60 protein-coding genes (1 of these 60 running past the window's edge) are annotated in these 57671 nt (G+C 30.2%); 41 read left to right on the top strand and 19 right to left on the bottom strand.

The genetic code is table 11. The features are described 5' to 3' along the window. The 3 genes in view from B2217_RS03645 to B2217_RS03635 are tightly spaced (at most 8 nt apart) and all read right to left on the bottom strand, a layout consistent with a single transcriptional unit that may run on beyond the window. A protein-coding gene (locus B2217_RS03645) for a DUF6311 domain-containing protein (protein ID WP_152606156.1) crosses the window boundary here: on the bottom strand, positions 1–887 show its beginning. 1621 nt of this gene lie to the left of the window's left edge; the window shows 887 of its 2508 coding nt (coding positions 1–887); the start codon lies at positions 885–887; its stop codon lies off the left edge, out of view. Positions 888–895: 8 nt separating this feature from the next. After that, a complete protein-coding gene (locus B2217_RS03640; protein ID WP_038336027.1) occupies positions 896–1606 on the bottom strand; it encodes a glycosyltransferase in 711 nt (236 codons plus the stop codon). After that, the gene (locus B2217_RS03635) at positions 1607–2731 is read right to left on the bottom strand and encodes a DUF1972 domain-containing protein (protein WP_306459997.1); all 1125 of its coding nucleotides are present in this window, start codon (positions 2729–2731) and stop codon (positions 1607–1609) included. Between the two features lie 62 nt (positions 2732–2793). Here B2217_RS03635 and B2217_RS03630 point away from each other — a divergent pair, with 62 nt between their 5' ends. Further along, positions 2794–3894 (top strand): glycosyltransferase family 4 protein, encoded by a 1101-nt coding sequence (locus B2217_RS03630; RefSeq protein ID WP_038336026.1) that lies wholly within the window; start codon positions 2794–2796, stop codon positions 3892–3894. On the opposite strand, the gene B2217_RS03625 is transcribed toward B2217_RS03630, so the two are convergent. The 5 genes from B2217_RS03625 to B2217_RS03605 all read right to left on the bottom strand — a co-directional run bounded on the left by B2217_RS03625 (position 3846) and on the right by B2217_RS03605 (position 8535). Beyond that, complete coding sequence (locus B2217_RS03625; protein WP_038336025.1) at positions 3846–5099, bottom strand: hypothetical protein; 1254 nt, start codon at positions 5097–5099, stop codon at positions 3846–3848. The genes B2217_RS03630 and B2217_RS03625 overlap by 49 nt on opposite strands. Continuing rightward, the gene (locus B2217_RS03620; RefSeq protein WP_052217844.1) at positions 5099–5905 is read right to left on the bottom strand and encodes a glycosyltransferase family 2 protein; all 807 of its coding nucleotides are present in this window, start codon (positions 5903–5905) and stop codon (positions 5099–5101) included. The genes B2217_RS03625 and B2217_RS03620 overlap by 1 nt, the downstream gene beginning before the upstream one ends. A 2-nt stretch (positions 5906–5907) precedes the next feature. Continuing rightward, positions 5908–7203, bottom strand: coding sequence for an oligosaccharide flippase family protein (locus B2217_RS03615; protein ID WP_038336024.1), 1296 nt, complete (start codon positions 7201–7203; stop codon positions 5908–5910). Then, complete coding sequence (locus B2217_RS03610) at positions 7204–8163, bottom strand: hypothetical protein (RefSeq protein WP_038336023.1); 960 nt, start codon at positions 8161–8163, stop codon at positions 7204–7206. A gap of 183 nt (positions 8164–8346) precedes the next feature. Further along, the gene (locus B2217_RS03605) at positions 8347–8535 is read right to left on the bottom strand and encodes a hypothetical protein (protein WP_038336022.1); all 189 of its coding nucleotides are present in this window, start codon (positions 8533–8535) and stop codon (positions 8347–8349) included. Positions 8536–8574: 39 nt separating this feature from the next. Here B2217_RS03605 and B2217_RS03600 point away from each other — a divergent pair, with 39 nt between their 5' ends. Then, the gene (locus tag B2217_RS03600) at positions 8575–9519 is read left to right on the top strand and encodes a DUF6427 family protein (RefSeq protein WP_038336021.1); all 945 of its coding nucleotides are present in this window, start codon (positions 8575–8577) and stop codon (positions 9517–9519) included. On the opposite strand, the gene B2217_RS03595 is transcribed toward B2217_RS03600, so the two are convergent. Together B2217_RS03595 and queD are read right to left on the bottom strand one after the other, a co-directional pair. After that, the gene (locus B2217_RS03595; protein ID WP_052217843.1) at positions 9454–10281 is read right to left on the bottom strand and encodes a UDP-2,3-diacylglucosamine diphosphatase; all 828 of its coding nucleotides are present in this window, start codon (positions 10279–10281) and stop codon (positions 9454–9456) included. The genes B2217_RS03600 and B2217_RS03595 overlap by 66 nt on opposite strands. Next, positions 10257–10709 (bottom strand): 6-carboxytetrahydropterin synthase QueD, encoded by a 453-nt coding sequence (gene queD, locus B2217_RS03590; protein ID WP_180905560.1) that lies wholly within the window; start codon positions 10707–10709, stop codon positions 10257–10259. Before queD ends, B2217_RS03595 begins: the two co-directional genes overlap by 25 nt. Positions 10710–10743: 34 nt before the next feature. Between queD and B2217_RS03585 the strand changes: the two genes are divergently transcribed. Then, positions 10744–11409: a ComF family protein gene (locus tag B2217_RS03585; RefSeq protein WP_038336020.1), complete on the top strand. Its 666-nt coding sequence runs from the start codon at positions 10744–10746 to the stop codon at positions 11407–11409. A 27-nt stretch (positions 11410–11436) separates the two neighbouring features. Continuing rightward, positions 11437–13194 carry an Ig-like domain-containing protein gene (locus tag B2217_RS03580; RefSeq protein ID WP_038336019.1) on the top strand — a complete coding sequence of 586 codons (1758 nt, stop codon included), beginning with the start codon at positions 11437–11439 and terminating at the stop codon, positions 13192–13194. Positions 13195–13215: 21 nt separating this feature from the next. Here the strand turns inward: B2217_RS03580 and B2217_RS03575 are convergent, their stop codons facing one another. Genes B2217_RS03575 through radA form a run of 4 tightly spaced genes read right to left on the bottom strand, consistent with a single transcriptional unit; the run spans position 13216 to position 16088 of the window. After that, on the bottom strand, positions 13216–13626 hold the full coding sequence (locus B2217_RS03575) for a DUF2752 domain-containing protein (protein WP_084106918.1): 411 nt from the start codon (positions 13624–13626) through the stop codon (positions 13216–13218). A 4-nt stretch (positions 13627–13630) separates the two neighbouring features. Further along, on the bottom strand, positions 13631–14008 hold the full coding sequence (locus B2217_RS03570; protein WP_038336018.1) for a CD225/dispanin family protein: 378 nt from the start codon (positions 14006–14008) through the stop codon (positions 13631–13633). Between the two features lie 55 nt (positions 14009–14063). After that, a complete protein-coding gene (locus B2217_RS03565; RefSeq protein ID WP_038336017.1) occupies positions 14064–14720 on the bottom strand; it encodes an acyltransferase in 657 nt (218 codons plus the stop codon). Positions 14721–14723: 3 nt separating this feature from the next. Further along, positions 14724–16088 carry a DNA repair protein RadA gene (radA, locus tag B2217_RS03560; RefSeq protein WP_038336016.1) on the bottom strand — a complete coding sequence of 455 codons (1365 nt, stop codon included), beginning with the start codon at positions 16086–16088 and terminating at the stop codon, positions 14724–14726. 198 nt (positions 16089–16286) lie between these two features. Here radA and B2217_RS03555 point away from each other — a divergent pair, with 198 nt between their 5' ends. Genes B2217_RS03555 through B2217_RS03545 form a run of 3 tightly spaced genes read left to right on the top strand, consistent with a single transcriptional unit; the run spans position 16287 to position 18622 of the window. Then, positions 16287–17078, top strand: coding sequence for a hypothetical protein (locus B2217_RS03555; RefSeq protein WP_180905561.1), 792 nt, complete (start codon positions 16287–16289; stop codon positions 17076–17078). Continuing rightward, positions 17071–17853, top strand: coding sequence for a hypothetical protein (locus B2217_RS03550; RefSeq protein ID WP_180905562.1), 783 nt, complete (start codon positions 17071–17073; stop codon positions 17851–17853). Before B2217_RS03555 ends, B2217_RS03550 begins: the two co-directional genes overlap by 8 nt. After that, positions 17846–18622 (top strand): hypothetical protein, encoded by a 777-nt coding sequence (locus B2217_RS03545; protein WP_180905563.1) that lies wholly within the window; start codon positions 17846–17848, stop codon positions 18620–18622. The genes B2217_RS03550 and B2217_RS03545 overlap by 8 nt, the downstream gene beginning before the upstream one ends. A gap of 158 nt (positions 18623–18780) precedes the next feature. On the opposite strand, the gene B2217_RS03540 is transcribed toward B2217_RS03545, so the two are convergent. The 3 genes from B2217_RS03540 to panC form a co-directional block, all read right to left on the bottom strand. After that, positions 18781–19800 carry a lysylphosphatidylglycerol synthase transmembrane domain-containing protein gene (locus tag B2217_RS03540; RefSeq protein ID WP_180905564.1) on the bottom strand — a complete coding sequence of 340 codons (1020 nt, stop codon included), beginning with the start codon at positions 19798–19800 and terminating at the stop codon, positions 18781–18783. 23 nt (positions 19801–19823) lie between these two features. Beyond that, a complete protein-coding gene (gene panD, locus B2217_RS03535) occupies positions 19824–20171 on the bottom strand; it encodes an aspartate 1-decarboxylase (protein WP_180905565.1) in 348 nt (115 codons plus the stop codon). Positions 20172–20256: 85 nt separating this feature from the next. After that, entirely contained in the window at positions 20257–21099 is an 843-nt protein-coding gene (gene panC, locus B2217_RS03530; RefSeq protein WP_291122105.1) for a pantoate--beta-alanine ligase, read from the bottom strand. 118 nt (positions 21100–21217) lie between these two features. On the opposite strand from panC, the gene B2217_RS03525 reads away from it, so the two are divergent. The 6 genes from B2217_RS03525 to B2217_RS03500 all read left to right on the top strand — a co-directional run bounded on the left by B2217_RS03525 (position 21218) and on the right by B2217_RS03500 (position 28389). Next, positions 21218–22030: a glycogen/starch synthase gene (locus tag B2217_RS03525; protein ID WP_038336009.1), complete on the top strand. Its 813-nt coding sequence runs from the start codon at positions 21218–21220 to the stop codon at positions 22028–22030. 15 nt (positions 22031–22045) lie between these two features. Continuing rightward, positions 22046–23656, top strand: coding sequence for a DUF4270 family protein (locus B2217_RS03520; protein ID WP_038336008.1), 1611 nt, complete (start codon positions 22046–22048; stop codon positions 23654–23656). Between the two features lie 45 nt (positions 23657–23701). Continuing rightward, the gene (gene glmS, locus B2217_RS03515; RefSeq protein WP_180905567.1) at positions 23702–25549 is read left to right on the top strand and encodes a glutamine--fructose-6-phosphate transaminase (isomerizing); all 1848 of its coding nucleotides are present in this window, start codon (positions 23702–23704) and stop codon (positions 25547–25549) included. Positions 25550–25651: 102 nt separating this feature from the next. After that, the gene (locus B2217_RS03510; RefSeq protein ID WP_180905568.1) at positions 25652–26239 is read left to right on the top strand and encodes a riboflavin synthase; all 588 of its coding nucleotides are present in this window, start codon (positions 25652–25654) and stop codon (positions 26237–26239) included. Between the two features lies 1 nt (position 26240). Next, on the top strand, positions 26241–27689 hold the full coding sequence (locus B2217_RS03505; protein ID WP_244957987.1) for an ATP-binding protein: 1449 nt from the start codon (positions 26241–26243) through the stop codon (positions 27687–27689). A gap of 49 nt (positions 27690–27738) precedes the next feature. Further along, on the top strand, positions 27739–28389 hold the full coding sequence (locus tag B2217_RS03500) for a tRNA1(Val) (adenine(37)-N6)-methyltransferase (RefSeq protein WP_286476102.1): 651 nt from the start codon (positions 27739–27741) through the stop codon (positions 28387–28389). A 192-nt stretch (positions 28390–28581) separates the two neighbouring features. On the opposite strand, the gene pckA is transcribed toward B2217_RS03500, so the two are convergent. Beyond that, positions 28582–30153 (bottom strand): phosphoenolpyruvate carboxykinase (ATP), encoded by a 1572-nt coding sequence (gene pckA / locus B2217_RS03495; RefSeq protein ID WP_291122104.1) that lies wholly within the window; start codon positions 30151–30153, stop codon positions 28582–28584. A 229-nt stretch (positions 30154–30382) separates the two neighbouring features. Here pckA and B2217_RS03490 point away from each other — a divergent pair, with 229 nt between their 5' ends. The 28 genes from B2217_RS03490 to B2217_RS03355 all read left to right on the top strand — a co-directional run bounded on the left by B2217_RS03490 (position 30383) and on the right by B2217_RS03355 (position 56504). Next, the gene (locus B2217_RS03490) at positions 30383–30619 is read left to right on the top strand and encodes an acyl carrier protein (protein ID WP_038336002.1); all 237 of its coding nucleotides are present in this window, start codon (positions 30383–30385) and stop codon (positions 30617–30619) included. A 13-nt stretch (positions 30620–30632) separates the two neighbouring features. Next, the gene (gene fabF, locus B2217_RS03485) at positions 30633–31886 is read left to right on the top strand and encodes a beta-ketoacyl-ACP synthase II (RefSeq protein WP_219034124.1); all 1254 of its coding nucleotides are present in this window, start codon (positions 30633–30635) and stop codon (positions 31884–31886) included. After that, on the top strand, positions 31886–32638 hold the full coding sequence (gene rnc / locus B2217_RS03480) for a ribonuclease III (protein WP_291122103.1): 753 nt from the start codon (positions 31886–31888) through the stop codon (positions 32636–32638). Before fabF ends, rnc begins: the two co-directional genes overlap by 1 nt. Positions 32639–32642: 4 nt before the next feature. After that, on the top strand, positions 32643–33101 hold the full coding sequence (locus B2217_RS03475) for an IPExxxVDY family protein (protein WP_280045920.1): 459 nt from the start codon (positions 32643–32645) through the stop codon (positions 33099–33101). A 32-nt stretch (positions 33102–33133) separates the two neighbouring features. Continuing rightward, a complete protein-coding gene (gene pyk / locus B2217_RS03470; protein ID WP_291122102.1) occupies positions 33134–34576 on the top strand; it encodes a pyruvate kinase in 1443 nt (480 codons plus the stop codon). A 130-nt stretch (positions 34577–34706) separates the two neighbouring features. Beyond that, positions 34707–35699: a mannose-1-phosphate guanylyltransferase gene (locus tag B2217_RS03465; protein WP_291122101.1), complete on the top strand. Its 993-nt coding sequence runs from the start codon at positions 34707–34709 to the stop codon at positions 35697–35699. Positions 35700–35800: 101 nt separating this feature from the next. Continuing rightward, positions 35801–36220: an adenylyltransferase/cytidyltransferase family protein gene (locus B2217_RS03460; RefSeq protein WP_114998507.1), complete on the top strand. Its 420-nt coding sequence runs from the start codon at positions 35801–35803 to the stop codon at positions 36218–36220. Continuing rightward, positions 36220–37236: an NAD-dependent epimerase/dehydratase family protein gene (locus tag B2217_RS03455; protein ID WP_286512493.1), complete on the top strand. Its 1017-nt coding sequence runs from the start codon at positions 36220–36222 to the stop codon at positions 37234–37236. The genes B2217_RS03460 and B2217_RS03455 overlap by 1 nt, the downstream gene beginning before the upstream one ends. After that, on the top strand, positions 37236–38555 hold the full coding sequence (locus tag B2217_RS03450) for a nucleotide sugar dehydrogenase (protein ID WP_291122100.1): 1320 nt from the start codon (positions 37236–37238) through the stop codon (positions 38553–38555). The genes B2217_RS03455 and B2217_RS03450 overlap by 1 nt, the downstream gene beginning before the upstream one ends. Further along, a complete protein-coding gene (gene rfbC, locus B2217_RS03445) occupies positions 38555–39109 on the top strand; it encodes a dTDP-4-dehydrorhamnose 3,5-epimerase (RefSeq protein WP_291122099.1) in 555 nt (184 codons plus the stop codon). The genes B2217_RS03450 and rfbC overlap by 1 nt, the downstream gene beginning before the upstream one ends. Positions 39110–39189: 80 nt before the next feature. After that, a complete protein-coding gene (locus B2217_RS03440; protein ID WP_291122098.1) occupies positions 39190–39552 on the top strand; it encodes a four helix bundle protein in 363 nt (120 codons plus the stop codon). A 159-nt stretch (positions 39553–39711) separates the two neighbouring features. Continuing rightward, the gene (rfbA, locus tag B2217_RS03435) at positions 39712–40572 is read left to right on the top strand and encodes a glucose-1-phosphate thymidylyltransferase RfbA (protein ID WP_291093690.1); all 861 of its coding nucleotides are present in this window, start codon (positions 39712–39714) and stop codon (positions 40570–40572) included. A 98-nt stretch (positions 40573–40670) separates the two neighbouring features. After that, the gene (locus B2217_RS03430; protein ID WP_291093687.1) at positions 40671–41705 is read left to right on the top strand and encodes a polysaccharide biosynthesis protein; all 1035 of its coding nucleotides are present in this window, start codon (positions 40671–40673) and stop codon (positions 41703–41705) included. 162 nt (positions 41706–41867) lie between these two features. After that, positions 41868–42311: a WxcM-like domain-containing protein gene (locus B2217_RS03425; RefSeq protein WP_291122097.1), complete on the top strand. Its 444-nt coding sequence runs from the start codon at positions 41868–41870 to the stop codon at positions 42309–42311. After that, positions 42311–43429 (top strand): NAD-dependent epimerase/dehydratase family protein, encoded by a 1119-nt coding sequence (locus B2217_RS03420; RefSeq protein WP_291122096.1) that lies wholly within the window; start codon positions 42311–42313, stop codon positions 43427–43429. Before B2217_RS03425 ends, B2217_RS03420 begins: the two co-directional genes overlap by 1 nt. A gap of 129 nt (positions 43430–43558) precedes the next feature. After that, positions 43559–43819, top strand: a complete 261-nt coding sequence (locus B2217_RS03415; protein WP_291122095.1) for a four helix bundle protein — start codon at positions 43559–43561, stop codon at positions 43817–43819. Between the two features lie 51 nt (positions 43820–43870). Further along, positions 43871–45010: a non-hydrolyzing UDP-N-acetylglucosamine 2-epimerase gene (gene wecB / locus B2217_RS03410; protein WP_291122094.1), complete on the top strand. Its 1140-nt coding sequence runs from the start codon at positions 43871–43873 to the stop codon at positions 45008–45010. A gap of 6 nt (positions 45011–45016) precedes the next feature. Next, complete coding sequence (locus tag B2217_RS03405) at positions 45017–46222, top strand: glycosyltransferase (protein WP_291122093.1); 1206 nt, start codon at positions 45017–45019, stop codon at positions 46220–46222. Positions 46223–46225: 3 nt separating this feature from the next. Further along, on the top strand, positions 46226–47335 hold the full coding sequence (locus B2217_RS03400) for an EpsG family protein (RefSeq protein WP_291122092.1): 1110 nt from the start codon (positions 46226–46228) through the stop codon (positions 47333–47335). Further along, positions 47328–48440, top strand: a complete 1113-nt coding sequence (locus B2217_RS03395) for a hypothetical protein (protein ID WP_291122091.1) — start codon at positions 47328–47330, stop codon at positions 48438–48440. The genes B2217_RS03400 and B2217_RS03395 overlap by 8 nt, the downstream gene beginning before the upstream one ends. Next, complete coding sequence (locus B2217_RS03390; RefSeq protein WP_291122090.1) at positions 48440–49768, top strand: hypothetical protein; 1329 nt, start codon at positions 48440–48442, stop codon at positions 49766–49768. The genes B2217_RS03395 and B2217_RS03390 overlap by 1 nt, the downstream gene beginning before the upstream one ends. A gap of 11 nt (positions 49769–49779) precedes the next feature. Next, a complete protein-coding gene (locus tag B2217_RS03385) occupies positions 49780–50718 on the top strand; it encodes a glycosyltransferase family 2 protein (protein ID WP_291122089.1) in 939 nt (312 codons plus the stop codon). A 1-nt stretch (position 50719) separates the two neighbouring features. Further along, on the top strand, positions 50720–52030 hold the full coding sequence (locus B2217_RS03380) for a glycosyltransferase (protein ID WP_291122088.1): 1311 nt from the start codon (positions 50720–50722) through the stop codon (positions 52028–52030). Continuing rightward, positions 52031–53167, top strand: a complete 1137-nt coding sequence (locus B2217_RS03375) for a glycosyltransferase family 4 protein (protein ID WP_291122087.1) — start codon at positions 52031–52033, stop codon at positions 53165–53167. 22 nt (positions 53168–53189) lie between these two features. Continuing rightward, on the top strand, positions 53190–53795 hold the full coding sequence (locus B2217_RS03370) for a sugar transferase (protein ID WP_291122086.1): 606 nt from the start codon (positions 53190–53192) through the stop codon (positions 53793–53795). A gap of 3 nt (positions 53796–53798) precedes the next feature. Next, positions 53799–54905 carry a glycosyltransferase family 4 protein gene (locus tag B2217_RS03365; RefSeq protein ID WP_291122085.1) on the top strand — a complete coding sequence of 369 codons (1107 nt, stop codon included), beginning with the start codon at positions 53799–53801 and terminating at the stop codon, positions 54903–54905. Then, on the top strand, positions 54905–55876 hold the full coding sequence (locus B2217_RS03360; protein ID WP_291122084.1) for an ATP-grasp domain-containing protein: 972 nt from the start codon (positions 54905–54907) through the stop codon (positions 55874–55876). The genes B2217_RS03365 and B2217_RS03360 overlap by 1 nt, the downstream gene beginning before the upstream one ends. Beyond that, positions 55866–56504 carry an HAD family hydrolase gene (locus B2217_RS03355; protein ID WP_291122083.1) on the top strand — a complete coding sequence of 213 codons (639 nt, stop codon included), beginning with the start codon at positions 55866–55868 and terminating at the stop codon, positions 56502–56504. Before B2217_RS03360 ends, B2217_RS03355 begins: the two co-directional genes overlap by 11 nt. Before the next feature lie 27 nt (positions 56505–56531). Here B2217_RS03355 and B2217_RS03350 read toward each other — a convergent pair whose 3' ends face one another. Then, complete coding sequence (locus B2217_RS03350) at positions 56532–56753, bottom strand: hypothetical protein (RefSeq protein WP_280045891.1); 222 nt, start codon at positions 56751–56753, stop codon at positions 56532–56534. Positions 56754–57671: the final 918 nt, after the last annotated feature.

Raw genomic sequence — 57671 nt, 5'->3', positions numbered from 1 at the left:
GAATATCCTTCATATTGATGCCAAGTTTTTTGAGGAAGTTGAGGAAAGTATTTTGAAAACCCTCCACCATTAAAAAAGGAATTTAGATTCCAACTATATAAGCCGTATGCATTTGTAACTTCAAGATTTGTTGAATCGAAAGATAATATTCCAACAATAAACCATATAAATAATAAAGCAATAATACCGCTTAAGAAATAGAAAAGTCCTTTTTTCCAATCGTAAACTTTAGAAATTAAAATGTTTTTAACAAAATATATGAAGAAAAATGCTAAAGAAATTAAGGTAAGATACGGATGTATAAGACCACTAATAATCAATAAAATAATATGATATAGAGCAAATTTATCTGCATATTTGCCTTTTTCTAATGGTTTGAAATAAAAGTAAAAGCTTGCTATAATTAGCCATTGCGCACATAAAGAAGGGTGCAATGTTCTAAATAAAAGAACTGGATTTGTATTAATAATTATTACCGCTGTTGATAGAATAAGAATGTTCTTAACATTAAAAACTTTTAGAAGTTTGATGGTAAAAAATCCATTTAAGATATAACATACTAAAAACCATAATCCAAAATACTGAAAGTCAATAGGTAATATTCCTGATATAAGCTTGAAAGGAATTGCGAATAAAGGAATAGAGTCAGTAATTCCTACATTTGTTCCAATTGGATAATACCATTCAGAGTTCGTTCCAATAGGAAATGTCCATGGGCTATTGCGATAGAAACTCCATCCTAAAAAATGCTGTCCCCAATCGTGATAAACTTCTAATAACCATTTGGTATTGGAAGGGTTTAGAACGTGAAGTCCAAACTTTAGAATAAATATGATCAAGCTTATAATAAATCCTGATAGATAGTCTATATGCAGTTTTAGTTTCATTGTTTTGGTTAATAATTTTTATATAATGTATTTATTTCTTTTAAAATCTCAAAACCATCAGTTAATTTAAGTTTAGAGCCTGCTACGTCTTCCCAATTAGTTATAGGAAATTCGACTCCATTTGTAAGCAAATTGCTTTTCTTCAATCGAATGAAGACTTCTGCATCAAATAACCATGCGGTTTGAAAAGGTGTTTTTAAAACTTCATTCAAAATGTTTTGAGAAAAAATTTTAGCTCCACATTGAGTATCGTAAATTCCTAATTTATATTTTATATTGATTATAGTAAGTATTATTCTACCAATGTAATGTCTGTATTTTTTTCGTTTGATGTTTGAATTAAGCAACATTATTCTCGAGGCTAGAATAAATTCCTTGGGAGAATTTTGTAAATAATTATACATGCTAAGGAAATCAACAGATTTTGTAGAAAAATCTGCATCTAAATATCCGATATAAGTATATTTATTTTGTTCATATAAAGAAACCAAAGATTTATAAATTGTAAAGGCTTTACCTTCATTTTTTTTATAATCAAATAAAAATGTGTTTGGTTTATTTTGTATGTACTGATTTATTTTTTTTACAGTATTGTCCTTGCTTCCATCATTTGCAAAATAAACATCTATGTTTGCTTGATTTAGTAATAAATCAATTTCATTAAAATTTAATCTAAACTCTTCATTATAACAAGGAATTATTATTGCTAATTTCGACATTTAAATAACTTCTTTTAATAAATTATAATATTTTTGATTGATAATACTCCAGCTAAATTCATTTTCTATAGAAGCTGTGTTTTTCTTAATTTTTTCTAATTCATTTTCTTTAACTAAAGTGTCATAAAGTTGTTTTACTTCATTTTTGTTAGAGAAATAAAATGCATTTTCTTTTAGAACTCCTTTGTTAAATTCATTATTATTAGCACAAATTAAGCAGTTGGATGCCATTGCTTCTAATAATGAAGGATTTGTACCACCAACAGAATGTCCATGAAAGTATAAACGTGAATAATAACGAATATTGTTTAATTCCTCGAAATTATAAATGCCTCCAGTAAATATAATGTTAGAAAAAGATTTATATTTTTCTTTTAAGAATTCTCCGTAAGGAGTTTCATGTTTTCCAATTACTAAGAAAATTTCATGTTTGTTAGATGATGTCACACCATCTAGAATCATTTCTAAGTTATTTTCGGGTTCAAATCGAGCAATTAATAAACTATAATTATTTTTTTGAATTTTATATTTATCTAAAATAGAATTATTTGGGTTAATAAATGCATCGGCGCCATAAGCAATATAAGTAGAGTCTTTATTGTATTTGTTTTTCAGATAGGTTTGTATTCCTAAAGAATCTGCAATTAGATGATCAGAATGTATTGCGCCTAATTTTTCGGCATATTTCAAGAAGTGTTGGACTTTTTTTGAATATTTGCTACGTTTCCATTCTAGACCATCCATGTTAGTTATAATTTTCGCTCCTTTAGGCATTAACCACCACCATATTGTACTGCTTGTATATCCTAATTGTAAAATAATATCGAAATTACGTTTGCGAGCATCCAAAATACAATTCAAATCGTAAAGAAATTGTCCTGCAGTTCCCATTTTATCTTCTGGATCCTTGCATTGGATTAATTTAACTCCATTAAATTTTTTTTCTTTATACGGATGTAATGAAGAGTTATAAACGTAAACATCTTCTCCCTTATTAGCTAAATAAACAGCAAAAAATTCAGCAAATTGTTCAAATCCACCGTGATAATTTGGTATTCCTCTTGTTCCTAAAATGGCAATTTTCATAATTGATGTATATTCGAATGAAAAATATTCAGAATTCATATAATAAACGGATTTGAATATAGTTTATTGAAAAGAAGTAGTACTTTTATTCAAATTAATATATGAAAATATTTGTTGACGCCTATTTACTGAATAAAGAATATCAAGGGACTAGAACTTATATCGTAGAGCTATATAAAGAATTATCAAGAAAAAGAAAAGATATTAAAATAACATTTGGAGTCGTAGAACAGACAACAGAGATTATGAATGAGTTTTTGGAGTTTGATAATATTTCTTTATATGAATACAAAGAAAAAAATCGTTGGAAAAGGATGTTTGGAGAATTGCCAAAATTATCTTTTTTGTATGATTATATGCATTTTCAATACATTATTCCATTCAGAAAATTAAATGAAAATTGTCAATACATTAATACAATTCATGATATTTTATTTGTTGATTATCCTAACCAATTTCCTTTTTTCTATAGAATCTCTCGAACAATTTTGTTTAAATGGAGTGCAAAAAAAACAGATATTTTATTGACAGTTTCTAACTATTCTAAAAAACAAATTGCTAAACACTTTAATATACAGTTAACAAAAATTCTTGTAACACCAAATGGTGTAAATGAAGAGTTTTTAGAAGATTATGATAAGAAGAGGATACAGGAAAAGATTTTATCAAAATATGGATTGAAAGATTATATTTTATACGTAAGTAGAGTGGAACCTCGTAAAAATCAATTACAGTTATTGCAATTGTTTTCTAATAATCAATCAATTTATAATAATTATACAATGGTTTTTGTTGGCAAAAAGTCGTTGGAATCTAATTCCTTTGAAGAATATTTTATGAAATTACCAGATGAGGTAAAGAATAAAGTGAAATACATAGAGCAAGTTCCACAAGACGACCTAGTTGATTTTTATAGAAGTGCTTCATTTTTTATTTATCCTTCACTTTATGAAGGGTTTGGAATTCCTCCTATAGAGGCAGCAGCAGCAAAAATTCCTGTCTTATGTAATAATATGACAGCAATGGAAGACTTTACTTTTTTTGAGCCTTATTTAATAAATTTTGAGCATCAAAATATTCAACAATGTTTTGATGATTTTATACTGAATAATCAATCAGACATTAAAGGGATTAAAAAAGAAATTGAATCGAATTATGCTTGGTCAACTTCGGCAGACGATTTATTAAATGTATTAAAATAATAAAATAATAGACATCCTAATATAATAATCATATTATCTCTTTGGTTATAAATACCTGTTATTGTTAGTGTTGTGAAGAAGTAAATGATTGCTAATACAGAAATAAATTTGGCTTCGAATGTATTACTTTTTTGTCCAACCCAGTAAAGTCTGAAGATAAAAAATAAGTATGCAAATAATGCAAAAACACCTAATTTATAAAGGATAAACGTATATCCATTATGTGTGTGTGAAATGTATTTCATTCCTTTTTTAGAACCATCTAAAGGGGCGTGAAATTTAAGATTAATTAAAGAACCAAATCCATTTCCATAAATAATAGTTTCTGGTTTATTTTCAATTAATTGTATGGATTTTAAGGCTTCGTAAGCACGCCAATGATCCCAAAGTTTTCCATGATCGGTTATTCTAACTTTAGATTGATAAATCTCAGATTGGCTCATTTTAATTTTATATAAAAAACCATCAAATCCCTTAGCATTTCTATTAATAGGCGTATTATTTAGATAATAGAATAGTCCAATAATTGAAAAAATTAAGGCGATAATTATTGTTAAGTTAAATTTGTTCAATTTTGTTAATCCTAAAGCTCCTAAAGAAACTAGTATCACAATGATAAACATTAATCTAGAAAAATAGATGAAAATAGATAAACAAAGAATACATAAAATAATTGTACTATAAAGTTTGTTTTTTGTGAATGATTTCTTGAAAAAGTATTTATAAAATAACAAGAAAACTAGGCTAAAACATTCTATAAAATTATCTTTAGTAATCAATCTCATAGAAGAAATATTTCTTAAATCTGAAGAAATAATAACAATAGATAAATGCGCGATAGCACAAGCTAAACCTAAGTATACGATTACTTTTGCAAAGTAAGCAGTATTATCAATTTTTCTAGCATATAAATATCCCAATATAATGCCTAAAATAGGTTTGAAAAAGAAAATGAAATCCTTAAAAATATCTATAAAAGCATAGTTGTAAACGAATGTTCCTACAAATCCAAGGAGTACAAAGCTGCTTATAAAGGCTATAATTTTGATGAATTTTATATGAAGTACAATTTTTTCTGTAATAAAATATTGTATTAATAGAATAAGCTCTAAAACAAAAATAGTCTTATAAGACCCAATATATAATTGAAATAGAATGAGTAATATAAGTAGAATTGAATAATATTTTTGTTTAGAAATTTTCATTATTTCACCATAATTAATTTAATTTTTTTTACTAAGCTGTTTAATGTTAAAGCAATAGAACATAATATATAATTTAAACCATGAGTATGTTTCTTCAAATATGTTCGATATCCTTTAATGAGTAAAGGGTTTTTTTTAGGGTTGAAACCAACAAAATGAATATAATTATATTTTGCAAAAAAGTAATTTTGATAACCATTATCAGCTATTTTTTTACATAAATCTACATCTTCAACATACATAAAATAATCTTCATCAAAACCATTTATTTCATTGTAAATAGCCTTTCTCATTAAGATAAAAGAACCTCCCAACCAATCAACTTTATAATAAGGAGCAGTAAATATTCCTTTCTCAAAATCACCTGTATAAGCACCATTTTTTATTTTAAAACAAGAAGCTATACTTGGAAATTTTCCTCCTGGAACAAGATATTTTTTGTTTTTATCGAGCATATTAATTCCAATTGCCCCAGCTTTAGGATCATTTCTCACAAAATTAATCAACTCCGAAAAATCATTAAGAATAATTGTATCATTGTTTAATAAGAGTATTGTTTCTGCATTTGCATACTTTACAGCTTCATTATTTCCTTTTCCAAAACCTAAGTTTATCTCAGACTTTATAAGAATGACTTCTGGAAAATGATTAGTTAAATAAGAAATACTATCATCACTTGAATAATTATCAAACACAATGATTTCATACTCAACATGAGTAAGATTTTCTTGTATTGATTGAATACATTTTTCGAAATACTTTCTTCCATTGTAATTAACAATGATAATTGATAAATCTTTTTCCATTTCTAAATTCCAATTGGTAAAAAACCAAGTTTTTTGTTAATAAAAAAGATACAAGTTAATTTCATTAATATAGTTATTACCAAGGTTGCAATAGCTGATCCTAACGCACCAAAATATGTAATCAAAATAATATTTAGTATAATATTCGCTACAAAATAAAAAAGATTTATTTTGAGTAATGTATTTTGATTGTTCGAGATATTTAAGATTTGATCGACACAACCAAAAAATACACTAAGCATACTTGAAATTGATATAATGACTAATATTTGGACAGTATTAGAACTTGTTTCTCCAAAGAAAGAAATGACGAAATTTCCAAAAAATAATAAAATTAAGAAAAAAGGTAAACAAACTAAAGTTAGATTTAAGCTTGATTTCTTTAAATATTTTTTGAGTAAATGAATTTCTTTTCTTTCAAAGTATTCAGACATTTTAGGAAGAGCAACAGCAGTGTAAGTGCTTAAAAATATCAATAACAATGAACCTATTTTGTATGCTAAATTATATTCCCCTACTTCTTTCGGTTCGGACATTATTCCTAGCAAGATAACATCTGTCCAACTTAATAAATATAGCATTAACCAACTTATCATCATCGGAATAGATCTTTTTAGTATGCTTTTATAAGGCGGTATATAAGACCTGTTTTTTTTATTTTTCAGATAAATACTAGAGTATTCAATAAAGAAAGTTACTAGATAGCTTATAAAATAAATTAGACTAATATTGGTAATGTTTTTATCTTCATTATTTAAGAAAAATAATGATATTATAAACAAAAAATTTGGTAGAAAGAACATGAAAAATCCAAACTTGAAATAATTTTTTGTTGCAATAAAATAATAAACAATAATATCGTGAGCCAAAATAGGAAACAAAAAGAAACCTAACAAGCGAAAACTATTAGCTAAACTAGTATCATTGAAACTTTTGGCGAGAAAATTTGCATAAAAAATTAGTAGAATAGAAGGAATCAACATGAAAAAAAAGACTAGCTTGAATGTATGATTTACAAAAGAAAACAAGCTATTTTGATCAAGCTCTTGTCGATTAAATTCAATCAATAATGTATTTTGTATTCCCAATGTAAAAATGATTAATAATACATTGACAATTGTTTGAATGATGGAAAAACTACCAAAAGTTTCGATACCAAAGTTTTTTGCAATAACTCGAATAATCAAAAAACTTAGTCCCATACCAAGTATTCTGAAAATAAATGTTAATCCACTCGTTGTAAAACTTTCATAAAGTTTAGAATTCTTTAGATGCTTTATTTTCTCTAAACTAATCATCTATGATTTTTCTGTGATTCTTTTTGTAATTGATTTTTTTAGATAAGCAAATAAGTAATAGAAAAAAGTAAAAAACAAAATAAAAATAGGTAAAATGATTTTCAATTGATTAGATTTCAGTTTTTTGAAAGAATCTTCACTATCTATTATTTTGTAAAAATCACTACCTTCAAATATACCAATTTTGATAAAGGTTGATTCTTTAGCTAAATTGTCTTTCATCTTTAGCATATCCCCAACTTGAGATTCAGCAGTTATAACTAGAGATTGACTTCCTTTATTTTTAGCTATAGAATTTAAGATAGTATCAATCTGAGACATGGTTTTCTCATTGAATTTTAACTTATCATAATCATTCTCTAAATTAATTTTCTTCAATTCATTAAGCAAAGGATTATTGTTTAAATAATTTGATAAACTTTTTTCAAATTTATCAATTGGATATTGATGATTAGACTGTATAATAATTGAATGATTAGGATAATTTTTATAGAATTCAACATCATTTACAATTTTTTTCAAATCCATATCTTCTGAAAAGGTTTTCATCAACTCAAGATTAGCTTCATTTCTTCCTCCAAATTCATAAGGATCCACTACTGGCTCAATTTTTATTTTTGAGATTCCATTGTAAAACAAACCATGCTTTTTTAAGTAAATAGTATCCTTTTCTGCAAACTTAGCGTTGATTAAATCAACCTTATTATATAGATTATCAACATACCCATATTTTGCTTTTACAAATAATTTATACTCATAATTATTTGTCATTTTATCTAATACATATCCAACTACTCCACCAAATAAAAGTAAAGATAGAAATATGTATTTTTTTGATTTTAAATAAGTAATAAACTGGATTAGCTTAATAAATAATTTTTCAAATGATTTAGAGAATTTAGAAATTACATTTCCAAAGTCAATTTCATTATTCTCTTGTTGAGTAGAATTATTATCCATTTTATCGTGTATGTTTAGTTTTAGTAATTCAAAAAATTTAATTATCGATCTACAAGTCGTTCTTCTACAACGTAGAAAAATAGGATTTATTCTACGTTTAGGAGACAAAAAAAACCTCTTATAAAATTTATAAGAGGTTTTTCGAATTAATTCGAAAATATATTTTATACAATATAAGATAAATTATCTTTCGTATCTTTTTTCATTTTCGGTTCCAAAGCTAGCGATTTTATATAACCACCATCCAAGTAATGCGCATCCGATGAATGTAAATAACCATCCAAAGATAACACCAACTGGAGATAATAAGTTTTCAAAAGTCCATTTGAAAATATCACCAATCGCAAAAAATAAATCAGTTATAACTCCCATATTCTAGTTTATTGCTTAATTTGCATCAAAGTTAATAAAATGTTGGTTAATCTACTTGACAAAAGGAATTTTTTTATACAGATTTTTATCATTGTGTTGTTTACGTTGCTTGGAGTTACTAATTTTAACAGTATTGATCTGAGTAATTTAGAAAAATTAGGTGTAATCCTGACGATTTTGACGATTGCTTTTGTGGGGTATATCGACAATACGAATGATTTAATTTCGACTTCTTCCTATCCAACTTTTACTTACATTTTGTGGATAATGCCTTTTATTGCAGGTTTATCAGATTATAGAATTGCTGGAAGTTTGTTGCTTGTGACTTATGTAACAGTGCAATTACTCTATTTTGAGTCCGAAAAAAACGATACGTACAATGCTTTTGATATAGGCGTTTTTATGAGTTTTGCAATTTTATTAAGTCCGCCACTTATTTTCTTAGGAATTGTAGTTTTTACTTATTTCTTGACTTTAAGAGTTGTAGAACCAAAAATTCCTATTCTTGGTTTTCTAGGATTTATTCTTCCAATATTAATCGTTGCTCAAGTTAGTTTTCTGCTCGATTATTACTTTATGTTCGATTTTTATAAAGAACAATTGATGCTAACGATAGTGCATTTCGAATGGAAACAATTGTTTTTAATTCCAATTGCAATCATACTAGTTTATTCAATCGTTAATCATTTCAAGAATGTGAATAAATTGACAGCGCAAAAGAAACGAATCTTTTTGTTGATGCATTTTATGTTTGGAACAATGCTGATTACGTATATTCTTTACGGAGGGAATAATGATGCTTATCTTGCCTTTTTAGGTTTTAGCATTATGTTGATGTTAACAAGATATTTTAGCGAAAGCAAACCCAAAATAGAATGGCTAAAAGAGGCATTTCTTTGGGTTTTTATGATTTGCTTGCTAATCTATAATTTTTATGATAGAATCCCGAGATTCTTCTCCTTGATTACGGAGGTAAGTTTTTAATACGAATTCTTTTCCATCAAAAATACCATAAGTAAAGTAGTTAATCCAATCGCCAAGATTGATATGACGCGCTTTGCCTATCGCAATTTCCATTGGTAAATGTCGATGTCCATAAATTAGATAATCGTAGTATTTTCGATGCAATTGTTTGCGGCTATACATGATTAACCATTCATTGTCAACGCCCAAAAAATTAACATCTTCGTCACCCGAAATCATTTTATTTTTTCGCGAAGCTGTAATTCCCAACCACATTGCCAAATCCGGATGAAGTAGATAAAAAAGAAATTGACAAACTTTGTTTGTAAAAACCTTTTTCATGCGTTTGTAGCCTTTATCACCAGGACCTTTTCCATCGCCATGAACAATAAAAAATTCTTTCCCATTGATAATAAAATCCTGCTTATCTCGGAAAACAATCGCATTGATTTGTTCTTCCAAATAATCTTTCATCCATAAATCATGGTTTCCAACAAAGAAATAAATAGGAATTCTACGATCAGAAATTTCGGCTAATTTTCCTAAAATACGCACAAATCCTTTCGGAACAACGTGTTTATATTCGAACCAAAAATCGAATAAATCGCCAATTAAAAATAAAACACCACAATCGTCTTTTATTTCGTCAAGCCATTTTACAAACAATTTTTCACGCACCAAACTATCTTTTTCATTCGGAGCACCAAAGTGATGATCCGAAGAAAAATAGGCTTTTTTACCAGCTTCTAACTGAATGTTTATTGGTTGTCCTCCGCTAACCATTCTGCATAAGAATTTTCAGTTTCGTGTAATTTCAAAGCAACCAAATCGATATTCGTTGGTAAAAGAGGCTTGATTTTATCCACAATCCATAAAATCATATTTTCAGCAGACGGTTGATAATCTGTAAAAACAACATTGTGACCTTCTGCTAATAATTTTTCTCCTAATGTTTTGTGAGGCGAATTTTCGTTCAATAAAATTGCGTGATCAAAAAGATTAACAATTTCTTTGTTCACAATTTTTTTCAAATCGCCAAAATCCATCACCATTCCAAGTTTCACATCGTTTGTGTCTTCAGAAGGTGTTCCTTTCACAGTTACAAATAATTTGTACGAATGTCCATGTATATTTTTACACTTTCCGTCATAACCATGCAAAGCATGTGCAGTTTCGAACGTAAAAGCTTTTGTAAGTCGAATGATTTTCATTAAATTTAGTACTAAACTTTAATTTGCAAAGGTAATGGAAATCAAAACAATCGTAAATTCTTTGGTTGATTTATTTTTTCCGATGCGTTGTTTGGATTGTCAAGACGTCATTCAACCTTCGCAATTTCTGTGTGTTTCGTGCTCAACAAAACTCGTTTTTACGCATTTTAATTTTGATCAAAATAATCGTGCTTATGATAAATTGAGAAATTTTTGCGAGGTCGAAAATGCATTTTCTTTGTTAGAATTTAAACATCATAATACCACACAAGCCATTTTACATGAAATGAAATATAGAAACCGCCCAGAAATTGGAATTGATTTAGCACAATTGATTAAGTTTGATTTGAGTGATTATGACGGAATTATTCCGATTCCGTTGCATCCAAAACGATTGAAAACAAGAGGCTACAATCAAGTAGAAGATTTTGCGCGAACGTTGGCAGAAATCAACCAGATTAATTATTTTTCGGATGGATTAATCAGAACAAAATACAATTCATCTCAAGTAAATGAAGACAAAAAACATCGATTAGAAAATTTGAAAGATGCGTTTGAAATCAATCCAAATCTTAAACCAGGACATTATATTTTGATTGATGATGTGTTAACAACTGGCGCAACAATTGCATCAGCCATTAAAAAGTTTAATCTTTCAGAAAATTTTAAGATAAGTGTAATTACCATTGCTTGTGCTTAATAACAAGCTTTTTCTTAACTTGCGCCCATGAATAAGACGACACGTTTTTCGCTTTTGATGTTAACCATTTTGATGGTTATTTCTTGTGCAAGACAAGGTTCACCAACGGGAGGACCTAAAGATGAAACTCCGCCAGTTTTCCTAAAAGCTGATCCAGATACGTTGGCAACAAATGTAGATGTCAATTTGCAAGAGGCAATAATCAACTTTGATGAGTACATTCTTCTGAAAGAATACAGCAAAAATGTGGTTGTTTCGCCATCGTTTCAAATTCCACCAATTGTGACGCCGCAAGCTTTAGCGAAGAAAAACATTTCGATTAAATTTCAAGAACCATTGTTGCCAAATACGACATATAGTTTCAATTTTGGTGATGCGATTCAAGATTTTAATGAAAATAATAAGTTGTCAAACTTTCAATATGTTTTTTCGACAGGTAGTTTTATTGATTCGTTGAAGGTGACAGGTCGAGTAAATTCGTCTTATGATTTCAAATTGCCAGAGAAGATATTGGTCGGGCTATATAAAATAGATAGTACATACAAAGACAGCATTATTCTGCAAAAGAAACCATATTACATTGCTAGAGCCAATGATAAAGGAGAATATCAATTAAATTATTTGGCTTCGGGCAAATATAAATTGATTGCTTTTGAGGATAAGGTAGAAAATGTGATGTACGATTATGGGAAAGAGCGCTTGGCTTTTCATAACGAACCAATTGAGTTGAATGCAAATCAACAAATCAACTTGAATTTATTCAATCAAAAACCAGCTTATCGTAAACCTGAAGCGAGTTTTAAACAAGAAGGTTTAATTGTTTTTAAAACGACTGGCGCAACGGATGATGTTACGATAACACCGGTAGGAAAAGAATTTAAAACGGCTTATATTCAGAAGTTTCCAAAACAAGATTCGATTAACTTTTGGTTTAATCCAAAGGTGGATACAATTATAGGAAAAAGCGCTAAATTGAATTTCAAGGTTCAACATAAAGATCAAATAGATGAAGTAAGTGCATTATATTCAAAATCGAATACAGAACGAAAATTAGAATTTAAAGCATTAAATGATCAAAAATTAGCACCAAATAAACCATTTAAAATTCAGGCAAATGCGCCAATAAAATCATTGGATTTATCTAAAATTTATGTGTTTAAAGATACAGTTTCAATTCCATTCAAAGTTTCCATTGATACAGTGAATGCACAGAACTTGAATTTTGCTTTTGATAAAAATTTAGACGAAAAATTTGAAGTTAATATTTATCCAAATGCTTTGACAGATGTGTTAGGAGAGAAGAATGATACGCTTGCTTATCCAATAAAAATGGGAACGCGTGGCGATTTTGGACATTTGAAATTAACGCTTCAAAATACTCCAAGCAAACCATTTATCCTACAATTTCTAAAAACTGATAAAGACTTTACAGTAATTGAAGAATTATATAATCCAGCAAATAAAAACTATTTCGAATTTAATTTTATTGAACCGGGAGAATATTTATTCCGTTTATTGGTTGATGAAAATGAAAATGGAAAATGGGATACAGGCGATTACTTATCAGGTAAACAACCAGAACCAATTTATTTGTATCCAGAGCCAATCAAAATTAGAGCGATGTGGGATGCGACTGAAACATGGGTTTTAGGTGAGGCAAATCAACCCGTTTCTTTACCAAATGACGATAAAGATTCGGACAAAAATAGAATACGTCGAGGAGAATTGAAAGAAGGCGAGGAGCGCCAAAATCCACGAACAACAAATAAGAAATCAGAGGAATAGTTCTCTGATTTTTTTTTGATTCTAACTCTCTGGAGCCAAATATATAAAAGGTGAAAGAGGAATGTTTCTCAAAATAGAATAAATCAAAAGGAAGATTAAGAAATTTCGCGCAAAACTTGCAGGGAGATGTAATTTGCCTGACATTGGTTTGCCTAAAAAAATATTTCCAACAATAGCATAATACAATTGTACACAAATGTAAAGTGCAAAAGGCAAAATAAGATTGTAGCGTAACGATTGTAAAAAATGCCCGTGAACAAGCAAGGAAAGAGCACGTTGACCACCACAGCCAGGACACCATAAACCTATTATTTCATGAAACATACATTTGATAGAAAACGGATTTTGGTTGCTGTAATAACTATAAAAATAGACAATTACCAAAATGGGTAAAAGCGTTGCTAGTCCATAAACCAAAATCCGTTTTATCATATGATTAATTTCCGTTAGAGCTTTCTAAAATACTTTTATATTGCTCCATATAGGCATCCATACCTCCTGTAATTAACATCACAACATTGATAATAACACCAATTACGCCTAAACCAATTGCAACATAAGCTAATAATTTAGAATTCTTAGCTGCTTGTTCAGCACCTGTATAATCGCCAATATTGTGTTTTGTATTCACTTGATTTGCAAAAACAATTGCAATAATACCCACAATAGTACCGATGCAACAAGGAGAACAAAGCCCTAAAACAGTACTAATGATTGCTAAAACAAGGTTGTTTTCTTGTTTTGGTTTAATTTCTTCAAAAGAAGATTGTTGAGGTTGATTAAAATCTTGAGTAGATTGGTTAGAATAATCCATAATAATGTTTTTTTGTTTGAAATAAAAGTAAAAAAAAATACTGTTAATCAAAAAATTATATTTCCCAAGAAATATTTTCTTTGATAGGTGTATTTATATTTCCACTATATATAGCGTTTTCTATTTTTAATGATTTACTTACAACGGTATTACTTCCTACTATACAGCCATTTGCAATAGATAAACCTTTCAAAATTTGTACTTTATTACATATCCAAACGTTATCACCAACGTTTACTGCTTTATTAGGATTAATAAGAGACTTATCTTGATTATAAATTTTATGAAAATCTGTATCCATAATAAGAATATCCCATGATAATAAACAGTTATTGCCAAAACTAATGTTATTGTAACATACAATAGAAGATTCAGCAGTTATGTTAAAATTTTGACCAAATGTTAAACTACCACTTTTGCTCACTGAAATTTTAGAGCCGTGACCAATATTTGATCGACCAATAAAATTTATTATTCCCTTGTTTTCCCATATACCTTTTGATAATTTTCGATCAAAAATCAAAACATCTCCAAAACCAAGTTTTATTAATCCAAAAGGAGAATCAATTGGAATATTCACTTTACCATGTAAAGATTTTAGTCTAAAATTAGAGCTAATTATTACAGGGAATTTAATTGCTTGACTAAATTTAAAATAGACAAAATTGAAAATAATAGTTTTGATAAAACTAATTTTAAAAATATTCTTCATAAGTTATTGAAATAACATGCGATATAAATCTTCAACTTTAGAAATTCTAACGATTCGAATTCCAAAATCTGTATCTTTTATTTTATTGTATTTTGAAACAAAAATTGCATCAAAACCTAATTTTTCGGCTTCGGTAATGCGTTGTTCAACACGATTTACAGCTCTTATTTCTCCACTCAAACCAACTTCTCCTGCAAAACAACAATTATCTGGAACAGCAGAATCTTCGCTCGATGAAAGAATTGCCACAATAACAGCCAAATCAATTGCAGGATCATCCACTCGAATTCCGCCTGTAATATTCAAGAAAACATCTTTCATATTCAGTCTGAACCCAGCACGTTTTTCTAAAACTGCCAACAACATATTCAATCGTTTGGCATCAAAACCAGTCGCCGTACGTTGCGGAGTTCCATAAACCGCCGTAGAAACCAAAGCTTGAATTTCAATTAACATCGGGCGAACACCTTCCAAAGTTGCTGCAATTGCATTTCCGCTCAATAATTCATCTTTCTTTGTAATTAATACTTCAGATGGATTTGTCACTTCGCGCAAACCAGCACCTTGCATTTCGTAAATTCCAATTTCTGCAGTTGAGCCAAAACGGTTTTTATTTGCACGTAAAATTCGGTAAATATGGTTGCGATCACCTTCAAATTGTAACACAACATCTACCATATGCTCCAAAATTTTTGGACCAGCAATTACACCTTCTTTTGTAATATGACCAATTAAAATAATCGGTGTGTTAGTTTCTTTTGCGTATTGAATTAGCTCAAAAGTTGTTTCTCGAATTTGAGAAATACTTCCTGGAGACGATTCTACATAAGTTGTTTGAAGTGTTTGAACAGAATCGACAACAATCAGTTGAGGTTGAATTTCTTTGGCGTGAGCAAATATTTTTTGCGTATTGGTTTCAGGTAAAATAAAACATTGATCCGATTCAATTCCAATTCGTTCAGCACGAAGTTTTACTTGTGAAACAGATTCTTCTCCAGATACATATAAGATTTTAATCGTATCTAACTTTAAGGCTACTTGCAACATTAATGTGGATTTTCCAACCCCAGGTTCTCCACCAACCAAAATCACTGATCCAGGAACAATTCCACCACCTAAAACTCGGTCTAATTCTTGGTTTTTTGTCGAAATTCTTATTTCTCCTAATGGATTTATTTCTCGGATATTCAGTGCAAAAGTTTTCTCTTTTTTATCCGATTTATCTTTCCACGATTTTTTTTCGTCGCCTTTGTCCACAATTTCTTCAACAATGGTATTCCATTCGCCACAACTTTTGCATTGTCCCATCCATTGCGAGGTTTGCGTGCCACAGTTTTGGCAGAAATATGTAGTTTTTGTTTTAGCCATAGTTTCAAATTTAGACAAAAATAATCTTTTATCGCGACAAGATATGGAGTTATAAGTGTGAAAAATTTTAATACAACAACTAAAAAACGTTAACGATAATTTACTTTTTTAACAAATTATCAACTTTAGATAAAGTTGAGTTAAATATTGATTTTCAATTGTTTTCTCGATTATTTTTAATCATATTTTAAAATGCCAATGAAAAGAACTTTACTTCTTAGCTTTTTTTATATTTTTTGTATTTCTGCCTATGCTCAAAGTACTTTAATTACAGGAAAAATTATTGTGGATGATGCAGATGAAGTTATTGATTTGGAAGGAACTTTGATTGAAAACTTAACGACAAAAGCCAAAACAAAAGCGAATAATGTTGGCTTATTTTCGATAAATGTGAATTTGAATGATGAATTGTTAATCAAACATACGGGAATTGAAGAAAGAAGATTAAAAGTTTCTGAAAGCACGATTACGAAAGGTTTTGTGATGATTCACGTAAATATTGAAGTAATTGAATTGAAGGAAGCGAATATCTCGAAATTGGATAAAAATTCGCTCAAAAATTTGGGAAAAGAAAAATCATTTCAAGAAAAATTGAATGATGAAGCAGGTTTTACTTCTCTAGAATTTAAAGCGGAACTGAATCTTAAACATGATGAGGAAAGAGTGAATAGAACGATTAAACAAGTTGGTGGAGTTAATTTGCTTGGGTTGTTAAATGTGTTTAAAAGTCCAAAAAAGCGAATGAAAAATCCTGTTCCGATAAAAGTTGTGAAAGAAGATCAATTGTCGGCGTTACATAAATTTTTTACGACCTATTATTTTGTGAATGATTTGAAAATTCCTGAAGGAAAAATAAACGAGTTTTTGGATTATTGTTATTCAAATTTTGATTTTCCCAAATTGTTGCGAGATAATAATTTTGATGAAATTCTTTTTATAATTGAGGAACAAGCACCAATTTATTTAGCAAAAATGAAGAAAAATGAGTAGAATAAAATACATTATATTATTGAATTTGTTGAGCGTTTTTACATTTGCGCAGACGACTTTGATTACCGGAAAAGTGGTGATTGATGATGGAATTGCTGGGCAAGATGTGGTGGACAATATTTTGGTGACAAATGAATCGACGAATGCGAAAGCGTTTACAAATGCGAGTGGAATGTTTTCGATTAAGGCGTCTGTTGGAGATGAATTGATTTTTACGCACGATTTTTATATCGAACGAAAAATCAAAATTACATCGGATATTTTAGCAAAAGGAATGCTGACGATTCACTTGAATATTGAAACAATTGAACTTGCTGAAGCGAGAATTAATACGTTAGACAAAAACTTTAAGAACAATATCAAGCTCAAATATGACCAAGTTGATGAAATGTACAAACAGTTGAATTTGGGAATTGATCCTAATTTGCGTTTCAGAAAAATTGATCCTAATGCTACATCAAATATTGGAAGTTTTGGATTATTGAATCCTGCGGCATGGATTACTGCAATTTCAGGTCAACGGAAGCGAGAAAAAAGACAGTACGAATATTTCAAAAAAGAAGATAGAATAAAAGATTTGGAGAATTATTTTACCCCAAATTATTTCATTGAAACGTTGAATATTCCAGAAAATAAAGTCAGTGAATATGTAAAGTATTGTTATATTAATTTTGAATTAGACAAATTGGTCACAGCAAATAATTACGACAAAATAACTCAGATTCTAGAGGAACAAGCACCGATTTATTTGTCAAAAATCCAAAAGAATGAATAAAATTTTATACGTTATAATTTTTGGTTTGATAAGCACTTTTTCTTTTGCGCAAAAAACTTTGATTACTGGAAAAGTGGTCATTGATGATGGCGTTGTTGGGCAAGATGCTGTGGATCATATTTTAATTTTGAATGAAATGACTAATGCCAGAGTTTTGACAAACGAAAATGGAATGTTTTCGATCAAAGCATCAGTTGGAGATGAATTGGTGATTACACATGATTTTTATATCGACCGAAAAATCAAAATTACATCGGATATTTTAGCAAAAGGAATGCTGATGATTCACTTGAATATTGAAACGATTGAACTAGCTGAAGCGCGAATTAATACATTAGACAAAAATTTTAAGAATAACATCAAGTTAGAACACGGAAAAGTAGATGAATTGTATGATAATTTGAATTTGGGTTTTGATCCAAATTTGCGCTTCCGAAAGATAAATCCTAACATGACTTCTACAATTAATAATAACGGGTTGTTGGATCCTTCTTTGTGGATAGCATCTATTTCTGGGCAAAAGAAAAAAGATAAAAAACAAAACGAGTATTTCAAAAAGGTAGATAAAATCAAAGATTTAGAGAATTATTTCACTTCAAATTATTTCATCGAAAGTTTAAATATTCCAGAAAATAAAGTCACCGATTATGTGCGATATTGTTATGCGAATTTTGAATTGGAGAAACTCGTAAAAGAAAACAAATACGATAAAATCACAGAAATTTTAGAGGAACAAGCACCTAAATATTTGGAAATGATAAAGAAATAAAATGTATATTTAATAAAAACTTATTCGCTATGGAATTACTTTTTGTACTGTTAGTCAATCTTATTTTCTTTATAATTATGAAAATATTTTATAAAATAAATCCTTGGGAAATCAATAAAATGGTAAAACTTTGGAATCGTAGCTTTGGAGGTATGTAACTATTGTGTAGAATCTCGTCGAATTCGTGCGATTTTGTAAATAGCAATCAATCCAAAACTAATCATTGATACAACTTGAGCTATATAAAGGATTAATCCAAAATAATCTCCAATTGCTCGTCCTTCGTGCTGATCTCCGCCTTTTGCTAAATAAACTGCCGAAAATGCAATCGACATAATATACGGATAAGCCAAACCGCCCGAAACAGGTAAAATCATTCCTAGAGATCCTGCAATCAATAGGAATAAACCTTCTGGTATTCCAAAATTTTTGGTGTCCGGAAAAGCGAAGAAAACAAGAAAAGTCATTAAAAAATAACAAATCCAAAGTGCGAAAGAATAAAAAATGAATAAACCTCTTTTTTCTAATTTTGAGATTGATTTTATTCCTTCCCAAAGTCCAAATAGAAACGTTTTAATCTTTTCAAAAAACTTTAATTGACTAATCTTTTTCCAGAAAATAGCAATTAATCCAATTCCTAAAACAAGAACTCCAATTGCGATGTAATATTTTAAGAAAGAAGGTTCTGTTGTTGGTTGGTGTGCCTTTTCTTTGTTTCCTAATTCAACAAATTTGATGAATGTTTCGTAATTGAAAATAAGTGTTAAACCGAAAAATAATCCCAAAAATAAAACGTCAATTACACGTTCTAAAACTACTGTTCCGAAAGATTTCTCAAACGGCACTTTTTCCATTTTATAGAAACTTGTTGCACGAGCAACTTCACCACTTCGAGGAATGGTCAAATTCATAAAATATGCAAATGCAATAGCCCAAAAACCAGATGAGGTTTGTGTGTTGTAGCCCATCGGTTTTAGAAGAAGATTCCAACGAGCGGCGCGTATCCAATACGTAAGAATACTGATTGCCATAGATGCAAAAATCCAAAAATAATTGGTTTGTTTTAAAACTTTTGCAACTCGTTCGAAATCAATTTGCTTCACTGTTACCACGACAAAAAAAACGGCTAACAATGAAGCAATGATTAAGAAGAGCGATTGTTTGATCTTACTCTTCATATAAATTATTGAAAATTAATTTCTTAATCTAAACGATTGTTCTCGTTAGGGAAAACAATTGTTGGTTCGTAGGTTTTGGCTTCCTCAAATTCCATCATCGCATACGTGATTAAAATGACAGTATCACCTACTTGTACTTTACGTGCCGCTGGTCCATTCAAACAAATTTCTCCACTTCCACGTTTTCCTTTAATAATGTAAGTTTCAAAACGTTCTCCGTTTTCTTGAACCACAATTTGAATTTTTTGACCAACTACCATATTTGCAGCATCTATCAAATCTTCATCGATTGTAATACTTCCGATGTAGTTTAATTTTGCGTCTGTTACCTTAACTCTATGTATTTTAGAGTGAAATACTTCTATCATCATAATTTTGCAAAGTTACACTGAACTTATAAATTTCAAAACCCGTTCCAATATTTTTCGATTGGAGTAAAGGATTTGTTATATTTTATTAAAACTGAATATTATCGATTAAACGTACATCGCCTGCATAAGCAACGACAAATCCACGAATATGTTTGGCATCAGAAAAATGTTCGATAGACAATAACGTTTCTTCATCTGTGATTTCAAAATATTCTAATTCGAAAGGAGAATTTTTGAATTCATTTTCGACGAAAGCTTTTACATCAGCAACATCTTTTCCTTCATTTTTTAGCTTTACAGCTTGTGATAAAATCGAATAAATTTGAGGTGCATCTGAAGTTTGTTGTGTTGATAAACGTGCATTTCTTGAACTAAAAGCTAAACCAGAATTTGCTCTGTGAATTGGCATTGGAACAATTTCGACATCTAAATTCTCTTGTTTTACCATTTCTTGGATGATACGAATTTGCTGAAAATCTTTTTCTCCAAAATATGCTCTTGTTGGTTGAACTGCTTTGAATAATTTGCAAACAATTGTAGCCACTCCATCAAAATGTCCAGGGCGAGAAGCGCCTTCCATCACTTGGTCTATTGTACCAAAATCGTAGTGTTTTGCACCTTCATTTGCTTCATATAGATCCTCAACAGTAGGCATATAGACAAAATCGCAACCATTTTTCATTAACAATTCTTTATCATTTTCCTCAGTTCGAGGATATTTTGCTAAATCTTCTGGATTATTAAATTGTGTCGGATTGACAAAAATGCTGACGATTGTGTAGTCGTTTTGAGCTTTAGAAGCTTTGACCAAAGACATGTGACCTTCGTGTAAAGCGCCCATTGTAGGGATAAAGCCAATGGTTTTGTTTTGGTTTTTTAACTCGACGATTGCGGGAGTTAATTTTTCCTTTTCGTTAAATATAACCATAACACTGATTTGTTAAAAAAAAACTAATATCTCGCAAAGCTACTATAAGCAAATAATATATCAACATTTTTTTGTAAATTTGTGCCTTATTATTCATTAGGAAAAGAGAGTAGAAATTATGGAAGGAAAGCGCATATTGTATGTAACAACAGAAATGGTACCTTACTTTCCTGAAAATCCGATGTCTTCACAAGCATTAGATTTGCCAAAAATCATGCAAAGTAGTGGCGCAGATGTAAGAATCTTTATGCCAAGATTTGGAGCAATTAACGAAAGAAGACACCAATTACACGAAGTAATACGACTTTCAGGTATGAACATGATTATTAATGATTTGGATCAACCATTAATCATTAAAGTCGCTTCTGTTCCAGGAGAAAGACTACAAGTGTATTTTATTGATAACGAAGAATATTTCAAACGTAAAGAAGTTTATGGAGAAGATAATGGATTATTTTCTGATAACGACGAGCGTTCTATTTTCTTCGCAAAAGGAGTTTTAGAGACAGTAAAAAAATTAAACTGGAAACCAGATGTTGTTCACGTAATGGGTTGGATGTCTAGTTTAGTACCATTGTATCTAAAAAAATATTATTCTGACGATCCTTTCTTTCAAGATGCGAAAGTTGTTGTTTCTTTATTTGACAACGGATTTGAAGGAGAATTAGATAACGAATTAGTTAAAAAATTAGCTTTTGATAAGGTAGAAGCTGATGTACAAACATATTTAGAAAAACCTACACATTTGGGTATGATTCAAGCTTCTTTACAATATGCAGATGCAGTTGCGAAAGGAGAAGAGATGATTCCAGAAGATGTGAAAAACTATATCAACCAACAAAATATTCCTCTATTAGACTATTGTTCTAAAGAACAAGCAAAAGAAGTTTACAATAACTTCTATCTTGAGGAAGTAATGAACTCTAATTAAAATCTGTTTAGATTAATGAAAAAATTTTTGAATGTCCTTTCTGTGTCTGTTGCAATGATGATTGGAATGGGAGCAATTGTTTCGTGTGAGAATGAAACACTAGGATTAGATAACAATGTGATTAGAGGTGAGGCAGAAGGAAATGTAAAATCCTTAGATGTTATTGCTTTTAATGCAAATTTTGATACGCTTCGTACAGATAAATTTGTACTTCAAAATGGAGCTTTTGGTGTGTACAACGAACCAATTTTTGGTTCTACATCCTCTAAGTTTTATACACAAATTAGACCTTCGTCTATTGGTGATCAGGATTTTGGAACAGAACCTAAAGTAGATTCTGTGAATTTGGTAATTCCAGTTTATTACAACACGACTAAAGATCCAATTTCTAAAGATACGATCAATCTTTCTAAACCAGGAGAGAAACCAAAAGATACAGATACAATCCAAATTACAACAAAGTATGCAGTAGATTCTTTGTATGGTAATAAGGATTTGACAATGACGTTGAAAATTAAAGACATTAATACGGTTTTATACAAAGACACAAAATATTTTTCAACATTAAGTGGACTTGAGACGCCAATTTCTGTTAATTCAAGAGTAATTGGAAAAGCTACAATCGGAAAAACAGTAACAGGAAAAGTTGTTAAACAAAAAACTGGAACTTCTAATATTTCTGAGGTTGTTCCTGGTTACAAAGTTTCTTTAGATCCAGATTATTTTGACGAAAAAATTATTAAAAATGCTAAAACAGGATTACTTTCTGATTACGCAACATTTATTCGTGAAAATATCAAAGGTTTAGAGTTTTCTGTAGAAGAATCAAATGGATTTATTGTCAATTTTAATCCAAATAAAATTGACTTGAATATGTATTATTCTAAAAAGAATCCAACTGAAAAAAAAGATACTGATACTGATTATAAAGAACGTGTAAGTGTTACTTATGCTTTTGATATGACAAATCAGTGGAATTCTGGTACTGCAAATAATGCAAATATTATTGCTTCTCAAATTGTGAACAATGCAGTAGGTTCAACTTATTCTACAATCAAACCTGATGAAGTGAATGGTGATGCAAGATTGTATTTAAGCGGAATGAGTGGGAATTATGCAAAATTAAGAATCAATCAAACGCAATTAGATGAATTAAAATCTGAGATGACAAAAAGTAACATTGTGATTCTTGGTGCAAAATTAAAATTCTATATTGATGGTTCTACAGGTTTCCCAAAACCACCTTATTTAGTTGCTTGGAATAATTACAAAAAAGATGATAAAGTTATAAATGAATTGTATGCAGACGTTTTAGAATTCTATAATGCATATCCTACATCAGTTCACTTTAATCCTATTGTAAAAGGAGATACTGATTATTATACAATTGATATCACGAAACATCTAAAAAGCATGTTAGAGAAAGGAAATGAGTTTAAAGATCAAACGATGTTTATTACAATGGGTAATTTTATAACATCTGTTAGTTATGCAACAACTATTAATAGTACAAATCCTTATCAAAATAATAGAGCTTATAATCCATACAGAATTGTTTTACATGGAAATAATTCGGAAGTAGCGGATAAAAAATTGAAATTATTGGTATATTACTCTCAAAAATAGGGCGTATTATATTTAACGAATTTAACTAAAATACTATAAAATATTATGTGTGGAATTGTAGGATATATTGGACATCGCGAAGCGTACCCAATTATTATTAATGGACTAAAAAGACTAGAATATCGTGGATATGATAGTGCAGGTTTAGTTCTTTCTACTGGTACCGATTTTGAATTGGTAAAAACAAAAGGAAAAGTTTCAGATTTAGAAGATAAATCAGCAAATTTAGATAAAACACCTCATTTAGGAATTGGGCATACACGTTGGGCAACACATGGTGTTCCAAATGATGTAAACTCTCATCCTCATATGTCTAATAATGGACGTTTGGTATTGGTTCATAACGGAATTATTGAAAATTATGAATCAATCAAACAATTATTAAAAGACAAAGGGTACGTTTTTCATAGTGATACAGATACAGAAGTTTTAGTAAACTTTATTCAATTATTTCAAGAAGAACAAAACTTAAATTTAACTGATGCAGTTCGTTTAGCTTTGAATGAAGTGATTGGAGCTTATGCAATTGCAGTTTTAGACAAAGAAGAAGCAAATACAATTGTTGTAGGACGTTTAGGTTCTCCATTGGCAATTGGTATTGGAGAAAACGAATTTTTTGTAGCTTCTGATGCTTCTCCGTTTATCGAGTTTACAAAAGATGCGGTTTATTTGGAAGATGGTGACATGGCAACAATTACTTTAGACAAAGAAGTTGATGTACGCACAATCCAAAATAACGAAGCGGTTTCTTTAGATGTTCAAGAGTTACAATTAAATATCGAAGCGATTGAAAAAGGTGGTTACGAGCATTTCATGTTAAAAGAAATCAACGAACAACCTCGTTCTATTCGTGATACAATGCGTGGACGTTTATTAGTAGACGAAGGCGTTATCAAAATGGCTGGTATTTGGGATCATCAAGAAAAATTCTTGAATGCAAAACGTATCATCATTGTTGCATGTGGAACTTCTTATCATGCAGGTTTAGTTGCAGAATATATGATCGAAGATTTCGCTCGTATTCCTGTAGAAGTAGAATATGCATCAGAGTTCCGTTACCGTAATCCAATCATCAATAAACACGATGTCGTGATTGCAATTTCTCAATCTGGAGAAACAGCAGATACATTGGCAGCACTTAAATTAGCAAAAGAGGCTGGAGCATTTATCTTCGGAATTAATAATGTTGTAGGTTCTTCTATTGCTCGTATTACAGATGCAGGTGCTTATACACACGCAGGACCAGAAATTGGTGTTGCATCAACAAAAGCATTTACAGCTCAGTTAACAATTTTAGCATTGATTGCCTTAAAATTAGGTAAACACAATGGAGAATTATCAACAGAAAAATTCACGTTGTTAACACGCGAATTAGAGCGTATTCCAGATTTAGTTCAACAAATTTTAGACAACTGTGAAGGTGTTGTTGATCAAATCGCAGAAAAATACAAAGACAACAGAAATGCAATTTATTTAGGACGTGGATATAACTATCCATCGGCTTTAGAAGGAGCATTAAAATTGAAAGAAATTTCATATATCCACGCAGAAGGTTATCCAGCAGCAGAAATGAAGCACGGACCAATCGCCTTATTGGACGAAAATATGCCAGTTATTGTTATTGCAACGAAAAAAGGTTATTACGAAAAAGTAGTTTCTAATATTCAAGAAATTAAATCTCGTAGCGCTAAAGTAATTGCAATCGTTAATGATGGTGACGAGCAAGTAACTGCTATGGCAGATGATTACGTGGTAATCCCAGAAACAGCAGAAGAATTCTCTCCAATCTTAACAGCTATTCCATTACAATTATTATCATATTGGATTGCCGTTAAATTAGGTAAGAATGTAGATCAGCCTCGTAACTTGGCAAAATCTGTTACTGTAGAGTAAAAATTATTACAGAGTTAATATATTTAAGGGATGATGTTTTAAAATCATCCCTTTTTCATTTATAAGTTTAAATTAATTATTAATTTCACAAAAAATAACATCATGTTTACAGGAATCGTAGAAGGAGTAGGAAAGCTTATTAAAGCGGAGAAAGATCAATCTAATTTACATTTATGGATTGAGGCTGATTTTTGTGATGAATTAAAAATTGATCAAAGTGTTGCACATAATGGAGTTTGTTTAACAGTTGTTGATTTCAAAGATGGGCTTTACAAAGTCACTGCTATAGAGGAAACGCTACAAAAAACAAATTTTAACACATTAAAAAACGGTGATTTAATCAATTTAGAACGATGTTTGCAATTCAATGGTCGTATCGATGGTCACATTGTGCAGGGTCATGTAGATCAAACCGGAAAAATTGTTTCGATAGAAAACCAAAATGGTAGCTTTTTTGTTACAGTAGAATATGATGAAGCATCGTCTGGAAATGTTACAGTAGAAAAAGGTTCGATTTGTCTTAACGGAATTAGTTTAACAGTTGTTGACAGTAAAGTAGGGCAGTTTTCGGTTGCAATTATTCCATATACTTGGGAGTTTACAAACCTTAATCAAGTGAAAGTTGGCGATACAATGAATTTAGAATTTGATATCTTAGGAAAATACGTCAAAAGATTATTCCAAAAATAAAATGATTAGAAAAAAAAATAACCTATCGCTACCCGTTCGTATTATCATTTATATGGTAACGATTTTGTTATTTACAGCAGGAGCTATCTTGCTGATTACTGCCAATCATTTCAATGCACAAACTAAACAATATCACGAAGATATTCTCAAACGAAAAGTTAGAGCGGTAGAATCTGCGATAGATTATGAAATGGATAATTACCCTGGGATAGCAAGCAAAGATAATATTCATGACATTTTAGAAGATGGTTTTCTTCGCATTGCTGATATCAATAAAACCGATATTGTAATTTATGATTTGCGTGGTAATAAAATTTTAACCACACAGCCAGTTTCAACGACTTATGATGTTTTACCTCAGAAAATATTAGACCAACTACAAAAATCAAATGATTTTATTGTAACCAATAAAGATACGGCTTACGATAACAATGTTTATTCGTCTTATAGTCATATCAAAAATTATTACAACGAAAATATTGCTGTTCTCTGTCTACCTTATCAATCTAACCAAGATTTTTTACAACAAGACATGTTTACATTAATTGGTAGTTATGGATTGGCTTTTGGAGTTATTCTTTTGTTTGGAACATTTGCGGTCTATTTTGTTACTAAACGTACGCTTAATAAACTTTGGTCGTTTGCAGATCGTATTCGCGAAACAGAAGTTATTGTAAACAATATGCCGATTCGTTACGATGGTAACGATGAAATAAAGGTTCTGGTAGATTCTTATAATGATATGTTGTACCGATTGCGGGAACAATCAGATTTGTTGGCTAAACAAGAACGTGAAGAAGCCTGGAGAGATTTTGCAAAACAAGTGGCGCATGAAATCAAAAATCCATTAACACCAATGCGATTAATGATTCAGAATTATATGCGAAAATTTGATATCAATGATCCGAATCTTGAAGAAAAGACGATGCGAACAACTAATATTTTATTGCAACAAATTGATACCATCTCTGCGATAGCCGAAGCTTTTTCAGATTTTGCTAAAATGCCTTCTCGTAAAGACGAAAAAATAGATGTGGTTGATGTTATCAAAAATACCCTTTTTGTATTTCCGATGGAATTTATAGAATTTAATTATTCGCCTAACATCATCATGATGCGTTTTGATAAACAATATATGAATCGAATTATTACCAATATTACTAAGAATGCGTTTCAATCTATTCCACAATCTCGTACAGCAAAAGTGAGAGTAGATGTGGCGTTAGTTAAAGATTTTCTTCATATCACCATTCAAGATAATGGGAATGGAATTCCTATCGAATCACAAGATTCTATTTTTGTTCCGAAATTTACAACAAAGAATAGTGGAATGGGAATTGGTTTGCCAATGGTGAAAAAAATTATTGACGATTATGACGGATCAATTCGTTTCGAAACCGAAATTTCTGTCGGTACAACATTCTACATTTTGATTCCTTACAATGAATAGAAAACCTTTTCGATTCAAACAATTCGAAATTTTTCAAGATAAAACCGCAATGAAAGTAGGCACAGATGGTGTTTTACTTGGCGCTTGGGCTGATTTAAAAAGTGGAAATACTATTTTAGACATTGGTACAGGAACTGGATTAATTTCGTTGATGTTAGCGCAACGTTTTCCTCTTTCTATGATTGAGGCAATAGAAATTGATAACGATGCTTTTTTACAAGCAAAAGAAAATTTCGAGAATGCATCTTTTTCAGATCGATTAACCATTTTTAATTCATCGCTTCAAGATTATTCAACCAATAAAAAATATGATTTGATTGTCAGTAATCCACCTTTTTTTGTGGTGAATGATACGGTTGATTTTGATGCGCGTAAACAAGCACGCCAGCAAGAAACCTTGACTTTCGAAGAATTAATAAAAAAAACTGCCGAATTACTACAAAAAGACGGATTAGCGAGTTTTATAATTCCATACGATCAAATGGGTGATTTTTGTATGATAACGGCTCAAAACGCTTTAAAATTATCTAGAGTTGTTTATATCAAAGGGAATTCGACAACGGTTACAAAACGTGTGTTGTTAGAATTTAGTTTTCATGAAAAAGATATACAAGAAAAAGAATTAATTATCGAAGTCGATCGTCATCAATACACAGAAGATTATATCGATTTAACAAAAGACTTTTACTTGAAAATGTAATTTTCATCAAAGACGAAAAACTATGAGTAAACTACTGATTTTTTATCAAATAATCATCAATTTCTATGTGTCTATGTGGAAAATTATTCAAAGTATAAAAACATAAAAAAAACCGAGCAATTTGCTCGGTTTTGTATTTATTTCTGATTTTCAAAATGAGTTAAAAACTCATTCTCAACCTCAATCTTAACCTTAAATAGTTGGTCCACCAGCTAATAAATCAGCAGTTGCAAACTCTTCAAATTTCTTGAAGTTCGCTTTGAATTTATCTGCTAATTCTTTCGCATTTGCTTCGTATGCTGCTGTAGAATCAAAAGAAGTCGCTGGACTTAATTTTTCTGAAGCAACACCTTCGATTGCAACTGGAACTTCAAATCCGAAATAAGGATCTTTTTTGAATTCAGCGTTGTTCAAATCTCCGTTTAAAGCTGCATTGATAACTGCACGTGTATCTTTTAAAGACATACGCTCTTTTTTACCATTCCAACCTGTATTGATTAACCAAACATTTACACCAGTTTTCTCAACTTTATCGCTCAACATTTCAGCATATTTAGTTGGATGTAACGGCATGAATGGCGCACCAAAACATGTAGAAAATGTAGTTTGAGGCTCTGTAACACCAGCTTCTGTACCAGCAACTTTAGATGTATATCCTGAGATAAATAAGTAAGCCGCTTGATCTGGGTTTAATTTTGCAATTGGAGGGAAAACTCCGTAAGCATCAAACGATAAGAAGAAAATATTTTTAGGATTCTTTCCTACAGAAGGAACTGCAATATTTTCGATATAATCAATTGGATAAGAAACACGTGTGTTTTCTGTGATAGATGTATCTGTAAAATCAACCTCGTTAGTTCCTGGAATTAATTTACAGTTTTCTAATAAAGCTCCGTCTTTGATTGCTGCAAAAATTTCTGGCTCACCTTCTGGAGATAAGTTGATAACTTTTGCGTAACAACCACCTTCAAAATTGAAAACCGTATTGTCTTCTGTCCATCCGTGTTCGTCATCACCAATCAAACGTCTGTTTTTGTCTGCTGATAAAGTTGTTTTTCCTGTTCCAGATAAACCAAAGAACATTGCTGTATCTCCATTTTCACCAGAGTTTGCAGAACAGTGCATTGGTAAAGTATTTCTGAATACTGGCATGATGAAGTTTAAGGCAGAGAAAATACCCTTTTTCATTTCTCCTGTATAACCAGTTCCTCCGTTTAAAACAATTTTACGTTTAAAATTTAAGATAGAGAAATTGTGTTGTCTTGTACCATCTTCATTAGCATCTGCAACAAAAGTTGGCGCATTGATAATTGTCCATTCAGCATCACCAAAGTTTTTTAATTCTTCCTCCGTTGGACGAATAAACATGTTATAGATAAATAAATTAGCAGCAGGAGTTTCTGTAATTGCTCTAATTTTTGTTTTGTATGCATCGTCAGCACAAGCAAAAGCATCACGTACATAAATTTCGCGGTTGCTTAAATGCTCAACAACTTTATCGTATAAAGCGTCAAATTTATCAGAATCGAAAGGAATATTGATGTTTCCATCCCACCAAACGTTTTCTGCAGTGATTTCGTCTTTAACAATAAAACGATCTTTAGGAGAACGTCCTGTAAATTCTCCGGTTAACATATTTACTGCTCCAGAAGATGTAATTTCTCCCTGTCCTAATTCTATCATTTTCTCTGTAAGCTCTTCAGGAGATAATTGATAGTTAATTTTGGAATTTTTTATTCCGTAAGATGCCAATTCTATGCTCATTTTTGTGATTTTTAAAGTATTTTTAAAATTTTAAAGGTAAAAACTTTGTACAAAGTTACAATAAAAAGAAGCGTGAAAAATTTGACTTATGTCATTCACTTAAACGTTTTCGTGCATGTTTATTCACCATATATTTCCAAGTTCTTATGCGTGCATATAAAAAAAAGCTTGTATTTAATATAAGTTTTATATTTTTGCACTAGTTTACAACAATTAAAATTAGAAAATTATGTCTGACATTACATCAAGAGTGAAAGCGATTATCGTAGATAAATTAGGAGTTGACGAAAGCGAAGTTACGCTAGAAGCAAGTTTCACTAACGATTTAGGAGCTGATTCATTAGACACAGTAGAATTAATCATGGAATTCGAAAAAGAATTTGATATCCAAATTCCAGACGATCAAGCAGAAAAAATTTCAACTGTAGGTCAAGCTGTAACATACATCGAAGACTTAAACAAGTAATAGTTCCTATTTTATGGAATTAAAAAGAGTAGTAGTAACAGGTTTAGGCGCGCTAACACCAATCGGAAATTCATACCAAGAATACTGGAATGGATTAGTGAATGGTGTAAGTGGCGCTGCGCCTATTACGCTTTTTGACGCAACTCTTTTTAAGACACAATTTGCTTGTGAGATCAAAAACTTCAATATCGAAGATCATTTTGATCGTAAAGAGGCAAGAAAAATTGACCGTTGTGCCCAATTGGGAATTATTGCAGCTAGAGAGGCAATAAAACACAGTGGAATCTTAGAAGATACAAATGTAAACAAAGAGCGTATCGGCGTTATATGGGGATCTGGTATCGGTGGAATTAAAACTTTTGAAGAAGAAGTTTCGAATTACGCGACAGGAAATGGAACACCACGTTTCAATCCTTTCTTTATCCCTAAGATGATTGCAGATATCACGCCTGGTCATATTTCAATGGAATTTGGTCTTATGGGACCTAATTATACAACTGTTTCGGCATGTGCCTCTTCAACAAATGCAATTATTGACGCTTATATGTTATTAAGACTTGGAAAAGCAGAAGCAATTGTAACAGGAGGTTCAGAAGCTGCGATTACAGCATCAAGTATTGGAGGTTTCAATGCATTACATGCGTTATCTACACGAAATGATGATCCACAAACTGCTTCAAGACCTTTCGACAAAGACCGTGACGGTTTTGTAATGGGAGAAGGAGCTGGATGTATTGTGTTAGAAGAGTACGAACATGCTATTGCGCGTGGAGCTACCATTTATGCAGAATTAGTAGGAACAGGAATGACAGCAGATGCTCACCATATTACAGCTCCACATCCCGAAGGATTAGGCGCATTAAATGTGATGAGAGAGGCTTTATTAGATGCCAATATCAGCGTAGAAGACGTGGATCATATCAATATGCACGGAACATCTACACCATTAGGTGATATTGCAGAATCTAAAGCAATTCAAAAATTATTTGGAGAACATGCTTATAATATTCAAATCAATTCAACAAAATCTATGACTGGTCACTTATTAGGTGGTGCAGGGATTGTTGAAGCGATTTCGGCTATTGGAGCAATCAATAACAGTATCGTTCCACCAACAATTAATCATTTTACGGATGATGAAAATCTTGATCCGAAAATCGATTATACATTTAACAAAGCAAAAGAGAAAAATGTAGATTATGCATTGAGTAATACTTTTGGTTTCGGTGGTCACAATGCTTGTGTGATATTTAAGAAGTATAAGTAATGTCTTTCTTAAAAAAATTATTTTCTTTTAAAAATCATCGTGATGATTCAAATTCATCTGATCCTTTTTTGAAATTTTTGAAGTCGATTTTGGGTTATACTCCTCGCAATGTTGAGGTTTTTAAAGAAGCATTTACCCACAGATCTGCACAGAAAAAAGATGAAAATGGAAACAGTATAAACTTTGAAAGATTAGAGTTTTTAGGAGATGCATTACTTGGTGCTTCTGCAGCAATGCACTTATACTACAAAGCGCCAGATCAACAAGAAGGTTATTTAACAAAAATGCGTTCTAAAATTGTTTCGCGTAAACAATTGAATGCCGTTTCGAAACAACTTGGCTTGTTAGATTATTTGGATCCAATGAACAATCACAACAATTTAGGTGAAGACGTAAATGGTGATATGTTGGAAGCTTTGGTAGGTGCAATTTATGTAGATGGAGGCATAAATGCCGTACAAAAATTTATTCAAGTCAAAATTATTGACCCTTATGCGGATTTAGATCGTTTGGAACACACGATTACAAGTCACAAATCGTTGATTTTGGAATGGAGTCAAAAAACGAGAAATACGATAAGATTCAATACATTTGAGGAGCAAAACGCAGAAGATTTGCAGGTTTTTGTATCAGTTATCCGTCTCAATGATAAAGTCATCTCGAAAGGGAGAGGAACTTCTAAAAAGAAAGCAGAAGAAAGTGCAGCAAAACGCGCCTACTATTCGCTACAAAAGAAAATAGAAAAAGTTTAGAAACATGGCAGAATTACTCTTATATGATGATTGGATAGATTTTCATCTCATAGGCGTAAATTCTAGTTTTAACACTTCTACACAATTTATTTTCCATCTCAACTCTACTTTTGATACGCGTTTTGAGCGTATTCACGATTTGGATATTCGGTTAGATGAGCATACTTATTTTTTCGAAACCTATCAATGGTTAGACGAAGCAAATAAAATAGATTATCATATCATTAAAAATACTCCAAATCAATCCGATTTTAAAAAAAATGAAGTAGATTTATCAAATCTTTTCAAAGAGAGCGTTATTCTTGTGCCAAATTACAAGGATTGCAATTATGTTGTAAAAATCTCTGGTTGGGAAGATGAACTACAATATCTTCAACTACCATTTGTAGAAAAAGATTTTATAAAAACGATCAAAAAAATAGATATCGATTTGATTAGCAATGCAGATCAATTGGTTTTCTAACAAAATATTGTGCATAAAAAAAGGGAAAAATTATGATTTACGATAGACAATATCTTAAAAAGACAAAAATTGTCGCGACTTTAGGTCCGGCAACAGAAAGTCCAGAGATTTTATTAGAAATGATGAGAAAAGGAACAGATGTGTTCCGTATCAACTTTTCGCACGCAGATTATGCGGATGTGAAACGTAAGATTGAAACAATCCATCAATTAAATAACGATCATGGCTACAATACAGCAATTTTAGCGGATTTACAAGGTCCTAAGTTGCGTATTGGAAAAATGGAACACGAAGATTTTATCATCAATCCAGGAGATATTTTAACTTTCACAAACGAAGATGTTATAGGAACGAAAGAGAAAGTTTTTATGACGTACAAAAAGTTTGCGCAAGACGTGCAAGTGGGAGAAAATATTTTGATTGATGACGGAAAATTAATCTTCAAAGTAATCGAGACAAATGGAACAGATACTGTAAAAGCAGAAACGATTCAAGGTGGTCCATTACGTTCTAAAAAAGGAGTTAACTTACCAAATACAAATATTTCTTTACCAGCTTTAACAGAAAAAGATAAAGAAGATGCAAAATTCGCAATCGAAAATCGTGTAGATTGGTTTGCATTATCTTTCGTTCGTTCTGGACAAGATGTAAAAGATTTATCAGAATTTATCAAAGAAAATGGAACATTAAAAATTCCAATTATCTCTAAAATTGAAAAACCAGAAGCATTAGAAAATATCGATGATATTTTAGAATTTTCTGATGGATTAATGGTTGCTCGTGGAGATTTAGGAGTTGAGGTTCCGTTTGAAATCGTTCCAAAAGCGCAAAAACAATTAATTGACAAAGCGAAATTAGCTCGTAAACCAGTTATTGTTGCAACGCAAATGATGGAAACAATGATTTCTAGTTTGACACCAACTCGTGCGGAGGTTTCTGACGTAGCGAATGCAGTTTTTGATGGAGCAGATGCGGTAATGTTATCTGGAGAAACTTCTGTAGGACAATATCCTGTACAAGTTATCGAGAAAATGACGAAGATTCTTCAAACTGTTGAAGATGATGATCACGTACATGTACCAGAACACAAACCAAAGATCAAAAACGAACGTTTCGTAACTGATATGGTTTGTTATAATGCAGCTAGAATGGCAGAAGATACAGGAGCGAAAGCAATTGCAACTTTAACGTATTCTGGTTATACAGCTTTCCAAATTTCTTCTCATCGTCCAAATTCATTTATTTTGGTTTTCAATCCAAGTAAACGTATTAACCGTATGTTGAATTTGTTATGGGGAGTAAAAGCTATCAATTACGATCCTCGCGATACTTCTACAGATCAAACGGTAACTGAAGTAAATATCTTGGCGAAAAATGCAGGTTATGTAGAATATGGTGATTATATCATTAATCTTAATGCAATGCCAGCATTTGAGAAAGGAATTACAAATACATTACGTATTTCGATGATTTAATAAAATCAATAATAATACTTTAAAGCGTTCAATTTTGAACGCTTTTTTTTGTGCTTAAAAGAAAAATCATAATAGAATGCAATGATATAGTAGTTTTTAATAACTTTACAAGTTCGAATTAGAAGAATTTATGTGTATTTATAACGTGATATTATCTGGAGGAGTAGGAAGTCGTTTATGGCCACTTTCTCGTAAAAGTCATCCAAAACAATATTTACCTTTGTTTAATGAGCAATCATTATTTGAGTTAACGATTCAACGTAATCGTCCAATTGCCGATAAATTAATTGTGATTGGGAATAAAGATAATGACCATTTAAGTCAAGAAGTTTTAGATAAACTTGATGTTGAATACACAAAAATTGTAGAAGCTGTTCCACGTAATACAGCGGCGGCAATTGCATTTGCAGCTTTAGCAGTTGAGGATGATGATATTCTAATTGTTACACCATCTGATCATTTGATTGAAGATATGGAAGCTTATCAAGTTGCAATGAAAAAAGCGATTGCGCTAGCCGAAAAAGATTATATCGTAACATTTGGTGTTCATGCGACTCGTCCAGAAACGGGTTATGGTTATATTGAGCACAAAGGAGATAATGTACTTTCTTTCCGCGAAAAACCAAATCATATTACTGCGCAAGATTTTATCGAGCAAGGAAACTTTTTGTGGAATAGTGGAATGTTTTGTTTCAAAGCAAAAATTTTACTGAAAGAATTAAAGAAATTTGAGAAAGATATTTACGAAGCTTCAAAAATTGCTTGGTCTGACAATATTAACGGAGAATTGAACGAAGAACTTTCAATGAATATTCCATCAAATAGTATCGATTACGCCGTAATGGAACGAAGCAAGAAGATAAAAGTAGTTCCAGCAAAATTTGTTTGGAATGATTTAGGTTCTTTCGAATCGTTGTATGATTATTTTATAATGAACGGACATTATGTCGATCGTAATGGAAACATGGTGATTGGAACAGATGTTTATACTTCTTTTGTTGGTTTGCAAAATACCATTTTTGTGAATACCCCGACAGCGAATTTAATTCTACAAAAAGAATATTCGCAGGAAGTAAAGAATGTTTACACGCATTTAGAAAAAATAAATTCTGAATTAATTTAAATACTTAGCACTCGATTTGAGTGCTTTTTTTATGTCATAAAAGCTTAAAATTAATTCAATATAAATCCTTAAATTTGTCGTTCCAACAATATTATTATAAAATGACAACGGGAATTACATTCGGTATATTTGACCTTCTTCATGCAGGTCATGTGATGATGCTCGAAGAAGCCAAAAGACAATGCGACTACTTAATTGTAGGGCTTAATACTGATCCTGCAAGTGTAGACCCTTCAAAAAATAGTCCTACTCAATCTATTGTAGAGCGTTATATTCAATTAGAAGGTTGTCGATATGTCGACGAAATCATTCCCTACGAAACCGAACAAGATTTGTTTGATATGTTAAGTGCTTTACCAATAAATGTTAGAGTTATTGGCGAAGAATATCGAAATATCGACTTTACGGGAAAACAATATTGTTTAGATAATAATATTCAAATTTACTACAACAAGCGTACACACCGCTTCTCTAGTTCTGGATTAAGAAAAGTAGTTGCGACTTCTGAAAAGGAGAAATAATGAAAACAGTATTAATAACTGGTGTAGCTGGTTTTATAGGTTACCATTTAGCTGAAAAATTAATCGAAAAAAATATCAAAGTTGTTGGAATTGATAATATTAACGATTATTACACTATTCAGTTAAAATATGATCGATTAAAAGAATTAGGAATCAATCAAGAATTTGCTTCAAATTTTGATCAGAAAGTTCTATCTTCTAAACACGAAGAAAAGATGATTTTCTATCGAATGAATTTAGAAGACAAAGAGTCATTAGCTCAACTTTTTAAAGAATATTCTTTTGATTCGGTTGTTAATATGGCAGCTCAGGCTGGTGTTCGTTATAGTATCGAAAATCCTGATGCCTATGGACAAAGTAATTTGGTTGGTTTTCTAAATATTTTAGAAAGTTGCCGAAATTATAACGTCAAAAAATTATTGTACGCAAGTAGTTCAAGTATTTACGGAAACTCTTCAGATGTTCCTTTTTCAACAAATCAAAATGTTGATCATCCTATTAGTTTATACGCTGCAACCAAAAAAGCAAACGAGCTAATGGCGCATGCGTATAGTCATTTGTACGATTTCCAAACGATAGGTTTGCGCTTTTTCACTGTTTATGGACCTTGGGGACGACCAGATATGGCAATGTTTTTGTTTACAGATGCTATATTGAATCATCAACCTTTAAAAGTTTTTAATCACGGCGATTTATCACGCGATTTCACATATATTGATGATATTATTCAAGGAATTGACAAAATTCTTGAAGATAAAAATACAAACGAAAAATACCAATTATACAATATTGGGAATAGTAAACCTGTTCAATTAATGGATTTTATCAAAGAAGTCGAACATTCGACAGGTGAAAAAGCTATTTTAGAAATGTATCCGATGCAAGCAGGAGATGTCAATCAAACATGGGCAGATGTCCAAGATTTGAAAGATAAATTTGGCTATAACCCAAATTATCCTGTTGACAAAGGAGTGTATAACTTTGTACAATGGTACAGAAAATATTATAATAAATAATGAATCAACAACATAAAATAGCAGTTATCGGCTTAGGTTACGTAGGTCTACCTTTGGCTCGATTATTTGCAACAAAATACCCTGTTGTTGGGTTTGATATCAATCAGAAACGTATTACTGAATTAAATAATGGAGTAGATTCAACTTTAGAAGTTGAAAATAATGTTTTACAAAATGTTTTAGTTAAACAAAATCCTTTTAATTCACATTCTGACCTTGTCGAAGAATCTCAAAACGGGTTGTTTTGCTCTTCGAATACAGAAGATATTAGAGATGCTACAATTTTTATTGTAACCGTTCCAACTCCTGTAGATAAGAATAATCGACCTGATTTAACACCGCTTAAAAAGTCTTCAGAAACAGTAGGTAAAGTTTTAAAACCAAATGATATTGTTATTTACGAATCAACGGTTTATCCAGGTGTTACAGAAGAAGAATGTATTCCAGTATTGGAACAATTTTCGGGATTGAAGTTTAACCAAGATTTTTATGCGGGATATTCACCAGAGCGAATTAATCCAGGAGATAAAAAACATACGGTTGAGAAAATTTTAAAAGTAACATCAGGTTCAACTCCAGAAATTGGAAAAATTGTTGATGATTTATATAAATCGGTAATTGTTGCTGGAACACATTTAGCACCAACAATTAAAGTTGCAGAAGCGTCAAAAGTAATTGAAAACTCGCAACGTGATATCAATATTGCGTTTATTAATGAATTATCGAAGATTTTCTCGCTAATGGATATTGATACAAACGATGTTTTAGAAGCTGCTGGAACAAAATGGAATTTTTTACCATTTAAACCAGGTTTAGTTGGAGGACATTGTATTGGCGTTGATCCATTTTATTTGGCTCAAAAAGCACAAGAAATTGGTTATTATTCTGAATTAATTTTAGCAGCAAGACGATTAAATGACTCGATGGGAGCTTTTGTAGCTTCGCAAGTTGTTAAATTGTTAATAAATAACGACATCAAAGTAAAAGGAGCAAGAGTTCTAAATTTAGGAATTACCTTTAAAGAAAATTGCCCTGATATTCGTAATTCTAAAGCAATTGACGTGATTAATGCATTAGAAGAATATGGAATAGAGGTGACAACTTTAGACCCTTGGGCTAACCCAGATGAGGTGATGCACGAATATGGAATAAAATGTCATTCTGAGTTTGTCGAAGAATCTAAATTTGACGCTATTATTTTGACTGTTTCACACGACGAATTTTTAAATCTTCAGTTAAATGATTATTTAAATGAAAATGGTGTGATTTATGATGTAAAAGGGGCTTTGCCTAAAGAAGAAGTTGATAAACGACTATAATGAAAGCGACAGAAACGAAATTAAAAGGTTGTTTTATTTTAGAACCTACAGTTTTTGAAGATTCGAGAGGTTATTTTTTCGAATCATATAACGAGAATAAATTGGAAGAAATTTTGGGTTACAAGCCAACTTTTGTTCAAGATAATCAGTCTAAATCTTCTTACGGTGTAGTTCGTGGACTACATATGCAATCGGGAGAACATGCGCAAGCAAAGTTAGTTCGTGTTGTAGAGGGTACAGTGATAGATGTTGCAGTTGATGTTCGTCCAGGTTCTGAAACCTATGGTCAATCAGTAGCGGTTGAGTTATCTGCAGTAAACAAAAAACAGTTGTTTATTCCGAGAGGATTTTTACATGGATTTTCTGTTATTTCTGATTCAGCTACATTTTTCTATAAATGTGACAATGGATATAACAAAGAAGCAGAAGATGGAGTGAATCCATTAGATGAAGAAATTGGAATTGACTGGGGAGTTCCTTCAGATAAAATGATAATCTCTGATAAAGATCAAGAAGCGCAATCGTTTGGTGAGTTTAAAGTGAAGAAGTTATAATGTTAAGAAATTATGTAATTTTGCATCTAACCATCTAACCATCTAACCATCTAACCATCTAACCATCTAACTAAATATATATGAATAAAATTAATTCTCATAAAGACCTTAAAGTTTGGCAAGAATCAATGATACTTGTAGAAGAAATTTATAGATTAACAAGTAACTTCCCGAAAGAGGAACAATTTGGATTAATTAGTCAAATGAGAAGAGCATCAATTTCAATTCCTTCTAATATTGCAGAAGGGGCAGGAAGAAATGGATATGCTGAGTTCATACGTTTTTTATATATTAGTTTAGGGTCATTAAGTGAATTAGAAACACAAGTTGAGATTTCATATCGATTAAAATATTCAGAAGAGAATGAAATAATTACAAATAGAATTTTCTTTATAAAAAATATGTTATCAAAATTAATAAATAAGTTGAAAGAAGATAAATAGCTAAAAGGAGAAGAGGTTAGAAGATTAAAAAGATATAATGTTATTTTCTATAATAGTATAACCGTCTTACCTTATTAACAATAAAGAATTAAGAAGTTAAAAAGTATATTTTTAACCATTTTACTCTCTAACCCTTTAACCATCTAACAACAAAAAAACATGAAAGGAATAATTTTAGCAGGAGGATCAGGTACGCGATTACATCCATTAACATTGGCTGTAAGTAAGCAATTGATGCCTGTGTATGATAAACCAATGATTTATTATCCATTGTCAACTTTAATGTTGGCTGGAATTAATGAAATATTGATTATTTCTACACCACACGATTTACCTCATTTCGAGAAGTTATTAGGTGACGGTTCTCAAATAGGATGTAAATTTTCTTATAAAGAACAACCAAGTCCAGATGGTTTAGCGCAAGCGTTTATTCTAGGAGAAGAATTTATTGGTGATGATAAAGTAGCTTTAATTTTAGGAGATAATATTTTCTATGCTTCTGGAATGTCTAAATTATTACAAGATTCTGCGAATCCTGACGGAGGAGTAGTTTTTGCATATCAAGTATCTGATCCTGAAAGATATGGTGTTGTTGAGTTTAACAAGAATAATGAAGTAGTTTCGATTGAAGAGAAGCCTTCTGAACCAAAATCAAATTATGCAGTTCCGGGATTATATTTTTATGACAATAATGTGATAGAAATTGCTAAAAATATAAAACCATCTCCTCGTGGAGAGTTAGAAATTACAGATATCAATGCCGAATATCTGAAGAGAGGTAAATTGAAAGTTGGTGTTTTCAATCGCGGTACAGCATGGTTAGATACAGGAACAATCAATTCGTTGATGCAAGCGGGGCAATTTGTTCAAGTGATTGAAGAACGCCAAGGAATGAAAATTGGAGCTATTGAGGAGGTAGCCTATAGAATGGGATATATCAACAAAGAGCAATTAACAAAAATTGCAGAACCATTACAAAAAAGTGGTTATGGGGAGTATTTAATGAAGGTTTGTAAATAAGACAAATAATTGTTTTTAAATGTTAGATCAAATAATTATTGATATTCTATTTTACTAAAAAAAATATTTTTAAAATCTAAAATGTAATTAATAAAAAAATGCAAATAAAAGATAAAGTACTTCTAATTACAGGTGGAACAGGTTCTTTTGGAACAGCTGTTCTTAACCGTTTTTTAGCAACCGATCATTTCAAAGAAATTCGCATTTTTTCACGTGATGAGAAAAAGCAAGATGATATGCGTAATCTTTACAAAAACGATAAAATTAAATATTATATTGGCGATGTTCGAGATTTCAACTCAGTAGAACCAGCGACTCGTGGTGTAGATTATATTTTTCACGCGGCAGCATTGAAGCAAGTTCCTTCGTGCGAATTTTTTCCAATGCAAGCAGTAAAAACAAATGTAGAAGGTACGCAGAATGTGATCCGTGCTGCCTCTTCTAATGGTGTTAAAAAAGTAATTTGTCTTTCGACAGACAAAGCAGCTTATCCAATTAATGCGATGGGAATTTCTAAAGCGATGATGGAAAAAGTTGCTGTTGCAGAAGCACGTAACTTGACTGAAACTGTTGTATGTTTAACACGTTATGGGAATGTAATGGCATCTCGCGGATCGGTTATTCCATTGTTTTTAAATCAAATTCAAAAAGGAGAACCTATCACAATCACAGATCCTAACATGTCTCGCTTCTTCATGTCTTTAGAAGATGCAGTAGATTTAGTTCTTTTCGCTTTTGAAAATGGAAACCCTGGAGATTTGTTTGTGAATAAAGCTCCAGCAGGTTCGATTGGAGATTTAGCTCAAGCCTTAATAGAATTAACAGGTAAAAAAGTTCCAGTAAAAGTAATTGGTACACGTCATGGTGAAAAGTTATACGAAACACTTTGTACACGTGAAGAAATGATGAAGGCTGAAGATATGGGAGATTTTTACCGTGTACCAGCGGATAATCGTGATTTAAATTATGCAAAATATTTCTCGGAAGGAGAGAAAGATGTATCTATAATTGAGGATTATCATTCGCATAATACAGAACAACAAGGTGTTGAAGGATTAAAAAAACTAGTATCTACATTACCTTTAATTCGTAAAGAGGTATTCGGTGAAGATGTAATGCAATATCCTTACTAGTGATTAGGTACTAGAGACTAGGAATTTAAATATTGGTTTAATATTAAAATAAAATGCAGATACATAAATATTTAGAAGTTTCTTTAAATGAACATATAGATACGATTGAACAAATTGAAAAAATGTTTAATAGACTAATCTAGTATCGTAATCAAAACTATAATGAAAAGTCTCCAATCCCCAATTCCTAATCCCCAATTTCTAAAGGGTAATAGACACGAAGACGAAAGAGGAATTATCACATATAATAATGATTTTGATGCCTCACAAATCAAGCGCATTTATACTATCGAGAATCATTCTGTATACTTTAGTAGAGGATGGCAAGGACATAAAATTGAGCAACGATGGTTTGCTACGATGAAAGGTCGATTCGAAATTTCAGTCATCAAAGTCGATGATTTCGAAAATCCTTCCAAAAATTTAACTGTAAATACATATGAATTATCTGATGAATTGTTAACTTATCTTCATATTCCAGCAGGTCATATAACAGCAATACAAGCTTTAGAAGAAGAAAGTAAATTGTTGGTTCTTGCGGACTATGCCTTGGGCGAAATTCAAGATGAATATAGGTTTGCATTAGATTATTTTAAAAATGAATAATGAAAAAAATAGGAATTACAGGACAAAAAGGCTTTGTAGGAAGTCATTTATATAACACATTAGGATTATATCCCGAAGAATTTGAAAGAGTAGATTTTGATAAAGAATTCTTTGAGAATGACACTCAATTAGACGAATTTGTAGCTCAATGTGATGTAATTGTTCATTTAGCAGCGATGAATCGTCACGAATCCGAACAATTTATCTACGAAACCAATGTTGCGTTAGCCAATAAATTGGTAGATTCATTAAAAAGAACAAATTCTAAAGCACATGTTTTGATGTCTTCTTCAACGCAAGAGGAACGCGATAATTTATACGGAAAGTCAAAACGTGAAGGTCGTGAAGCGATTGTAAATTGGGCAAACGAAAACGGAAGAAAAGCAACTGGTTTGATTATCCCGAATGTTTTTGGTGCTTTTGGTAAGCCATTTTACAATTCTTTTATCGCAACTTTTTGTCATCAATTAACACATGGTGAAACGCCAACGATTGCAAATGATGGCGAAGTAAAGCTAATTTATGTTCAAGAATTGGTGATGAAAATAATTGAAGAAATTCGTTCCGAAAAAAGTACCGCAGAATTATTCGTAGAACCTACTTCAACAAAAAAAGTGTCTGAGGTTTTAGACTTATTAGACGGTTATAAAACTAAATATTTCGACGGAGGAGAAATCCCTGTTTTGAGTGATAAATTTGAACATAATTTATTCAATACGTATCGTTCATACATCGATTACAAAACGCATTTTCCTGTGAAATTTACGCAACATACTGACCCTAGAGGTGCTTTTGTGGAAGTTATTCGTTTGGGAATTGGCGGACAATGTTCATTTTCAACAACGGTTCCAGATATCACGAGAGGAAATCATTACCACACTCGTAAAATTGAACGTTTTGCGGTGATTAAAGGAAAAGCTTTAATTCAACTAAGAAAAATTGATACAGATGAAGTTTTGGATTTCTATTTAGATGGAACCGAACCAGCGTATGTAGATATGCCTATTTGGTACACCCATAATATCAAAAATATTGGGAATGAAGATTTATATACCATTTTTTGGATAGATGAACCATTCAATCCAGAGGATGCGGATACTTATTTTTTGGAAGTGTAATAGGGAAGTAAGAAGTGTAAAGTAAAAAGGTAAAAGTATTTTAATAATGAAAAATGACTTGTTGAATAGAACTTTTTTGTTTGATGTAGCAGTTATTAAATTTTTAAGAACTTTCCTGATACTAGTGATTTGAAGATAATAAAATATCAATTAGTCAAAGCGGCTACATCTATTGGTGCAAATTATGAAGAAGCACAAGCAGGTTCTTCTAAAGCAAATTTTATTAATAAAGTAGACATCTCGCTTAAAGAAGCAAGAGAATCTAATTATTGGTTAAGACTAATTGAAGCATTAGAAAAAGAATCATTCGAACTAACTGTTATAATAAATGAATCAAAAGAAATTAAAAATATATTAGGAGCGATTGTGAAAAATGCAAGAAATAATTAATGGCAACAATTTAATTTTTCCTTTTTCCATTTTCCTTTTAACTTAATAGATATGAAAAAACTAAAAGTAATGACGGTGGTAGGAACCCGTCCTGAAATCATCAGATTATCACGAGTACTAGACGCCTTAGATGCTTCTAAAGCAGTAGAACATATCATCGTCCATACAGGACAAAACTACGATTACGAATTAAATCAAATCTTTTTTGAAGATTTAGGACTTCGTAAACCCGATTATTTCTTAGAAGCTGCGGGGAAAACAGCCACCGAAACAGTAGGAAATATTTTAATCAAAATAGATCCGCTTTTAGAGGAAATAAAACCTGATGCTTTTTTAGTTTTAGGTGATACAAATTCATGTTTATGTGCCATTCCTGCAAAAAAACGTCATATTCCGATTTTTCACATGGAAGCAGGAAATCGTTGTTTTGATCAAAGGGTTCCAGAAGAAACAAACCGTAAGATCGTAGACCATACAGCAGATATTAACTTAACATATTCAGACATTGCGAGAGAATATTTGTTAAGAGAAGGATTACCAGCAGATCGTATTATCAAAACAGGTTCTCCAATGTTCGAAGTTCTAAATCATTATTTGCCAGAAATCAAAGCATCAAATGTTTTAGAAAAATTAGATTTAGTAAAAGGGAAGTTTTTTGTTGTATCTGCTCATAGAGAAGAAAATATCAATTCGGAGAAAAATTTTCGTGGATTGATGACATCATTGAATACAATTGCGGAAAAATATCAATATCCAATTATTGTATCAACGCATCCACGTACACAAAATATGATTGACAAGATGCAAATCGAAACGCGTCCCGAGATTCAGTTTTTAAAACCGCTTGGTTTTCATGATTACAATGCATTGCAAATGCATGCATATGCTTGTTTATCAGATTCAGGAACAATTTCAGAAGAATCATCTATTCTTAATTTCAAAGCGCTAAATATTCGTCAAGCACACGAACGTCCAGAAGCGATGGAAGAAGCATCTGTAATGATGGTAGGTCTTTCTCCAGAGAGAATTATGCAAGGTTTAACGCAAGTTTTACAACAAAAAGTAGGTGAAGAAAGAAATTTCCGCCCTGTTGCAGATTACTCAATGCCAAATGTTTCTGAAAAAGTCGTAAGAATTATTATTTCTTATGCAGATTATATTAAAAGAACCGTTTGGTCAGAAGAAATATAGAAGAGTATGAAAGTTTTGATGATTAATTCTGTATCAGGTTATGGAAGTACAGGCTCTATTTGCGAGGATATTGCAAATGTGTTGGAACAGCAAGGGCATGAATGTTATATTGCTTATGGGCAGTTATCAACATCTTATCATAAAAGCTTTAAAATAGGTACGCGAATAGAAAATCATCTTCACAATGTAGGTCGTCGTCTTATAGGTAAACAAGGATATTATACTAAAAGAGGAACTACAAAATTGATTGATTTTATAAAAGAATATAATCCTGATGTTATTCATTTACATAATTTACATGGTAATTATTTAAATTTAGAAATATTATTTGATTTTCTAAATTTAGTACAAAAGCGAGTGATCTGGACATTACACGATTGTTGGGCGTTTACAGGAAGGTGCGCATATTATTCTGATTTATTATGTGATAAGTGGAAAACAGAATGTTCTCATTGTCCGCAATTTAAAACTTATTTATCAAGTGTCTTCTTAGATAAAAGTCAAGAAATGCATCGAGATAAAAAGAAGTGGTTTACAAAATTAGAAAAAGCAACAATACATACAGTGTCAAATTGGTTAGCAGGAGAAGTTAAGCAATCATTACTAAACTGTTATGAAGTAAAGCCTATATACAACTGGATAAATCACAGTATTTTTAGACCGGTTTCAGATGATTCTATCATAGATCAATATAATTTGAATTCAGAAAAATTTACTATTATTTGTGTTAGTGCCCAATGGAGTTTGGGAACGGTACGATACAATGATTTAATAAAATTTGCGAAGGAAATAGGAAATGATTATCAGATTATTGTTGTAGGAAAAGTGGCAAAAAATTGTAAATTTCCGAAAAACTGTAAAGTAATTCCTTATGTGGATGGAAAGAGTGAACTTGCAAAACTATATAATTTTGCAGATGTTTACGTACATTTTTCGACAGAAGATACCTTTGGTTTAGTAATAGCAGAAGCAATGAGTTGTGGTACACCAGTCGTCGTGAACAATGTAACTGCATGTCCTGAAGTTGTTGGCGAGGGTTGTGGGTATGTTATAAAAAGTCGTGATAATTTAGCAAGAATTAATGCAGTTAAAACGATAGAAAAAAATGGAAAATCGTTTTATAGTGAAAAATGTAGAGCTTATGTTCTAGAACATTACGATATAACTATAAATATCAATGAAATTATTAATTTATATAAAAATAAAATGTAAAATATGTTATATATATTAATATTTTTTGCGATTGTAATATTTTTTGTGTTTTTTTCTTCTAGTCTAAGAAAAGGTAATGAAATTAAAACAAAAAATAATTACATTAAAACAATTTGTTTAATTTTTGTTCTATTTTCAGGTTTACGAAATCTTGGGGTGGGAGAAGATACTTATGGATATTATTTAGATTATGAAAACACAAAAAAAATAACTTGGAAAGAAGTATTTGGTAATTTAATAAGTTTTTATAATGGTGAAGGAAAAGATGTTGGTTATTCTATTTTTGTTAAATTTTCACAAGTTTTAACAAATAACTTTCAATTTTATCTATTTTTAGTTGCTATTATATTCTATATTTCCTTTTATAATTTTTTAAAGAATAATACGAATAAAATAACTGAGGCTTTTTTAGCAATAATAATTTTTTATGTATTATATTTTTATGTTTTCTCAATTACTGCAATTAGACAATCGTTAGCTCTTGCAGCAACTTTTTATTGTTATAAATTAATAAAAAAAAGAAAGTTGTTGTTGTTCTTATGTGTTTTACTTCTCACATCACTAATACATAAATCGGTATTAATTTTTATACCGTTCTATTTTTTATGCAATATAAAAAATACGAAATGGATTTTTCCAACTACCTTATTAATATTTCCATTAATAATGATGCTTAAAAATCAATTAACATTTTTTTTAACAGGTTTAGCAGGCTATGAAGATTATAAAGAATTTGATGGAGCGGGAACATTAAACTTTACCATAATATTTATGATGGTTTGTATTTTTACATTATATAGAAAAAAAGTGTTGTTAAAGCAAGATGCTAATAATATCCATTACTATAATGCAATGGCTTGTGCTTTGTTTTTATTGCCTTTATCTTGGGTTAATCCTGCTTTACTTAGAATTACTATGTATTTTTCTATATATATGATTTTGTTAATTCCGAAAGCAATAAATTCATTGATTAAAATTCCTTTCAAAGGTAGAAGAGAAATTGTAGGATGGGCTGTAATAGTATTATTCATATTATTTATTAGGACAAATTATACAAAAGAATATCGTTTTTATTGGGAACCAATTAAATTAGGAGAAAACTATAATGAATAGAATAAAATACATAGGGTTTTACAATCACAATTCATCTAAAATAAACCGTACTTGTGCTTTATCAGCGGTTAATAAAATGGATTATGTCATAAGTAGTTTGAATGAGATTGGATATGGAGTTGATATTATTTCACCTTCTTGGTTAATTTCTACAGAGAAGACCTTTTTTAAAAGAGGAGAAACAATAAGTTTAGCTAATAACAATTATATTTATAGCCCATCTTTTAATACTAAATATAAAATACTTAATTACCTTACCATTGTTTTATCATGGTTATGGTTGTTTTTTTATTTACTAGTCAAAATACGGAAAAATGAAAAAATTATTGTATATCATTCTTTATGGTTAAGTATACCATTATATTATGTAAAAAAACTAAAAAATCTAACAATTATTTTAGAAATAGAAGAGATATATTCTGAAATATGGACTTTTCCTAAATTATTAACTATGTTTGAAGATAGGATAATAAATAATAGTGAGTATTATATCATAGCCTCTGATATTTTAAAAGATAAGCTATCAGAAAAAAAAGAAAAGATTGTTCTATATGGTGATTACAGGGTGAATAAAAGAATACAGAACTACAGTTGTATTGATAAAAAATATATAAATTTAGTATATGCTGGTGGAATTGAAACAGTCAGGAAAGGAGCCTTTAAATCAATAGATATTCTTGAATATTTACCGAATAATTATTACTTAAATATAATAGGGTTTGGGGAGGATGAAGATATTAAATGTTTGAAAGAATGTATAGAGCTATCTCCTTTCAAAAATAGAATAAAATTTCATGGTGAAAAGAAAGGTGAAGATTTCCTTACATTTTTAAATACTTGTGATGTAGGCTTAAATCCTCAAGTTACTGGTGATTATATGGACACTGCATTTCCTTCAAAAATTCTGACATACTTAGGTGCAGGATTAAATATTATTTCTTCAAAAGTCGATTCTATTTATTGTTCAAAGTTAAAAAATGAAATTTTTTTTTATGAAAATATAAAAGAGGTAGAGAATTTTGAATTGGTTAAAATAGAAGAATCATTGATTAGAAATTTACACAAACAATTCGTACACGAATTATTGGAATTATTGCAAAAATAATGTTTAATAAGCTTAAAAAATTAGAAAAAAGAAATAAAAGAGTACTGGTTAATATGTTTTTAGCAGTTGCTCTAAGAGGTTCTGGTATGTTAATTTCATTATTAATGTTACCAATGTATATGAGTTTTTTTTCTAACCAATCTACTTTAGGGATATGGTTTACCTTATTAGCCTTTATTAATTGGTTTATAACATTTGACTTAGGTGTTACAAATGGGCTTAGGAATAGATTAGTAGGCCCTATTCTTAATAGTGATGGAGAAGAAATAAAGAGATTAATTTCATCTTCATACGGTGTAATATTTTTATTATTACTCCTTATTTCAATAATAGCTATTCCAGTGTTTACTTTTATTAATTGGCAAACTTTTCTTAATACCAACATTAGTAATGCATATTTATTAAAAGTTATAGTCATTTTATTTTTAGGAGTAATGATTCAATTTGTATTGAAAACAGTCTATTCCGTATTATATGCTTTAAATAGTCCCAGTTTAGTAAGTTTAATAGCTTTATTTTCGAGTATTTTACTCTTAATAGGGCTAAAAATTTTACCTAAGTATAGTGAAGAAGTAAATTTATTAAATTTAAGTTTATTATACTTAATTACATCTACTTTACCTATAATATTTGTTACAATTTATGTAAAAATATATATATTAAAATCAAATTTCTTTTCTATTAAAAGTATTCATTATAAATACGGAAAAAAAGTATTATCTATTGGTATAATTTTTTTCTTGATTCAAATATTGTATCTTATTATGTCAAATACAAATGAGGTATTTATTACGACAACCAACTCTTCGAAAGATGTTGTTACATATAAGGTTTATTACAGTTTATTTTCTTTGGTGAGTTCTTTTTTTGTAGTAATGATGACTCCATTGTGGTCAGAAATCACCACAGCATATGAAAAAGAAGAATATAATTGGTTAAGTGGTCTTGCTAAACGATTATATAAACTTTTATTTTTATCAATCATTATGTTAATTTTATTAACATTTTCTTCTCAGGCTATTTTAGATATTTGGCTTAAAGAAAAATCATTTCAAATTAATTATTTGTATTGTTTTGTATTTTCAATTTTTGTATTTGTTTCAATGTGGAATTCAATTATATCAAGTTTTGCAAATGGGCTTGGAATATTAAAAATTCAATTGATATTCATGACTGTTGGTGTTTTATTATTTATGGTTTTTATATACATAACAAAAGATTACAATAATTGGATATTTATAATAGTAGCAAATATATTAGCTATGTTGCCTTATTGTATAGTTCAATCAATTTGGCTGAGAAATTTCTTAAAAGAAAAGAGATATTAATAGAGTTTGAAATGAAAAAAATATTAATTAGTATAATAATGCCAGTATATAAAGTAGAAAATTATTTACATACTTGTATAGAAAGCGTATTAAATCAAACATACTCAAATTGGGAGCTGATACTAGTAAACGACGGTTCTCCAGATAATTCTCCAGAAATTTGTGATGAATATGCATCACAAGACCAAAGAATAAAAGTTTTTCATAAGCCCAATGGAGGTGTTGCAAGTGCACGTAATTTAGGACTTGACAACATAACTGGGGAATATGTAACATTTTTAGATAGTGATGATTTTTTTCATCCTGATTATTTAGAGAGTCTATTAAATCTAGGTATTCAGTATTCAGCAGACATTGTTCAATGCGGTTTTATAAGAGGTGTAGAGAAAACATTTCCGATAATAAACAAAAAGCAGGAAATAAAAATGGTTGACAACTATGATGTATTTCTAAAAGGTTATGCTAAAATTATTGTTTGGGGAAAATTATATAAAAAGTATCTTTTTGAAGAATTAAAAATTCCAGAAAATAAATTATTTGAAGACGATTTCATTACATGGAGATGGTACTTCAAAGCAAAAAAGATAGTTGTAACCAATAAATTACTTTATTATTATACAGATAATAATGAAAGTACAATGGCAGGGTATGAAAAAAAACCACGACTAGATTTTATGGAAGCATATGAGGAGAGAATAGAATTCTTTAAAAACATAAGTGTAAAGTCGATGGAAGATTATTCTAGAATGCATTTTTGTAAAGCATTATTATTAACATACGAAAATAAGATGTTGACAAAAGAACAAAGACAATATGTTTATATAAACTTTCAAAAAAATTGGTCAAATATAAAATACTCTAAATATATACCTATACATTTAAAAACCCTATTTTATATGTTTAACATAGCACCCAAAAGTGTTTCATATATTTTGAGTTTAAAAAAGTAACATGAAAAAAATGAAAATTTTAATTATTGCAGATGAAGTTTGGAATGATGATATTCATGGGAACAATGTTTTAAGTAATTGGTTTTCTAATTTTGATGCAGATTTTGCAGAAATCTATTGTAGTCCAGGAACTCCAAAGAATAAAGTCTGTAATCAGTACTTTCAAATTACTGATGCAATGATGGCGAAATCTATTTTAGGTAAAAAAGCAGGTAATAAGTTTGAGATTAATATTTCTCAAATGCAACAAAACCAAACAACCCAAAATACAGAAGAAATACCTGTGAAATTTTATAGTTTTATGAAATCTATTGCTGGTGAAGGTATTAGAACAATTAGAGATTTGATTTGGTTATTCGGGAGATATGAAAAATATGAATTACAAAAATTCATAGATGACTTTAATCCTGATATCGTGTTTTGTCCACGTTTATTAACGCCTAAATTACTTCGTCTTGAAAACATAGTTTCAAAAATGACAAATGCACCTTTTGTTGCTTTTACAGCTGATGATGAGGCTTCTTTAAAACAAAAAAACTATTCACCACTTTATTGGTTAAAAAGAATATGTTTTAGAAAAGCATTTCAAAACCATGTAAAGCTGTATAAACATTATTTTATGTTTTCAGAGGCACAAGCAAAAGATTACGAAACTGCCTATAATATTTCAACTTCTACGCTTTTCAAATCAGGTAATTTTGATAAAAAGTTAGAAGAGAAAAATATAAATATACCTATAAAGTTGGTATACGCAGGGAGGTTATATTGTAATAGATGGAAAACATTAGTTGAGATTTCGAAAGCTCTAAAACAAATAAATGCAGATGAGTTAAAAATGACCTTGGATATTTATACGCAAGAAAAAGTTACAACTGAACAGAGAAAAGCTTTAATGTTATCAAATGATGTAGTTTTACATAAACCAGTTAAACCTGAAGAACTTATTAGTATTTATAAGAATGCAGACATAGCTTTGCATGTAGAATCATTTGACAAAAAATATAAATATGCAACGAGAGTTTCATTTTCTACTAAAATAATAGATCTTATGGCTTCTACTTGTGCTATTATAGCAATATGTTGGGATAAACATGCGGGTTTTCAATATCTTAAAAAGAATGATTCAGCTTTTTGTATTTCTGATGCAGAACAAATAAAATCAATGCTAGAAAAGATAGTAAACAATCCACAATTAATAAGGACTTATTCTAGAAAAGCTTTCGAATGTGGAAAAATAAATCATAATAATTTGTTGATTGAGAATAAAATAAGAAATGTTTTTGAAAAAGTTATTAAACTAGAGGGTAAATAGATGAAAGAAAAATTTTTTCTCATAACAACAGTTTCTATGTCTTTAAATTTTTTTAAAGAACAGATAAATCATATTAATCAATTTTATGACGTAACTCTTATTAGCTCACCTTCTAATCAATTAAAAGAAATTGCAACTAGAGAAAATGTAAATTATAAAGGAATAAAAATGAATAGAGAAATAGCTCTATTTAATGATATTAAAAGTTTAATATATCTTATAATATTCTTTTTAAAAGAGAAACCTACAGTAGTACATTGTAATACACCTAAAGCATCTTTATTAGGATTGATAGCTGCTTATATTACGAGAGTACCTAATAGAATTTATTATATACATGGATTAAGATATGAAGGTGTAACAGGAATAAAGCGAAAAATATTGATTACAATGGAAAAAATATCATGTTTTTGTGCAAATAAAATTATTGCTGTTAGCTTTGGTGTAAAAGAGATTGTACAAAATGATTTAACACCAAAGAAAGTAGACGTTATACATAATGGTAGTGCAAATGGAATGCTTATAGATGATTTTGTAAATTCATACTATAACACATCAGAAATTCGGGAAGAATTAAATATTTTGAAATCAGATTTTGTATATGGTTTTGTGGGTAGAATAGTTGGTGATAAAGGGATAAATGAGCTGATTGAGGCATTTCAGTTATTAAATGAAGAATATAAAAACACAAAACTTCTTTTAATAGGATTTTATGAAGAAGAATTAGATCCTTTAAAAAAGGAAACAATAGAAAGAATAAAAAATAATCAAAACATAATAGAATTAGGTTTTCAGAAAGATGTAAAAAAATATTTATCAATTATTAATGTCTTTGTATCTCCTTCTTATAGAGAAGGGTTTGGATTATCTTTATTAGAAGCTAATTTGATGGGAAAACCTGTTATAGCAACAAAAATAACAGGATATACAGAAATTATTAATCAAGGAGAAAATGGATTTTTAATCCCTATTAAGAATAGTAAGGAGTTAAAAAATAAAATGGAATGGAGTTTACTTAACTCTAAAATAATATTAACAATGGAAGACCGCTGCGTTAATATTGTCAAAGAAAAATACAACCATGTGGACGTTTTAAAACATGCTCTTAATTATTATTTACAAATGAAAAAGAATTAATAAAGTTAAATTATTAGTAAAAATGTATAAACACTTTTTCAAACGCCTTTTTGACTTTATCATTGCTTTGATAGGGTTGATTATTCTTTTGCCAATATTTCTATTCGTAATGGTAGGGCTTTATTTTGCAAATGAAGGCAAACCATTTTTCTTTCAAGCTCGTCCAGGATTGAATGAGAAAATCTTTAATATTATCAAGTTCAAAACGATGAACGATAAGAAGGATGCTAATGGGAATCTTTTGTCTGATGCTGAACGTTTAACGCCAATCGGAGCATTTGTTCGTAAAACATCATTAGACGAAATTCCTCAATTAATCAATGTCTTAAAAGGAGATATGGCACTAATTGGTCCTCGACCATTGCTTCCACAATATTTACCATTGTACAACGAAACGCAAAAACGTCGTCATGATGTACGTCCAGGTATTACGGGTTGGGCGCAAGTAAATGGTAGAAATGCCATTTCTTGGACTAAGAAATTTGAATTAGATGTCTGGTATGTGGACAATATATCCTTAATTTTGGACATAAGAATTTTTTTTCTAACGATAAAGAAAGTTTTTGTCCGAGAAGGGATATCTCAAGAAGGACAAGCAACTATGGAAATGTTTAACGGAAAAAATTAATAAATGCATATAGTAAAATTATTAACTAAAATCAACGAGACAGGTTTAACTACTAATACACTAGATTTAACCGAAGCATTCATTCAAAAAGGACATAGAGTTACATTATTTATAGGTAGGGATAATTATCAAAATGCAGGATTACACTATTTAGAGAAAAGATTTTTGGCATCTGGTGCCAACATAGTCTGGTTTGAAAATGTAGATAAGGCTAATACTTTTCAAAAAGTTTATCAGACTTTGGTTTTATTACGAAAATTAAGCAAGCTGAAATGCGACATAATTCATGTCCAGTCTCCTTATCTATCGTTTATACCATATTTACTCAATAAAAAATTTGTGTCAACATTGCATGTTGCTGATTTACCTCATCGTTTTGAATACAAAAATGCTACTAGAGTTATTGCTATAAGTAGGGAAACAAAAGATTATGGAATAAGGCACTTTGGATATAAAGAAAGTCAAATAGATTTGATCTTACATGGTGTTTCTAAAAGATATCAAAATTCTATCAGTTCCAGAGAAAAACATGTACTTAAAGAAAAATTTTCTATACCATCAGATTCTCTAATTATTGGAATAGTTGCAAGTATTGAGAAACGTAAAGGTCACGATGTTTTATTGGAAGCAATTCAGCATTTAAAAATTTCTGGTGTAAATTACAAAGTATTGATTGTAGGTTCAAGTAAATCAGAAAATGAAAAGGAATGGTTAGAAAATTTAATTATTCAGACAAAAACTGAAGATAGAATTGTTCAAATTCCATATCAAGATCCTAAACCATTTTATGATATAATGGACATATTTGTTTTACCATCAAGATTAGAAGGATTTCCATTAGTAGCTATTGAAGCGTTTTTATCAGGTTGTTGTTTGGTTAGAAGTAATGTAGAAGGTGCCTATGATCAGATTGAACATGGTAAAACAGGTTTTCTCTTTGAAAATGAAAATGTAATTGAGTTGAAAAATATTTTGGAAAAATTAATTAATGATGATAGATTAAGAATGGAAGTGGCTAAGAATGGTAGAGAATTTGCACTTAAAAATTTTACATCCGATATAATGGCGGAAAAAACTCTTGAAGTTTACCAAAAAGTAATTAATTTATAATGAACAATAACATACTTATAACATCAGCAGGACAAAGAGTTTCTTTGGTAAAAGCTTTTCAAACTGAGATTAAGAAACTAAACGGTACAAATAAGGTTTATACAGTAGATCTTAATCCTATTTTGGCTCCGGCTTGCCATGTGTCAGATGGGTATAGAACTGTTAAAAGAGTAATAGATTCAAATTATATTTCTGAAGTTCTGCAAATATGTAATGAATTAGAAATTAAAATAATTGTTCCTACAATTGATACGGAATTATTGGTTTTAGCAGAGAATAAAGATCTGTTCTTAAATAATGGAATAACGCCAATTGTTTCATCTTTAGATTTTGTAAAAGCGTGTAGAGATAAACGAATTATTAATCAATTTTTTCTCGAAAATAATATCGATATTCCAAAGAATTTAGATAAAAATAACCTTACTTTTCCTTTATTTATTAAGCCTTATGATGGATCCTTAAGTAAGGATACTTTTCTGATCGAAAATGAATCTCAATTAACAGATTATCATTTCGAAAATCCAAAGTTGATGTTTATGGAATATATTGATCATGCTAAACATGATGAATATACAGTAGATACCTACTATGATAAAAATGGAAATTTAAAATGTATTGTTCCTCGTAAACGTATTTTTGTTCGTGCGGGTGAAGTTAATAAAGGAGTTACACACAAAAATGAAATTGTTTCTTATGTTAAGGAAAGACTTTCCTATATAGAGGGTGCTGTAGGATGTCTAACAATGCAATTTTTCTTTAATCAAGAAACAAAACGTATCATTGGAATTGAGATAAACCCTCGTTTTGGAGGAGGTTATCCACTGAGTTATTTAGCAGGAGCTAATTATCCTAAATATTTGATTGAAGAATATATTTTAGGAAAAACGATTGATTATACTGAAAATTGGGAGAATAATTTATTAATGCTTCGTTATGACGATGAAGTTTTAGTTCGTAATTATGAAGGTTAAATATATCATTTTTGATCTTGATGATACATTAATGTACGAAATTGATTTTCTCAAATCAGCTTTTAAAGAAATAGCAGATTTTATAGATAAAAAGAATCAAGAAGAATTGTTCAAACTAATGTTGATTAAATATCACGAAGGAGAAAATGTATTTGATTTTTTGATAAATAATTACACTAATTTTTCAAAAGAACAGCTTTTACAAATGTATAGAAACCATTTTCCGAATATTTCTTTAAACGAAGGGACAGATGACCTTTTAAAAAAAATAAAATCCAAAGGATATAAATTAGGTTTGATTACAGATGGTCGTTCTGTAACACAGCGAAATAAATTAAAGGCTTTAGAGATAGAAAATTTATTTGATAGAATAGTAATATCAGAAGAGTTTGGATCAATGAAACCTAATGAGAGTAATTTTAAAGTTTTCCAAGAGCCTGAAATAGATGACTATTTTTACATTGGAGATAATACAAAAAAAGATTTTGTAACTCCAAATAAATTAGGGTGGACTTCAATTTGTATATTAAACAAAGGATTTAATATACATAAACAAGATTTTAATTTAGATCAACAATTTTTACCTCAATTAAAGATAAATAGTTTAAATGAATTATTAAAATTATAAAAAAGATAAGGCTCCATTAGGAGCCTTTTATATGTTGACTAATTTGAAAAATTCATATAATTTAATTTCTCGCGCTTCACAAATTCTTAAAATTGTTTTTAAACTGATATTATAATTTTCATCTTCTTTAATTAATCTTACAGTCTTTTCATCAATTCCATGAGAATTTGCAAAAGAAAGGTTGCTTTGACTATCTGCTAACCAATTGTCTCTTATAAACTCTACAATTTTTCTGTTTTTATCCTTCATTTAGACAAATGAAAGAGTTATTTAAAAAAATAATTCGGATTTATATCCGAATATCAAATATTATTATTATATTTGTTATCAGATAGTTAAAAAATAAAGTAAAAATACTTTTATCTCGCATTGGAAAACTGGTAATTTTTGTAGCAACGAGAAAATAAGTAAATTTGCTCACGACCTAGGCGTGGGCTCTCTTATTGTTGCTCGGTATACCAGTACCTCTAATGCTTTAAGAAGAGTTCCATGCCTTTCTTGTTTTTGGTCGTTTTCTTCCATCACATTCGCATCGAACTTTATACACTTGGTTATTCCTCTATACCATTTGTTTTACCCTCTACACTTTTGCAAGATTTAAAGATTTTGCACAGACGGTTATTCGATTCAGTTAGAATTGTAAAATGTAGTAGTTATGACGTACAAAGTATTATGGATTGAAGTTGAGACTTTAGATGCGATTCTGAAACAAGTTCAGAATGACAAAATTCGTTGTTATAAGTGTTAACGAATTTGAATATTGAAAAAGAATAAAGAATCCTACGATTTAGAATCGAAATGCAATTCAATTCGAAATTATTGGAATAAAAAAAGTTGGAGTGTTTGAGTGGAGCGAGTTGCCAACTTTATGAAAATAATTTAGTTAGTTGAATCATTGAGAGACTACTGTCGGCATCTTTTTTTGTTTCGTTTTTTTGGATGAGCAAAAAAATGAAAAATAAAGAAAAGACATTTCGATACTATTTTCTTTTTCTATGAAACGAAAATCACTCAATGTGACAGCAAGAAAGAATAAAACGTTAAGCGTAGAACGCAAAACTTAATAAAAACCCCTTTCCCAAAAACAAAGTTGGCGCGATGTACTGGAAAAGGAGTGGCTTTTAAAACTAATGTTGAATTTTAAAAAACTTATGTAAAATTATGAAA

The sequence above is a fragment of the Empedobacter sp. UBA7620 genome (genome assembly GCF_002484185.1).
GTDB lineage: Bacteria > Bacteroidota > Bacteroidia > Flavobacteriales > Weeksellaceae > Empedobacter > Empedobacter falsenii_C.
This window is presented reverse-complemented; position numbering and strand designations above follow the sequence as displayed.

What these genes read in the sequence shown, in the direction of transcription:
- B2217_RS03615 (WP_038336024.1), bottom strand. Translation starts at nt 7,203, where the DNA reads ATGATTAGTTTAGAGAAAATAAAGCATCTAAAGAATTCTAAACTTTAT.
- panD (WP_180905565.1), bottom strand. Translation starts at nt 20,171, where the DNA reads ATGATGATAGAAGTATTTCACTCTAAAATACATAGAGTTAAGGTAACA.
- B2217_RS03430 (WP_291093687.1), top strand. Translation starts at nt 40,671, where the DNA reads ATGCAAATAAAAGATAAAGTACTTCTAATTACAGGTGGAACAGGTTCT.
- glmS (WP_180905567.1), top strand. Translation starts at nt 23,702, where the DNA reads ATGTGTGGAATTGTAGGATATATTGGACATCGCGAAGCGTACCCAATT.
- rfbA (WP_291093690.1), top strand. Translation starts at nt 39,712, where the DNA reads ATGAAAGGAATAATTTTAGCAGGAGGATCAGGTACGCGATTACATCCA.
- B2217_RS03350 (WP_280045891.1), bottom strand. Translation starts at nt 56,753, where the DNA reads ATGAAGGATAAAAACAGAAAAATTGTAGAGTTTATAAGAGACAATTGG.
- B2217_RS03555 (WP_180905561.1), top strand. Translation starts at nt 16,287, where the DNA reads ATGAAAAGAACTTTACTTCTTAGCTTTTTTTATATTTTTTGTATTTCT.
- panC (WP_291122105.1), bottom strand. Translation starts at nt 21,099, where the DNA reads ATGGTTATATTTAACGAAAAGGAAAAATTAACTCCCGCAATCGTCGAG.
- B2217_RS03490 (WP_038336002.1), top strand. Translation starts at nt 30,383, where the DNA reads ATGTCTGACATTACATCAAGAGTGAAAGCGATTATCGTAGATAAATTA.
- B2217_RS03475 (WP_280045920.1), top strand. Translation starts at nt 32,643, where the DNA reads ATGGCAGAATTACTCTTATATGATGATTGGATAGATTTTCATCTCATA.
- B2217_RS03425 (WP_291122097.1), top strand. Translation starts at nt 41,868, where the DNA reads ATGAAAAGTCTCCAATCCCCAATTCCTAATCCCCAATTTCTAAAGGGT.
- B2217_RS03380 (WP_291122088.1), top strand. Translation starts at nt 50,720, where the DNA reads ATGAAAAAAATGAAAATTTTAATTATTGCAGATGAAGTTTGGAATGAT.
- B2217_RS03420 (WP_291122096.1), top strand. Translation starts at nt 42,311, where the DNA reads ATGAAAAAAATAGGAATTACAGGACAAAAAGGCTTTGTAGGAAGTCAT.
- B2217_RS03500 (WP_286476102.1), top strand. Translation starts at nt 27,739, where the DNA reads ATGAAAGTAGGCACAGATGGTGTTTTACTTGGCGCTTGGGCTGATTTA.
- fabF (WP_219034124.1), top strand. Translation starts at nt 30,633, where the DNA reads ATGGAATTAAAAAGAGTAGTAGTAACAGGTTTAGGCGCGCTAACACCA.
- pyk (WP_291122102.1), top strand. Translation starts at nt 33,134, where the DNA reads ATGATTTACGATAGACAATATCTTAAAAAGACAAAAATTGTCGCGACT.
- B2217_RS03405 (WP_291122093.1), top strand. Translation starts at nt 45,017, where the DNA reads ATGAAAGTTTTGATGATTAATTCTGTATCAGGTTATGGAAGTACAGGC.
- B2217_RS03400 (WP_291122092.1), top strand. Translation starts at nt 46,226, where the DNA reads ATGTTATATATATTAATATTTTTTGCGATTGTAATATTTTTTGTGTTT.
- B2217_RS03575 (WP_084106918.1), bottom strand. Translation starts at nt 13,626, where the DNA reads ATGATAAAACGGATTTTGGTTTATGGACTAGCAACGCTTTTACCCATT.
- B2217_RS03610 (WP_038336023.1), bottom strand. Translation starts at nt 8,163, where the DNA reads ATGGATAATAATTCTACTCAACAAGAGAATAATGAAATTGACTTTGGA.
- B2217_RS03570 (WP_038336018.1), bottom strand. Translation starts at nt 14,008, where the DNA reads ATGGATTATTCTAACCAATCTACTCAAGATTTTAATCAACCTCAACAA.
- B2217_RS03360 (WP_291122084.1), top strand. Translation starts at nt 54,905, where the DNA reads ATGAACAATAACATACTTATAACATCAGCAGGACAAAGAGTTTCTTTG.
- B2217_RS03640 (WP_038336027.1), bottom strand. Translation starts at nt 1,606, where the DNA reads ATGTCGAAATTAGCAATAATAATTCCTTGTTATAATGAAGAGTTTAGA.
- B2217_RS03370 (WP_291122086.1), top strand. Translation starts at nt 53,190, where the DNA reads ATGTATAAACACTTTTTCAAACGCCTTTTTGACTTTATCATTGCTTTG.
- B2217_RS03540 (WP_180905564.1), bottom strand. Translation starts at nt 19,800, where the DNA reads ATGAAGAGTAAGATCAAACAATCGCTCTTCTTAATCATTGCTTCATTG.
- B2217_RS03635 (WP_306459997.1), bottom strand. Translation starts at nt 2,731, where the DNA reads ATGAATTCTGAATATTTTTCATTCGAATATACATCAATTATGAAAATT.
- B2217_RS03375 (WP_291122087.1), top strand. Translation starts at nt 52,031, where the DNA reads ATGAAAGAAAAATTTTTTCTCATAACAACAGTTTCTATGTCTTTAAAT.
- B2217_RS03600 (WP_038336021.1), top strand. Translation starts at nt 8,575, where the DNA reads ATGTTGGTTAATCTACTTGACAAAAGGAATTTTTTTATACAGATTTTT.
- B2217_RS03565 (WP_038336017.1), bottom strand. Translation starts at nt 14,720, where the DNA reads ATGAAGAATATTTTTAAAATTAGTTTTATCAAAACTATTATTTTCAAT.
- B2217_RS03455 (WP_286512493.1), top strand. Translation starts at nt 36,220, where the DNA reads ATGAAAACAGTATTAATAACTGGTGTAGCTGGTTTTATAGGTTACCAT.
- B2217_RS03605 (WP_038336022.1), bottom strand. Translation starts at nt 8,535, where the DNA reads ATGGGAGTTATAACTGATTTATTTTTTGCGATTGGTGATATTTTCAAA.
- B2217_RS03520 (WP_038336008.1), top strand. Translation starts at nt 22,046, where the DNA reads ATGAAAAAATTTTTGAATGTCCTTTCTGTGTCTGTTGCAATGATGATT.
- B2217_RS03365 (WP_291122085.1), top strand. Translation starts at nt 53,799, where the DNA reads ATGCATATAGTAAAATTATTAACTAAAATCAACGAGACAGGTTTAACT.
- B2217_RS03355 (WP_291122083.1), top strand. Translation starts at nt 55,866, where the DNA reads ATGAAGGTTAAATATATCATTTTTGATCTTGATGATACATTAATGTAC.
- B2217_RS03465 (WP_291122101.1), top strand. Translation starts at nt 34,707, where the DNA reads ATGTGTATTTATAACGTGATATTATCTGGAGGAGTAGGAAGTCGTTTA.
- B2217_RS03505 (WP_244957987.1), top strand. Translation starts at nt 26,241, where the DNA reads ATGATTAGAAAAAAAAATAACCTATCGCTACCCGTTCGTATTATCATT.
- B2217_RS03630 (WP_038336026.1), top strand. Translation starts at nt 2,794, where the DNA reads ATGAAAATATTTGTTGACGCCTATTTACTGAATAAAGAATATCAAGGG.
- B2217_RS03550 (WP_180905562.1), top strand. Translation starts at nt 17,071, where the DNA reads ATGAGTAGAATAAAATACATTATATTATTGAATTTGTTGAGCGTTTTT.
- B2217_RS03585 (WP_038336020.1), top strand. Translation starts at nt 10,744, where the DNA reads ATGGAAATCAAAACAATCGTAAATTCTTTGGTTGATTTATTTTTTCCG.
- radA (WP_038336016.1), bottom strand. Translation starts at nt 16,088, where the DNA reads ATGGCTAAAACAAAAACTACATATTTCTGCCAAAACTGTGGCACGCAA.
- B2217_RS03595 (WP_052217843.1), bottom strand. Translation starts at nt 10,281, where the DNA reads ATGGTTAGCGGAGGACAACCAATAAACATTCAGTTAGAAGCTGGTAAA.
- B2217_RS03525 (WP_038336009.1), top strand. Translation starts at nt 21,218, where the DNA reads ATGGAAGGAAAGCGCATATTGTATGTAACAACAGAAATGGTACCTTAC.
- B2217_RS03385 (WP_291122089.1), top strand. Translation starts at nt 49,780, where the DNA reads ATGAAAAAAATATTAATTAGTATAATAATGCCAGTATATAAAGTAGAA.
- wecB (WP_291122094.1), top strand. Translation starts at nt 43,871, where the DNA reads ATGAAAAAACTAAAAGTAATGACGGTGGTAGGAACCCGTCCTGAAATC.
- B2217_RS03390 (WP_291122090.1), top strand. Translation starts at nt 48,440, where the DNA reads ATGTTTAATAAGCTTAAAAAATTAGAAAAAAGAAATAAAAGAGTACTG.
- B2217_RS03545 (WP_180905563.1), top strand. Translation starts at nt 17,846, where the DNA reads ATGAATAAAATTTTATACGTTATAATTTTTGGTTTGATAAGCACTTTT.
- B2217_RS03625 (WP_038336025.1), bottom strand. Translation starts at nt 5,099, where the DNA reads ATGAAAATTTCTAAACAAAAATATTATTCAATTCTACTTATATTACTC.
- B2217_RS03620 (WP_052217844.1), bottom strand. Translation starts at nt 5,905, where the DNA reads ATGGAAAAAGATTTATCAATTATCATTGTTAATTACAATGGAAGAAAG.
- B2217_RS03440 (WP_291122098.1), top strand. Translation starts at nt 39,190, where the DNA reads ATGAATAAAATTAATTCTCATAAAGACCTTAAAGTTTGGCAAGAATCA.
- B2217_RS03580 (WP_038336019.1), top strand. Translation starts at nt 11,437, where the DNA reads ATGAATAAGACGACACGTTTTTCGCTTTTGATGTTAACCATTTTGATG.
- B2217_RS03450 (WP_291122100.1), top strand. Translation starts at nt 37,236, where the DNA reads ATGAATCAACAACATAAAATAGCAGTTATCGGCTTAGGTTACGTAGGT.
- B2217_RS03460 (WP_114998507.1), top strand. Translation starts at nt 35,801, where the DNA reads ATGACAACGGGAATTACATTCGGTATATTTGACCTTCTTCATGCAGGT.
- queD (WP_180905560.1), bottom strand. Translation starts at nt 10,709, where the DNA reads ATGAAAATCATTCGACTTACAAAAGCTTTTACGTTCGAAACTGCACAT.
- pckA (WP_291122104.1), bottom strand. Translation starts at nt 30,153, where the DNA reads ATGAGCATAGAATTGGCATCTTACGGAATAAAAAATTCCAAAATTAAC.
- rfbC (WP_291122099.1), top strand. Translation starts at nt 38,555, where the DNA reads ATGAAAGCGACAGAAACGAAATTAAAAGGTTGTTTTATTTTAGAACCT.
- B2217_RS03510 (WP_180905568.1), top strand. Translation starts at nt 25,652, where the DNA reads ATGTTTACAGGAATCGTAGAAGGAGTAGGAAAGCTTATTAAAGCGGAG.
- rnc (WP_291122103.1), top strand. Translation starts at nt 31,886, where the DNA reads ATGTCTTTCTTAAAAAAATTATTTTCTTTTAAAAATCATCGTGATGAT.
- B2217_RS03395 (WP_291122091.1), top strand. Translation starts at nt 47,328, where the DNA reads ATGAATAGAATAAAATACATAGGGTTTTACAATCACAATTCATCTAAA.